General features: G+C 45.2%; 49 protein-coding genes, 1 tRNA gene, 1 other RNA gene and 1 pseudogene (2 of these 52 only partly in view). 39 read left to right on the forward strand and 13 right to left on the reverse strand.

The window, feature by feature from the left end; all coding sequences use genetic code 11:
* The 12 genes from MADE_RS05540 to ppnP all read left to right on the forward strand — a co-directional run.
* On the forward strand, positions 1 to 100 hold the final stretch of the coding sequence (locus tag MADE_RS05540) for a protein phosphatase CheZ (protein WP_012517683.1). The gene continues 656 nt to the left of window position 1, outside the view; 100 of the gene's 756 nt are visible here — the last part of the coding sequence; its start codon lies beyond the left edge, outside the window; it ends in the stop codon at positions 98 to 100.
* Between the two features lie 12 nt (positions 101 to 112).
* The gene (locus tag MADE_RS05545; RefSeq protein WP_012517684.1) at positions 113 to 2,368 is read left to right on the forward strand and encodes a chemotaxis protein CheA; all 2,256 of its coding nucleotides are present in this window, start codon (positions 113 to 115) and stop codon (positions 2,366 to 2,368) included.
* Positions 2,369 to 2,396: 28 nt separating this feature from the next.
* Complete coding sequence (locus MADE_RS05550) at positions 2,397 to 3,527, forward strand: protein-glutamate methylesterase/protein-glutamine glutaminase (RefSeq protein ID WP_020743071.1); 1,131 nt, start codon at positions 2,397 to 2,399, stop codon at positions 3,525 to 3,527.
* Positions 3,528 to 3,555: 28 nt separating this feature from the next.
* The gene (locus tag MADE_RS05555) at positions 3,556 to 4,320 is read left to right on the forward strand and encodes a ParA family protein (protein WP_012517686.1); all 765 of its coding nucleotides are present in this window, start codon (positions 3,556 to 3,558) and stop codon (positions 4,318 to 4,320) included.
* A gap of 7 nt (positions 4,321 to 4,327) precedes the next feature.
* Positions 4,328 to 5,143 (forward strand): chemotaxis protein CheW, encoded by an 816-nt coding sequence (locus tag MADE_RS05560; protein ID WP_012517687.1) that lies wholly within the window; start codon positions 4,328 to 4,330, stop codon positions 5,141 to 5,143.
* A 17-nt stretch (positions 5,144 to 5,160) separates the two neighbouring features.
* Positions 5,161 to 5,652: a chemotaxis protein CheW gene (locus MADE_RS05565; protein ID WP_012517688.1), complete on the forward strand. Its 492-nt coding sequence runs from the start codon at positions 5,161 to 5,163 to the stop codon at positions 5,650 to 5,652.
* Between the two features lie 59 nt (positions 5,653 to 5,711).
* Complete coding sequence (locus MADE_RS05570; protein WP_012517689.1) at positions 5,712 to 6,146, forward strand: DUF2802 domain-containing protein; 435 nt, start codon at positions 5,712 to 5,714, stop codon at positions 6,144 to 6,146.
* A 166-nt stretch (positions 6,147 to 6,312) separates the two neighbouring features.
* Entirely contained in the window at positions 6,313 to 7,251 is a 939-nt protein-coding gene (gene metA / locus MADE_RS05575) for a homoserine O-acetyltransferase MetA (RefSeq protein WP_012517690.1), read from the forward strand.
* A 3-nt stretch (positions 7,252 to 7,254) separates the two neighbouring features.
* Complete coding sequence (locus MADE_RS05580) at positions 7,255 to 8,322, forward strand: homocysteine S-methyltransferase family protein (protein ID WP_012517691.1); 1,068 nt, start codon at positions 7,255 to 7,257, stop codon at positions 8,320 to 8,322.
* A 9-nt stretch (positions 8,323 to 8,331) separates the two neighbouring features.
* Entirely contained in the window at positions 8,332 to 10,956 is a 2,625-nt protein-coding gene (gene metH, locus MADE_RS05585) for a methionine synthase (RefSeq protein ID WP_012517692.1), read from the forward strand.
* Positions 10,957 to 10,994: 38 nt separating this feature from the next.
* A complete protein-coding gene (locus MADE_RS05590; protein WP_012517693.1) occupies positions 10,995 to 11,585 on the forward strand; it encodes a DUF938 domain-containing protein in 591 nt (196 codons plus the stop codon).
* Positions 11,586 to 11,609: 24 nt separating this feature from the next.
* Complete coding sequence (gene ppnP / locus MADE_RS05595; RefSeq protein ID WP_012517694.1) at positions 11,610 to 11,894, forward strand: pyrimidine/purine nucleoside phosphorylase; 285 nt, start codon at positions 11,610 to 11,612, stop codon at positions 11,892 to 11,894.
* Positions 11,895 to 11,955: 61 nt separating this feature from the next.
* On the opposite strand, the gene MADE_RS05600 is transcribed toward ppnP, so the two are convergent.
* Entirely contained in the window at positions 11,956 to 12,789 is an 834-nt protein-coding gene (locus MADE_RS05600) for a LysR family transcriptional regulator (RefSeq protein ID WP_012517695.1), read from the reverse strand.
* Positions 12,790 to 12,860: 71 nt separating this feature from the next.
* The gene (locus MADE_RS05605; protein WP_012517696.1) at positions 12,861 to 13,829 is read right to left on the reverse strand and encodes a hydrogen peroxide-inducible genes activator; all 969 of its coding nucleotides are present in this window, start codon (positions 13,827 to 13,829) and stop codon (positions 12,861 to 12,863) included.
* 158 nt (positions 13,830 to 13,987) lie between these two features.
* Here MADE_RS05605 and MADE_RS05610 point away from each other — a divergent pair, with 158 nt between their 5' ends.
* The 4 genes from MADE_RS05610 (at position 13,988) to betI (ending at position 19,583) form a co-directional block, all read left to right on the forward strand.
* Positions 13,988 to 14,641: a carbonic anhydrase gene (locus tag MADE_RS05610; protein ID WP_012517697.1), complete on the forward strand. Its 654-nt coding sequence runs from the start codon at positions 13,988 to 13,990 to the stop codon at positions 14,639 to 14,641.
* A gap of 11 nt (positions 14,642 to 14,652) precedes the next feature.
* Complete coding sequence (locus MADE_RS05615; RefSeq protein WP_012517698.1) at positions 14,653 to 16,290, forward strand: SulP family inorganic anion transporter; 1,638 nt, start codon at positions 14,653 to 14,655, stop codon at positions 16,288 to 16,290.
* 217 nt (positions 16,291 to 16,507) lie between these two features.
* Positions 16,508 to 18,934, forward strand: a complete 2,427-nt coding sequence (locus tag MADE_RS05620) for a TonB-dependent receptor domain-containing protein (protein ID WP_012517699.1) — start codon at positions 16,508 to 16,510, stop codon at positions 18,932 to 18,934.
* 88 nt (positions 18,935 to 19,022) lie between these two features.
* Entirely contained in the window at positions 19,023 to 19,583 is a 561-nt protein-coding gene (gene betI / locus MADE_RS05625; protein WP_012517700.1) for a transcriptional regulator BetI, read from the forward strand.
* 163 nt (positions 19,584 to 19,746) lie between these two features.
* Here betI and MADE_RS05630 read toward each other — a convergent pair whose 3' ends face one another.
* Together MADE_RS05630 and MADE_RS05635 are read right to left on the reverse strand one after the other, a co-directional pair.
* Positions 19,747 to 21,834 carry a M13 family metallopeptidase gene (locus tag MADE_RS05630; RefSeq protein ID WP_012517701.1) on the reverse strand — a complete coding sequence of 696 codons (2,088 nt, stop codon included), beginning with the start codon at positions 21,832 to 21,834 and terminating at the stop codon, positions 19,747 to 19,749.
* Positions 21,824 to 23,161, reverse strand: coding sequence for a GNAT family N-acetyltransferase (locus tag MADE_RS05635; protein ID WP_012517702.1), 1,338 nt, complete (start codon positions 23,159 to 23,161; stop codon positions 21,824 to 21,826). Before MADE_RS05635 ends, MADE_RS05630 begins: the two co-directional genes overlap by 11 nt.
* A gap of 119 nt (positions 23,162 to 23,280) precedes the next feature.
* Between MADE_RS05635 and MADE_RS05640 the strand changes: the two genes are divergently transcribed.
* From MADE_RS05640 to MADE_RS05675, 7 genes are all read left to right on the forward strand, one after another.
* Positions 23,281 to 23,742 (forward strand): regulatory protein RecX, encoded by a 462-nt coding sequence (locus MADE_RS05640; protein WP_012517703.1) that lies wholly within the window; start codon positions 23,281 to 23,283, stop codon positions 23,740 to 23,742.
* A 295-nt stretch (positions 23,743 to 24,037) separates the two neighbouring features.
* Positions 24,038 to 26,635: an alanine--tRNA ligase gene (gene alaS, locus MADE_RS05645; RefSeq protein WP_012517704.1), complete on the forward strand. Its 2,598-nt coding sequence runs from the start codon at positions 24,038 to 24,040 to the stop codon at positions 26,633 to 26,635.
* Between the two features lie 134 nt (positions 26,636 to 26,769).
* Positions 26,770 to 26,961, forward strand: coding sequence for a carbon storage regulator CsrA (csrA, locus tag MADE_RS05650; RefSeq protein WP_012517705.1), 192 nt, complete (start codon positions 26,770 to 26,772; stop codon positions 26,959 to 26,961).
* Positions 26,962 to 27,660: 699 nt separating this feature from the next.
* Positions 27,661 to 27,737: transfer RNA gene (locus MADE_RS05660), tRNA-Arg, on the forward strand.
* Between the two features lie 270 nt (positions 27,738 to 28,007).
* Positions 28,008 to 28,274, forward strand: a complete 267-nt coding sequence (locus MADE_RS05665; RefSeq protein WP_012517707.1) for an OadG family protein — start codon at positions 28,008 to 28,010, stop codon at positions 28,272 to 28,274.
* A gap of 18 nt (positions 28,275 to 28,292) precedes the next feature.
* On the forward strand, positions 28,293 to 30,107 hold the full coding sequence (gene oadA / locus MADE_RS05670; protein ID WP_012517708.1) for a sodium-extruding oxaloacetate decarboxylase subunit alpha: 1,815 nt from the start codon (positions 28,293 to 28,295) through the stop codon (positions 30,105 to 30,107).
* Between the two features lie 3 nt (positions 30,108 to 30,110).
* On the forward strand, positions 30,111 to 31,241 hold the full coding sequence (locus MADE_RS05675) for a sodium ion-translocating decarboxylase subunit beta (RefSeq protein WP_012517709.1): 1,131 nt from the start codon (positions 30,111 to 30,113) through the stop codon (positions 31,239 to 31,241).
* Between the two features lie 117 nt (positions 31,242 to 31,358).
* Here MADE_RS05675 and MADE_RS05680 read toward each other — a convergent pair whose 3' ends face one another.
* From MADE_RS05680 to pspF, 6 genes are read right to left on the reverse strand one after another with little or no spacing between them, the layout of a single operon-like run.
* Positions 31,359 to 32,162, reverse strand: a complete 804-nt coding sequence (locus MADE_RS05680; RefSeq protein ID WP_012517710.1) for an ATP-binding cassette domain-containing protein — start codon at positions 32,160 to 32,162, stop codon at positions 31,359 to 31,361.
* On the reverse strand, positions 32,162 to 33,157 hold the full coding sequence (locus MADE_RS05685; RefSeq protein WP_012517711.1) for a peptide ABC transporter ATP-binding protein: 996 nt from the start codon (positions 33,155 to 33,157) through the stop codon (positions 32,162 to 32,164). The genes MADE_RS05680 and MADE_RS05685 overlap by 1 nt, the downstream gene beginning before the upstream one ends.
* Position 33,158: 1 nt before the next feature.
* Complete coding sequence (locus MADE_RS05690; protein WP_012517712.1) at positions 33,159 to 34,052, reverse strand: ABC transporter permease subunit; 894 nt, start codon at positions 34,050 to 34,052, stop codon at positions 33,159 to 33,161.
* Positions 34,039 to 35,070, reverse strand: coding sequence for an ABC transporter permease (locus tag MADE_RS05695; protein ID WP_020744888.1), 1,032 nt, complete (start codon positions 35,068 to 35,070; stop codon positions 34,039 to 34,041). The genes MADE_RS05690 and MADE_RS05695 overlap by 14 nt, the downstream gene beginning before the upstream one ends.
* Positions 35,067 to 36,803, reverse strand: coding sequence for an ABC transporter substrate-binding protein (locus MADE_RS05700; RefSeq protein ID WP_012517714.1), 1,737 nt, complete (start codon positions 36,801 to 36,803; stop codon positions 35,067 to 35,069). Before MADE_RS05700 ends, MADE_RS05695 begins: the two co-directional genes overlap by 4 nt.
* Before the next feature lie 3 nt (positions 36,804 to 36,806).
* Positions 36,807 to 37,928: a phage shock protein operon transcriptional activator gene (gene pspF, locus MADE_RS05705; RefSeq protein WP_012517715.1), complete on the reverse strand. Its 1,122-nt coding sequence runs from the start codon at positions 37,926 to 37,928 to the stop codon at positions 36,807 to 36,809.
* A gap of 221 nt (positions 37,929 to 38,149) precedes the next feature.
* Here pspF and pspA point away from each other — a divergent pair, with 221 nt between their 5' ends.
* The 7 genes and pseudogenes from pspA to maiA all read left to right on the forward strand — a co-directional run bounded on the left by pspA (position 38,150) and on the right by maiA (position 44,616).
* Complete coding sequence (gene pspA / locus MADE_RS05710) at positions 38,150 to 38,833, forward strand: phage shock protein PspA (protein ID WP_012517716.1); 684 nt, start codon at positions 38,150 to 38,152, stop codon at positions 38,831 to 38,833.
* Positions 38,834 to 38,907: 74 nt separating this feature from the next.
* Positions 38,908 to 39,147 carry an envelope stress response membrane protein PspB gene (pspB, locus tag MADE_RS05715; protein WP_012517717.1) on the forward strand — a complete coding sequence of 80 codons (240 nt, stop codon included), beginning with the start codon at positions 38,908 to 38,910 and terminating at the stop codon, positions 39,145 to 39,147.
* The gene (gene pspC / locus MADE_RS05720) at positions 39,144 to 39,590 is read left to right on the forward strand and encodes an envelope stress response membrane protein PspC (RefSeq protein WP_012517718.1); all 447 of its coding nucleotides are present in this window, start codon (positions 39,144 to 39,146) and stop codon (positions 39,588 to 39,590) included. Before pspB ends, pspC begins: the two co-directional genes overlap by 4 nt.
* Positions 39,591 to 39,792: 202 nt before the next feature.
* Positions 39,793 to 40,593 carry a phenylalanine 4-monooxygenase gene (gene phhA / locus MADE_RS05725; protein WP_012517719.1) on the forward strand — a complete coding sequence of 267 codons (801 nt, stop codon included), beginning with the start codon at positions 39,793 to 39,795 and terminating at the stop codon, positions 40,591 to 40,593.
* Between the two features lie 203 nt (positions 40,594 to 40,796).
* Positions 40,797 to 42,353: a transcriptional regulator TyrR gene (gene tyrR, locus MADE_RS05730; RefSeq protein ID WP_012517720.1), complete on the forward strand. Its 1,557-nt coding sequence runs from the start codon at positions 40,797 to 40,799 to the stop codon at positions 42,351 to 42,353.
* 471 nt (positions 42,354 to 42,824) lie between these two features.
* Positions 42,825 to 43,829 (forward strand): annotated as a pseudogene (locus tag MADE_RS05735) (fumarylacetoacetate hydrolase family protein).
* Between the two features lie 133 nt (positions 43,830 to 43,962).
* Positions 43,963 to 44,616 carry a maleylacetoacetate isomerase gene (maiA, locus tag MADE_RS05740; protein WP_012517722.1) on the forward strand — a complete coding sequence of 218 codons (654 nt, stop codon included), beginning with the start codon at positions 43,963 to 43,965 and terminating at the stop codon, positions 44,614 to 44,616.
* Between the two features lie 41 nt (positions 44,617 to 44,657).
* On the opposite strand, the gene MADE_RS05745 is transcribed toward maiA, so the two are convergent.
* The gene (locus tag MADE_RS05745; protein ID WP_012517723.1) at positions 44,658 to 45,125 is read right to left on the reverse strand and encodes an Lrp/AsnC family transcriptional regulator; all 468 of its coding nucleotides are present in this window, start codon (positions 45,123 to 45,125) and stop codon (positions 44,658 to 44,660) included.
* 308 nt (positions 45,126 to 45,433) lie between these two features.
* Here MADE_RS05745 and MADE_RS05750 point away from each other — a divergent pair, with 308 nt between their 5' ends.
* The gene (locus MADE_RS05750) at positions 45,434 to 46,492 is read left to right on the forward strand and encodes a Glu/Leu/Phe/Val dehydrogenase dimerization domain-containing protein (RefSeq protein ID WP_012517724.1); all 1,059 of its coding nucleotides are present in this window, start codon (positions 45,434 to 45,436) and stop codon (positions 46,490 to 46,492) included.
* 85 nt (positions 46,493 to 46,577) lie between these two features.
* Positions 46,578 to 46,674, forward strand: an RNA gene (gene ffs / locus MADE_RS20165) — signal recognition particle sRNA small type.
* A gap of 16 nt (positions 46,675 to 46,690) precedes the next feature.
* Here the strand turns inward: ffs and MADE_RS05755 are convergent.
* Positions 46,691 to 46,972 (reverse strand): late competence development ComFB family protein, encoded by a 282-nt coding sequence (locus MADE_RS05755; protein WP_012517725.1) that lies wholly within the window; start codon positions 46,970 to 46,972, stop codon positions 46,691 to 46,693.
* 322 nt (positions 46,973 to 47,294) lie between these two features.
* Here MADE_RS05755 and MADE_RS05760 point away from each other — a divergent pair, with 322 nt between their 5' ends.
* From MADE_RS05760 to MADE_RS05790, 7 genes are all read left to right on the forward strand, one after another.
* Complete coding sequence (locus MADE_RS05760) at positions 47,295 to 48,383, forward strand: tryptophan 2,3-dioxygenase family protein (RefSeq protein ID WP_012517726.1); 1,089 nt, start codon at positions 47,295 to 47,297, stop codon at positions 48,381 to 48,383.
* A 226-nt stretch (positions 48,384 to 48,609) separates the two neighbouring features.
* A complete protein-coding gene (locus MADE_RS05765; RefSeq protein ID WP_012517727.1) occupies positions 48,610 to 50,067 on the forward strand; it encodes a TonB-dependent receptor domain-containing protein in 1,458 nt (485 codons plus the stop codon).
* 325 nt (positions 50,068 to 50,392) lie between these two features.
* Positions 50,393 to 53,200, forward strand: coding sequence for a TonB-dependent receptor (locus MADE_RS05770; RefSeq protein WP_012517728.1), 2,808 nt, complete (start codon positions 50,393 to 50,395; stop codon positions 53,198 to 53,200).
* A 65-nt stretch (positions 53,201 to 53,265) separates the two neighbouring features.
* The gene (locus MADE_RS05775; RefSeq protein ID WP_012517729.1) at positions 53,266 to 54,396 is read left to right on the forward strand and encodes a prolyl hydroxylase family protein; all 1,131 of its coding nucleotides are present in this window, start codon (positions 53,266 to 53,268) and stop codon (positions 54,394 to 54,396) included.
* A gap of 5 nt (positions 54,397 to 54,401) precedes the next feature.
* Positions 54,402 to 54,674 carry a hypothetical protein gene (locus tag MADE_RS05780; RefSeq protein ID WP_012517730.1) on the forward strand — a complete coding sequence of 91 codons (273 nt, stop codon included), beginning with the start codon at positions 54,402 to 54,404 and terminating at the stop codon, positions 54,672 to 54,674.
* Positions 54,675 to 54,725: 51 nt separating this feature from the next.
* Entirely contained in the window at positions 54,726 to 55,718 is a 993-nt protein-coding gene (locus MADE_RS05785; RefSeq protein ID WP_012517731.1) for an aspartyl/asparaginyl beta-hydroxylase domain-containing protein, read from the forward strand.
* Complete coding sequence (locus MADE_RS05790; RefSeq protein ID WP_012517732.1) at positions 55,718 to 57,532, forward strand: tetratricopeptide repeat protein; 1,815 nt, start codon at positions 55,718 to 55,720, stop codon at positions 57,530 to 57,532. Before MADE_RS05785 ends, MADE_RS05790 begins: the two co-directional genes overlap by 1 nt.
* Here the strand turns inward: MADE_RS05790 and MADE_RS05795 are convergent.
* Positions 57,529 to 57,671, reverse strand: the 3' portion of a protein-coding gene (locus MADE_RS05795; protein WP_015066517.1) for a 2OG-Fe(II) oxygenase. 412 nt of this gene lie beyond the right edge of the window; the window shows 143 of its 555 coding nt (coding positions 413-555); its start codon lies beyond the right edge, outside the window — the gene reads right to left on this strand; it ends in the stop codon at positions 57,529 to 57,531. The genes MADE_RS05790 and MADE_RS05795 overlap by 4 nt on opposite strands.

Below are 57,671 nucleotides of genomic sequence, written 5' to 3' on the forward strand. Positions count from 1 at the left end.
TGTAGAGGCAGAAGGCCCAATTATTGACGCCGAGAAACGCGATGATGTCGTTTCTGGCCAAGATGACGTAGATGATCTTCTGTCTAGCTTAGGTTTTTAGGGGAGCGGGCGCATGTCGTTTGATGTTGACGAGGATATATTACAGGACTTTCTGGTTGAGGCTGGAGAGATACTTGAACAATTACAAGAACAGCTCGTTGATCTTGAGAACAATCCTGAAGATGCGGATTTGCTGAATGCAATTTTCCGTGGATATCACACAGTTAAAGGTGGAGCGGGCTTTCTTTCGCTCACAGAGTTAGTAGAAATTTGTCACGGTGCAGAAAACGTTTTTGACGTAATGCGCAATGGACAAAGAACCCTAACCCCAGAACTGATGGATATTATTTTGCAGGCCACTGACGTGGTGGTAGAGATGTTTGAGCGGGTTAAAGCTCGCGATCCACTCGAACCTGCAGATGCACACCTTGTCGACTTATTGCACAAATTAAGTCGCCCGGAAACGCCAGATGAAAACATTTTTGGCGCCTCTGAAGAGTCAGCCACTGCACCTGAGTCATTTGCTGCGGAGCCTGAACTTGTCATTGAAGAACCTACAGCGCAAGTGCCTAGCGGCACAAGCGACGGTGGTATTGACGAAATAACCGAAGATGAATTCGAAGCGTTACTCGATGAACTTCATGGTTCAAATGCGCCAGGTCAATCTTCTTCAGCAAGTAAGCCATCAGTCGCGCCAGCATCACCTTCAGCACCCACGACACCGACCGCTGGCGGCGATAGCGACGATATCACCGACGAAGAATTTGAAGCGCTTCTCGACGATTTACACGGCAAAGGCCAGTTCGCAACTAGCGCTGCTCCTGCCTCTGAACCTAAAGCACCGGTAGCGCCCGCACCATCGAACTCAAGCAGCGATGAAGAAATTACTGACGATGAGTTCGAAGCACTTCTTGATCAGCTGCATGGTTCAGGTCAAGGCCCTACGCAACAAAGCGCAGCGCCTATTTCACCTGAGCCACCAGTAGATAAAGCGGCGACTGAAGCTGTTCAGAAGGCTAAACAAGCAGCACCTGTTAAAGCTGCGCCTACGTCAAATTCAGCCGCACCATCTAAGCCAGGCTCAACCGCGAAACCCAAAGCGGCTAGCCCAGCGCCTAAGAAAGATGATAAAAAGGCAGCTGCCGCAGCCCCACCGGCTGAAACCACGGTGCGGGTCGACACTAAGCGTCTAGACCAAATTATGAACATGGTGGGCGAGCTAGTATTGGTAAGAAATAGGCTAATCAGCTTAGGCATAAACAGCAACGACGAAAGCATGTCGAAAGCCATTGCGAACTTAGATGTAGTGACTGGAGACCTCCAAGGTGCGGTGATGAAAACCCGCATGCAGCCTATTAAAAAGGTTTTCGGCCGCTTCCCCCGTGTTGTACGTGACCTAGCGCGAAGCTTGAAGAAAGAGATTACTTTAGAGCTTGTTGGTGAAGACACTGATTTAGATAAAAATTTAGTAGAAGCTCTGGCAGACCCATTAGTTCACTTGGTTCGAAATTCGGTCGATCACGGTATTGAAATGCCTGATGATCGCGCCGCTTCAGGTAAGCCTCGTATGGGAACGGTTAAATTATCTGCTTCCCAAGAGGGCGATCATATTTTACTTACCATCGAAGACGATGGTAAAGGGATGGATGCCGAAAAGCTCAAGGAAATTGCCATCAGCCGTGGCGTTCTCGATGCAGATGCGGCAGCGCGTATGTCAGACGTTGAGGCGTTCAATCTAATCTTTGCACCGGGCTTCTCAACGAAGACAGAGATCAGCGATATTTCTGGTCGTGGTGTCGGTATGGACGTGGTTAAAACCAAAATTAACCAGCTAAACGGTACCGTAAACATTGATTCTCAGTTAGGAAAAGGGACCAGGTTAGAAATAAAAGTGCCTCTAACCTTAGCTATTTTGCCTACGTTAATGATTGTTGTAGGAAAACAGACCTTTGCGTTACCATTAGGTGCGGTGAACGAAATAATAAACATGGACATCAAAAAGACCAACACGGTTGATGGCCAACTAACAATGATAGTTCGTTCAAAGGCAATTCCGTTGTTCTTCCTTGGCGAATGGCTAATTCGTGGCCCTAAAGATATTAATAGAGAAAAAGGGCACGTGGTTGTAGTACAAATTGGTACACAACAAGTTGGATTCGTCGTAGACGCGCTAATAGGTCAAGAAGAAGTGGTAATCAAACCTCTTGATGCTTTGCTTCAAGGCACGCCGGGTATGGCGGGAGCAACCATTACTTCAGATGGCGGGATTGCACTTATTTTAGATGTTCCGAGCCTGCTAAAACGGTACGCGCGTAAACCCATCAAGTAAGGCGATGAATTAATAGGAATAATAATCCATGGTCTTTAAAGTCCTAGTGGTGGACGACTCGACATTTTATCGTCGTCGAGTAAAAGAAATACTCGACGATGATAGAGAGCTTGAAGTTGTTGGGGAAGCAAGAAACGGGCGCGATGCCTTAGAAAAAGCAGAGGCACTTAAACCTGATGTCATAACAATGGATGTGGAAATGCCCGTAATGGACGGCATTTCGGCGGTAAAGGCTATCATGGAAAAACGGCCTACGCCGATCCTCATGTTCTCTTCGCTTACTCATCATGGAGCGCAAGCTACACTCGATGCACTAGAAGCCGGTGCACTCGACTTCTTGCCGAAAAAATTTGAAGATATTGCTCAAGATAGAAAAGATGCATCGCGCTTATTATGTACTAAAGTTAGGTTAATAGCGCGTCGAGGTATTGGCCTTAAGCGTCCATCTTTTAGAGCCACAGAAACAAGAAAGCTACCGGATAACGCACCCAAGCAGGCGTTTTTTAAAACATCGGGGTTACTTTCTGGCCATAAAGACGCGGCAAAACAGCCCACCGTCTCATCTGTAAGGGCGACGGGAAAGCAATATAAATGCTTGGCGATAGGTGCATCTACAGGTGGTCCTGTGGCGCTACAAAAAGTGCTGTCACCACTACCTGCAGAATTCCCATATCCCATTTTTCTTGTCCAACATATGCCGGGCACATTTACCACGGCATTTGCTCAGCGCTTAGATTCAAACTGCAATATAAAAGTAAAAGAAGCTGAGCATGGCGATATAGTGGAGCCGGGCCACGCTTATTTAGCGCCGGGCGGTAAACAGATGTTGTTAGAAACCATAGGCGCGAATAAGCGTATAGCTATTGTCGATGCAAGTGCGAGCGACAAGGTTAATTATAAGCCCAGCGTTGATTTAACGTTCAGCTCGCTGGCCAAAGCCTATGGGGGAGATGTATTAGGCGTCATTTTGACAGGCATGGGCGCAGACGGCAAAGAAGGGTGCCGCATGCTGAAGGACAAAGGTGCGACTATTTGGGCACAAGACCAAGACTCCTGTGTGGTGTATGGCATGCCCCAAGCCGTAGCCGCTGCTAATATATCAAGTAAAAGCATTAATATTGACGATATTAGCAGTTGCGTTCAAACCGAAATGCGATAGCGGCTTGGACACTAACGGAATATAAATCATGAAAGTGTGGACAGTAGCGAATCAAAAAGGCGGCGTGGGAAAAACAACCACAACAGTAAGCCTTGGCGGGTTGCTTGCGCAACAGGGCAAGCGAGTGCTGATGATCGATACTGATCCTCACGCATCACTGAGTTATTATTTCGGCATTGACGCCGAAGCGACAAGTCATTCAGTTTACGACATTTTTATTCAATCAAACGCACTTTCTGCCGATAATGTAATGGACTGCCTTTGTCCCACTAAGTTGGACAACTTATATGTGCTTCCTGCCACCATGGCACTGGCTACATTAGACAGAACCATGGGTAGTGAACAAGGCATGGGCTTGGTGTTAAAAAAAGCGCTCGCCAAGATAGCAGATGAATTTGACGTAGCGATTATCGATTGTCCTCCCGTGCTAGGCGTATTGATGGTGAATGCACTCGCGGCATGTGACAAAGTTATTGTGCCAACGCAAACGGAATACCTAGCATTAAAAGGTTTAGACAGAATGATCCGCACCATGGAAATAATGGGGCGCTCTTTGAATAAATCATTTGATACAGTCATCATTCCCACTATGTTTGATAAGCGCACAAACGCAGCGTTAGCATCGCGCAAACGATTAATAGACGACTACGGAGAGCGTGTGTGGGAAGGGGTTATTCCCGTAGATACTCACTTTAGAGACGCCAGTTTAGTACAGCTGCCAATTTCGGCGGCGTACCCTAAAACTCGTGGTGTGTCAGCCTACGCAAAGCTGTTAGCCGTACTGGAGAATTAATACAAAAATGAGCAAGCAATCGCCTTTCGCCCGTGAAGAAGTGATGGAGGCCTACTTAGATAGCCTTCTCAAAGAACCAGAGACACCTGAAGATGTCACTGCGCGCACGGCTAAATTGCTTGAACAAGCGTCTCAACAGATGACTGAGTCGGCACTGACTCATGTAGACGAGTTGAAAACAGAGGCTGACTCTACGAGCGCTGACCCACAAACCGTAATCGCCGAAAAAGTTACCGCTTTTATCGAGACAGAAAAAGTAGAGGTTTCTGAAGACGAAGCGGCATCGGCAATAGAACCTCAAGTAGAGAGTCAAAATGAAACCGCGTTAAGTGACGCAAACAAAACAAAAATTCCACTAAAGGATACTCTCGGTTTTCGTTTTCAAGCGCTATTCTTTGAGGTCGCTGGTTTAACCTTGGCTGTACCATTAACTACATTAGGCGGCATTCATCAAATTGAAAAGATTGGGCCGCTGTTTGGCAAACCCGATTGGTTTATGGGTGTAATGTTGCATAGAGAGGCTAAACTAAATGTAGTTGACTCAGCTAAATGGGTGATGCCAGAAAAATATGATGAAAACCTCGCACAATCGCTCAACTACCGATATCTTATAATGTTAGGAGAGAGTGTGTGGGGCTTGGCAAGCGAAAAGCTTGTAAATACGGTCAATTTGACCTCCGATGACGTTAAATGGCGCGAGTCCACAGGTAAACGTCCCTGGTTAGCGGGGATGGTTAAAGAGAAAATGTGCGCGTTAATTGACGTTGAAGAATTAATATCTATGCTTAACAAAGGCTTAGGCAGTAACGACCAGACGCCATAGTATCGGGAGCCAGGTTCATGAGCGACGAAAGAATAAATAGCAATGCCACCGACAGTAACGACGAAGTCCTTCAATGGGTAACGTATCGCCTAGGTGATGAAACATATGGTATTAACGTAATGCAAGTACAAGAAGTATTGCGTTATACCGAGATAGCCCCAGTTCCCGGTGCGCCCGACTACGTATTAGGTATTATTAACCTGCGTGGTAACGTTGTGACGGTAATCGATACTCGCGCGCGTTTTGGTTTACCGCCAACAGAAATTACTGACAATACGCGTATCGTTATAATTGAGTCTGACGAACAGGTAGTCGGTATCCTTGTAGATAGCGTGGCAGAAGTGGTTTATCTGAAGTCTTCAGAGATTGATAGTGCCCCTAACGTGGGCACGGAAGAAAGCGCTAAGTTTATTCAAGGCGTGAGCAACCGAGACGGTGAACTACTGATACTTGTTGATCTCAATAAGTTGCTAAGTGATGAAGAGTGGGATGAGCTTAGCAGCATCTAAATAAATGAACGGGCGGCATGGTTAGTCATGCCTCCTGCGTTTCCCCAAGGGTTATATCCATGGATTGGCAGCTCGCTGCACCTACCGTGTTAGAAATTGTATTATGCGTTTTCATCCTTATACTTATCGTTGCTATAGGTGTAATTTACTCGCATGTATGTACACTTCGCGCCGCGCTAAATGATTGTGAAAATAAAAACGCAGAAGCTATTTTACGCGTAGAAGCCATAGCTAATAACGCCAATAATCAGCAAACTGAAGCGCAGGCAAGAACCCTTGTTATTACACGCCACCTGAAAGAACTAGAAGAAAAGCAAACCGATATTGAAAACCATGTTCGTGAGCTGAAGCTTCAAGACCCTTCACTGCGTCTATATCAACGTGCCGCGGAACTAGTGAAGCAAGGGGCAAGTATTGATGAAATCATTGAAGCGTGTGACATTCCGCGTGCCGAAGCTGAAATGTTGGTGATGGTGCACAAGCAACACAGCTAAAAACATTGGCAGAAGGTGATTAATCATTCCAATTCGTTTCTATCGACGAGAAAGTCCCTCCATTACGTTACTCAAAAAAACGTTTAGACGTCTAGACGTAAAGATGTTGACATATTCCCAGTTATAGACACAATACGGGTATTGTAATTTATCACTGGAGCCCTCTATGCCAATTCGTATTCCTGAGCAGTTACCCGCACAGAATGTACTACTAGGTGAAAACATTTTTACCATGGACATGGACAGGGCGGCTAACCAGGATATTCGTCCTCTTGAAGTGGGTATTTTAAATTTAATGCCGAATAAAATTGAGACAGAAGTGCAACTGCTGCGTCTGCTCTCAAACACGCCACTACAGATAAATGTGGATTTGATCCGCATAGACAACCAGGCGCCCAAGAATACACCCCAGTCGCACATGGACGCTTTCTACCATGACTTTTCGTCGGTGGTGAACAAAAAGTATGATGGCCTTATTGTTACCGGCGCCCCATTAGCGCTTATCGATTACGAAGAAGTGAAATACTGGGAAACCATGACCACTATTTTGGAGTGGGCGCAGCGCCACGTAAATTCGACGCTTTATCTGTGTTGGGCGGCCCATGCAGCCATGTATCACTTTTACGGCATTACCCGCGAACTGCGAGATGAAAAGTTTTCAGGGGTGTTTAAGCACAAAGTTAACGATCCAAATAATGAGTTATTAAGAGGCTTTGATCCGTCATTCTATGCCCCCCATTCACGCTACGGGCATATCGATACTTCGTTGTACAACAGTGTTGACGGGCTTAACGTGGTCGCAGAGTCTGATGAGGTAGGCGCCTATATTGTCGCCTCTGAAGACAAGCGCATGGTATTTGTTACCGGCCACCCAGAATACGACCCTGATACACTAAAAGACGAGTATTTACGCGACATTGCTGCCGGCCAAACACCGCCCATTCCGAAAAATTATTTTGAAGGAGACGACCCAGCCACGTCTCCCATTGTACAGTGGCGGTCGCACGGCAGCCTATTGTTTACAAACTGGCTGAATTATTATGTTTATCAGACCACGCCTTACGATTTAAGTCAGCTTGCTGAAAAGTCACAGCCAAAGAGGTAGCACGTGAGCAAAAATACAATATCTAGCGCGCAGACAACGCTTACAAAAGCCGCTAAAGAGCGCATTCTTATTCTTGATGGCGCTATGGGCACTATGATTCAGCGTCACAAATTAGAAGAAGATGATTACCGCGGAACACAGTTCTCAGATTGGCACTGTGACGTGAAAGGTAATAACGATATGCTGGTTATTACTCAGCCGGATATTATTTATCAAATTCACTGCGACTACTTCGAAGCAGGCGCTGATATCATTGAAACAAACACCTTTAACGCCACCACAATTGCTATGGCCGACTATGACATGCAGGCCCATTCGCGGGACATCAATGTGGCGGCGGCCAAGTTGGCCAGAAAAGCCGCTGACGAGTTTACTGCGAAAACGCCAAACAAACCGCGATTCGTGGCAGGCGTTTTAGGCCCAACAAATCGCACAGCCTCGATTTCGCCAGATGTAAATGACCCAGGTAAACGCAACGTAACGTTCGATGAACTTGTCGATGCGTACAGCGAGTCTACTGAGGCACTCATTGAAGGCGGCGTAGACTTAATTATGTTAGAAACTATTTTCGACACATTAAATGCCAAAGCCGCAGCCTATGCGGTGGAGTCGGTGTTTGAAAAGTTAGGTAAGTCTTTACCTGTTATGGTTTCAGGCACAATTACCGACGCTTCAGGGCGTACATTATCAGGGCAAACCGCCGAGGCATTTTATTATTCGATGCGTCACATTAGCCCGTTTTCTTTCGGGTTAAATTGCGCCCTTGGCCCCGACTTATTGCGTCAATACGTGGATGAAGTGGCGGCAATCAGTGAATGCTTTATTTCGGCACACCCCAATGCTGGTTTACCTAACGAATTTGGTGAGTACGATATGGAAGGGCCAGAAATGGCCGAGCACATTAAAGAATGGGCGCAATCAGGGCTTGTGAACATCGTAGGCGGTTGCTGCGGTAGTACGCCAGACCACATTCGCGAAATCGCCAATGCGGTAGCGGGTATAGCGCCACGTAACGTACCTGCATTTGAACCTAAAATGCGTTTGTCAGGCCTAGAGCCGTTTGTACACTAGGAGGGCATTATGAGCGCAGAATTTTCCACATTTATTAATATCGGTGAGCGCACCAACGTTACAGGTTCCGCTCGCTTTAAACGCCTTATTCTTGAAGGTGATTATGAAACCGCGCTTGATGTCGCTAGACAGCAGGTAGAAAACGGTGCCCAAATCATCGATATCAATATGGATGAGGCCATGCTTGATTCCAAGCAGGCTATGATCACCTTCTTAAACCTCATAGCTTCTGAGCCCGATATTAGCCGCGTACCCATCATGATTGATTCATCAAAATGGGAAGTGATAGAGGCGGGCCTTAAATGCGTACAGGGCAAAGCTATTGTTAACTCAATTAGCTTAAAAGAAGGGGAAGCGCTTTTTTTACATCAAGCTAAGCTCATTAAACGTTATGGTGCTGCAACCGTGGTTATGGCGTTCGACGAAACCGGTCAGGCCGACACCCAGGCCCGTAAAGTCGAGATTTGTCAGCGCAGCTATAAACTGCTGACTGAAGACATCGGTTTTCCGCCAGAAGATATTATTTTTGACCCCAACATTTTTGCTGTAGCTACAGGTATCGAGGAACATGATAACTACGCGGTGGACTTTATTGAAGCTACCCGCGAAATACGTAAAACCTGTCCGTACTCACATATCTCCGGCGGCCTATCTAATATCTCTTTCTCGTTCAGGGGTAATAACCCAGTACGAGAGGCCATGCATTCGGTATTTCTATATCACGCAATTCGTGCAGGTATGGATATGGCTATAGTTAATGCAGGCCAGTTAGAGGTATATGACGAAATTCCACCTGAACTTCGCGAAGCCGTTGAAGACGTGATTTTAAATCGCAGAAGTGATGCCACCGAGCGTTTGCTAGACATTGCACCTAACTATCAAGGCGACGGTAAGGCCGCAGTAAAAGAAGATTTAAGCTGGCGCGAACAAGACGTAAATAAGCGTTTAGAGCACGCCCTTGTAAAAGGGATCACCGACTATATCATCGACGACACCGAAGAGGCCCGACAACAGGCTGAACGTCCGCTACACGTTATTGAAGGGCCTTTAATGGACGGCATGAACGTAGTAGGTGATTTGTTCGGCGAAGGTAAGATGTTCTTACCTCAGGTCGTAAAGTCTGCCCGCGTAATGAAAAAAGCGGTAGCGCACTTACAGCCCTTCATCGAAGAAGAAAAATCAGACGATGCTAAGAGCAACGGTAAAATTCTACTAGCAACGGTAAAAGGCGACGTTCACGATATCGGTAAAAACATTGTAGGTGTGGTACTACAGTGTAATAACTTTGAAGTTATCGATTTAGGCGTGATGGTACCAGCCGCCACTATTTTGCAAACCGCCAAAGACGAAAACGTAGACATGATTGGCCTGTCGGGGCTGATTACCCCATCGCTTGACGAAATGGTGCATGTTGCGAAAGAAATGGAGCGTCAGGGTTTTGAAATTCCGCTGCTTATTGGTGGGGCAACCACGTCTAAAGCGCATACTGCCGTTAAAATTGAGCAAAATTACCACGCCCCTGTTTCCTACGTACCTAATGCCAGTCGAGCGGTGGGTGTTTGTCAGCGCTTACTTAATAAAGCGTCCCGTGACATCTACGCCAAAGAGTTAGCGAAAGAGTACGAAACAGTGCGCGAGCAGCATGCCCGTAAGAAGCCTCGCAGTAAGCCTGTCACGTTAGCGCAGGCTAGAGATAACGCGTTTAAGCCCGACTTTAACACGCTGCCTGTAAAACCTGCGACATTAGGTGTAACCCCTGTTACCGCTGATTTAGCGACACTGCGCAATTATATTGACTGGACACCGTTCTTTTTGACCTGGTCTTTAGCGGGTAAGTATCCTCGAATACTTAACGATGATGTAGTCGGTGAGCAGGCGCAGTCGTTGTTTAATGATGCCAACGCCATGCTAGATAAGATCATTGAAGACAATACGCTTCAAGCGAAAGGTGTTATAGGGCTATTCCCCGCCAATCGCGTGGGCGATGATGTAGAAATTTATAGCGATGAATCGCGCACAAAAGTAAGCGGAGTAGGCCACCACCTTCGTCAACAAACGTTTAAAGACAAGTTCGCTAACTATTGCTTAGCCGACTTTGTGGCTGAAAAGTCGAGCGATATTGAAGACTATGTAGGCGCTTTTGCGGTCACGGGGGGCATAGGTGAAGATGAGCTGGCTGATAGTTATATTCAAGCGGGTGACGACTACAATGGCATTATGGTAAAAGCCGTAGCCGACAGGTTAGCCGAAGCTTTTGCTGAATATCTTCATGAGCAGGTACGTAAACATTACTGGGGTTATGCAAAGGACGAAGCGCTAAGTAACGAAGCGCTCATTCGCGAAAAATATCAAGGTATTCGCCCGGCTCCAGGTTATGCAGCCTGCCCAGAACATACTGAAAAGCAGCTTATTTGGGATTTGTTGTCTGTTGAAGCGCATACGGGGATGAAGCTCACCGAAAGCTATGCGATGTGGCCCGGGGCGTCAGTTTCTGGTTGGTATTTCGCGCATCCTGACGCTAAGTATTTCGCGGTTGCTAAAATTCAAGGCGACCAAGTAGAAGACTACGCTAAGCGCAAAGGTTGGACGCTAGAAGAGGCCGAGAAGTGGCTTGGTCCTAACTTAAGTGACTAGCGTTTGCTAATAAACAGGTAAATAAACAGGTAAAAAAGATGCAATGCGAAAAGCCATTTAGCCAAGCCTGTGAAAATAACAAGCGCGCCATTTTAGGCGTGCTTGAACGCACGTTTGCGAATTGTAAGCAGGTGTTAGAAATAGGCAGTGGCACAGGTCAACATGCGGTGTTTTTTGCCGAACATTTACCCCATCTAATATGGCATACCAGCGACCAGCCTCAGTATCACTCGGGCGCACAAGCATGGCTTGCTGAGGCTAGTTTAGATAACATAAGCGCGCCCGTGGCGTTTACTGTGGGACGCGATGACTTTCCTCATATTGACGTCGACGGCGTGTTTACTGCGAATACTGCGCACATTATGCAAAAAGAAGAGGCAAAACTTCTGATGGAGTTGATTGCCTCGAACCTGCCGCAAAACGGTGTTTTTTGCCAATACGGCCCTTTTACTCACAGGGGTAAATTCACTTCACAAAGTAACCAAGCTTTCCACTTATCGCTGATAGAAAGAGGCTACGGCGGTTACCGAGATATTGACGAGCTTACCGCTTGGGCAGGCGAGTTGAGCTTAAAAGAAGTGATCGACATGCCCGCTAATAATCACATGCTCATTTGGCAAAAGCGCTAGATGGCATTAATCAAAGGAGTAGCTATGAGCTTTAAAGTAAACCATTATTTCGACAACAAAGTGAGCTCGATTGGGTTTGAGTCTGCGAACGGACGTTGTACATCAGGTGTTATGTCACCCGGTGAGTACACTTTCTCAACCTCACATAAAGAGCTAATGAAAGTGGTAGAAGGCGAGCTTGTTGTCAAGCTACCAAAAAGCGACGAGTGGCAATCTTTTGTAACCGGTACGAGCTTCAATGTGCCTGCCAATGTATCGTTTGATGTAAAAGTCTCTACACCCACCGCTTATCTTTGCTTCTACAGCTAACACCAATAAAGATAAAGGTGGCGCTGGGCTTGGCTGTTAGGCCGGCTCAGCCGAAACGTTCTCAAGGCTTATGCGCCTGAGACAACGCTATAAAATCGTCAACAAAGCCCAACACGTCTTGGGCTTTTCTATGCCCTAAATAAAGGGTTTTTGATACGCCTACCTCACCAAGTGAGCGATAAGTGAGCAGATCTCGCTCCTTCGATTCATCAATTAGCCACTTTGGCAGCGCTGTAACTCCACGCCCGGCCGCCACCATTTGCAGGATAATTTCTGTGGTTTCAATCGTTTTGTGTTGCCTAACTGTGCAGTTAGCCGGCGTAAGAAAGTGGGTGAATATATCTAGCCTGCTAAGTTCTACCGGATAGGTAATAAGCGTTTCGTTAGACAGATCTTGTGGCTTTATAAACGGCTTATCAGCGAGCGGGTGATGTTTGTCCATAGCCAGTACCTGCTCGTATTCAAACACCGGCGTATAAGCAATAGTATCAAGAGACAAAGGGTCGGGAGTTAGCAAAATATCTATGTCGTAGCCGTGTAGTGCTTGAAGACCGCCAAATGAAAAAGCGCGGCGAACGTCTACATCAACATCGGGGAACGCTTTTAAAAATGGTGCAACCACCTTTAAGAGCCACTCGAAGCAAGGGTAGCATTCCATTCCAATTCGCAAAATACCTTGTTTGCCATCGGCAAACCTACGCAACTGCGCCTCTGTGTGTTCAAACTGGGGCAAAACACGATGGGCCAAACCCAGCACACTTTGCCCCGCTTGTGTAAGCGTTAACCGTCGACCTTCTTTTTTCCAAAGAGGAACTTCAAAATGGGCTTCCAGTTTTTTCATTGCATGGCTTAACGCAGACTGCGTTAAAAAGAGTGATTTCGCCGCTTCGGTCATTGTGCCTTCGGCATCAATCGCTCTCACTATTCGTAAATGCTGTCTATCAATCATAATGTGTCACAACGATACTAACGGTTAAGGGCATGTTTGGGTGTATCATTCACAATCGTTACCGCATTGGAAAGACGAGTTTCAATGATTTCTTTAATGATAATTGAGATTTCCCTAAAAGTTTTTCTGCCCGGTGCTGTATTTCTCCACGCCAATGAATGCTGACGCTCAATAGGCATATCTGCAATTTCACACACGTGTAATGCCTCAGGTTTATGTAACTCAGAGTGAATATACAAGCCGGGAAGAAAGGCCACCCCCATTCCCATCACGACCATTTGGCGTAGTGTATCAAGGCTGGTACCTTCATAATCGCGCTGCAAATCTGCGCCAATTTCATCGCAAATACGTTGTACTTGATGGTGAAAGTGGTGACTGTCTTCCAAAGTCAGTACTTTTTCACCGGTTATTTCTTCTGGTCTAACGAACGCTTTACCTGTTAATTTGTGATCAGAAGGCGTCACAAACTTTAAAGGTTCTTTAAACAGCGGTTGCGTGATGAGCTGTGAATTTTCGCCAGAAAGGGGCGATAGAATAAGATCGTACTCCCCCCGCAATAAGCCGTGTTGCAGGGCGCTTGGTGCCCCTTCACGAACATAAAAACGCAGGCCAGGCTTGCGCTTGTGTAAATCGGGTAAAACAAACGGTAACAAATAAGGGCCAAGAGTAGGCGGGATCCCCAACCGGTATGTCACCACTTCACCTTCCGACAAGTCCCGGGCTATCTCGCTGAATCGCTGTGATGCTTGCAGCACCTCTTCTGCTGCGTCTAACAGCGCTTTACCCTGCGGCGATAATAAGGTTCCCGTGCGAGAACGCTCGAACAGCGTTAGTCCAAGGTGTGTTTCTAACGCATTAATTTGGCTGGTCAGCGTAGGCTGACTAATACCAAGAATTCCCGCAGCCTGCCTAAAGCTTAAATATTTCGCCACAGCCACAAAATAGCGGATTTGGTTAATTGACGGGCTTTTTCCGTTAAATTGCATGGTGTATTTACCCTTCTCTTACTAACCTTAGTAGTAGTGCTGTTTGTAGGGTGATAGTATTTAGCTATCGCGAGTTAGTATATTAAACTATTAATCTATCAGGTGAAACTGGCGTAATTACATAATCATTACAATTATTAAAAAATTGGGAGTTTTATATGGATCACGTTATCTCAGGTGTTGCTAAATTCCAAAAGGAAGTTTACCCGAATAAGAAAGCGACGTTTCAAAAGCTGGCTAACGGGCAAAATCCTGAAGTGCTTTTCATCACGTGTTCAGATTCACGTATTGACCCGAACCTAGTTACACAAACCGACCCAGGTGAACTTTTCATTTGTCGTAACGCGGGCAATATTGTTCCTCCGCACAGCAACCAAACAGGTGGAATGACAGCGTCTATTGAATTTGCAGTGGCTGCTTTGGGTGTTTCACATATTGTTGTGTGTGGTCACACTGACTGCGGCGCAATGAAAGGTGCGATTAACCCTGCTGGTCTAGACTCGCTACCTCATGTTAAAGAGTGGTTGGGCCATTGCCGTGTTGCCACAGACGTAGTTAAAGAGCGTTGTGGTCACGATGAACTTTCTATTGACGATTTAGAAGCGGTAACGAAAGAGAACGTAGTACAGCAGATTCAACACCTACGTACGCATCCTGCGGTAGCTGCAAAAATTGCAACCGGTCAGGTTAAACTTCACGGTTGGGTGTACAACATTGGCACTGGTGAGGTGCTTTATTATAACACCGAGTCGGGTGAGTTTGATGTCATGGACGAGTCTACTGCAGAAGCGCAACTTGCGCGCTCCGAATAAGGCTCATAACTATGGTGAAAATCAATTTTTCTAATTTACGTGGCGATTTTACCGGTGGTTTAACCGCCGGTATCGTTGCTTTGCCACTGGCGCTTGCACTTGGTGTAGCGTCAGGTCTTGGCCCGATGGCTGGCCTTTATGGTGCTATAGCCGTGGGCTTTTTTGCTGCACTTTTCGGCGGTACACCAGCGCAAATTTCAGGTCCTACGGGCCCGATGGTTGTTGTACTCGCAGGCCTTTTTGCAAGTCTATCCGGCGATACTAGCCTTATCTTTACCGCGGTAATATTGGCAGGTGTCTTCCAAATCGTATTCGGCGTACTTGGGGTAGGCCAGTATATTCGCTTGGTGCCGTATCCGGTGATTTCTGGTTTTATGTCAGGCATCGGTGCCATCATTATTATTCTGCAGTTAGGCAGACTGCTAGGCCACGAGCCTCCAGGCGGCACAATTGGTGCGCTATCGTATTTGCCTACAGCGCTTGCTGATATCGACTTTGCCACACTTGCTCTGGGCTTGGGTACTTTAGTTATTGCTTACAAGTGGCCTCCACAACTAGGAAAGTTTGTGCCTGGTGCACTTGCTGCGCTAATCATTGGCACCTTGGTAAGTCTAGCGCTATCTGTCCCTGTACTTGGCGATATTCCCACGGGCTTACCGAGCCTTCACCTTCCGGTGTTTGATCAAAGCAAAGCGCTACTTATTTTAGAAGCTGCTTTTATCCTTGCCGTACTTGGTGCAATTGATAGCCTATTAACCTCACTTGTCGCTGACAACATGACCCGAACTCGTCATGACAGTAACAAAGAGCTTATTGGCCAAGGTATTGGTAACACGTTTGCAGGCCTTATTGGCGGTATTGCTGGCGCAGGTGCAACCATGCGTACAGTGGTAAATATCCGCAGCGGTGGTAAGTACAACGTTTCAGGTATGGTTCACGCGTTGGTATTACTTGCCATTGTACTAGGTCTTAGTCCTCTAGCGGCGCAAATCCCTCATGCTGTTCTTGCCGGTATTTTGGTGAAAGTAGGTTTAGATATCATTGATTGGAGCTACTTAAAGCGTGCACACAAAGGCCCGCGTTGGGACTTCGGCTTGATGATTATGGTACTTGCCTTAACCGTATTCGTAGATTTAATCACAGCGGTAGGTGTCGGTGTAGTATTTGCGGCATTAGCTTATGTTAAGCAAATTGCTCAACTGCAAATTGAAGAACTCAAGAAGATCCCTGAGTCTTTAAATGACCCTAAGGAAAACGCGTTGCTTGAATCGCTAAAAGATAAAGTATCAATCTTTAGCTTCGGCGGCCCGTTAAGCTTTGGTGCAGCGGCTGATTTAGGTCACCACGTACGTGAGCGCGTGCGTCCGGGGGCTACCGTGACTATCCTTGATTTCTCTCGCGTACCGCTAATGGACGTGTCGGCTGCAATGGCGGTTGATACGGTAACTTCAGACGCATTAGCCGCGGGTCGTCAACTTGTTATTTGCGGTGCTAACGCAGAAGTTAACAAAGTGCTGGAGGGCGTAAATGAAGCGCATCCTGGTATTCCTAACTTCGACACGTTACATGACGCCTTGCTTTATGCAAAAAAGCAAGTAGACGGAACTGAAAGCGAACACACCAGTTTTCAAGCCGCAGCGCAGTCATAAAGTAAGAACAAGGTAAGATAATCCTTTCCCTTCTTTAGCCCTCCTTCGCGAGGGCTTTTTTTATGTCTTTTCGCTTATAAAACTTCAGATACTGTGTAGAAGCCTAAACATTGTTGTAATCTGTTTATTAATTGATTGTTCAATTAAACTTAACGCAACTGTAACAAATGCCCCCTATGGTAGTGGATAACAATTACACAACACTAATGGGAAATGCATGAAAACACACAACAAAATTTCGTTAGCCGTCCTCGCAGCCTTATCGTCAATGAGTGCGTCTTACCTCGTACACGCAGAGGAAGAGAGTGAAGCGACTAATGAACAACGCATAGAAGAGATTACCGTTGTAGGGCGAAGCGTTTCATATGCGAACAATGCGACTAGTGACGATATGTTCAAGCAGCAGGCTAACCTTAGCAGCGTTTTAGCTGCGGTTGATAACCTTCCAGGTGTCCTTATTAACGAAGGCGATACATTCGGTGCCGATGACTGGTCAACGTCTATTGTTATCCGTGGGTTTCAGGTAAATCTAAATGAACAACAGATTGGCATGACGGTAGACGGCATCGCCAACGGTAACTCTAACTATGGTGGTGGCGCAAAAGCGAATCGCTATATCGATACGGAAAACGTACAAGCGGTTGAAGTATCACAGGGTACCGCCGACATTGCCTCACGTTCTCACGAAGCATTAGGCGGGACACTTAACTTCACGACCATCGACCCTTCAATGGAACAAGGCTTGGTAACCAGCGTTACTGCAGGTGAGTTTGATGCGTCAAAGTATTATGTCCGTTATGAAACCGGCGAAATTTTTAAAGATACTTACGCATGGGTAAGCCTCTCTAGTCAGGAGAGCTCTGACTTTATGCAGCAAGCGGCAGAAAATACCCGTGACCACTTAGCCATGAAGTTTATTTCAACGGTGAACGATGTATCGCTTACCGGTTACCTGTCTTATGACGATACTCATGAAGACAATTATCAGCGCATTTACGGCCTAGCGCAATATGAGCAGAACCCCGATTGGGACCAGCTGACTGATGAGTGGACAGGTGTGCCATATCAAGATCAGGCTTACCGTCGCGGTTGGTCAACCCTGCGGGAAAACCTGTTCGCCTATCTTCAGGCAGAGTTCACTATCGGCCAAGTCGATTTTATGACCAACGTGTATTACCACGATAACGAAGGTCGCGGTGAATGGGTTCCGCCTTATATCGTAGATATTACCGATGATGGCACAGCGGGGCATTCTGAACTTGTAGTGGGCAACACGGTTTACGGTGGACAGGAGTTAGGACAAATCTATTTTGTAGATAGACAGGGCAATCAGTTAAGCCCCATTGAAGGGTGTCAAAGTTCGCTTACGTTCCCTTACGGGGGCGCTGGAGCACAATACGACCCGGGCTGTCATGAACAGGGCGCGATTCCAGTTGGTTCATATCGCCACACCCACTACGATAAAGAGCGTGTCGGGGTTAACGCTGACGCTGTGTGGTACACCAAAATTGGTGATTTTGATAACACAGTGCGCTTTGGTATTTGGTGGGAAGATTACGAGCGTGGCGAGTCTCGTGATTGGCATAAAATTACCAATTCATCTATCAGCGTAGACTACGATAATGTGCCTTACTGGGTGCAGTACGACAGAACCTTCCCTGTTGATACGTTAATGTATTATGTTGAAGACGAACTAGATGTTGGGTTTGCTCGCGTTCGCTTAGGTGCCAAGAAGTTTAACGTTGATATCGAGAAAAGCGATAACTTTGATGCTTCCAATAACCTTGCGGTAAATACCGATTCAGATACATTATTTTCAGCAGGTATCGTAGCGCCACTTCCTTACGAAGGACTTGAAGTTTTCGCAGGATATGGGGAAAACTTCGCCGCTATTAAAGATGCTCAGCTTGAGCGTAACGATACTGACCTTCGTTTTATCAAGCCGGAAACAGCAGACAATATTGATGTTGGCTTTCGTTATGCATCACCAGGTTTCAACGCTAGCGTGACCTATTACAATATTGAATTTAACGACCGCATTCAGTTCACCAGTAACGAAACGTCAGAAGGTATCGACTTTTTAGAAGCCGCCGCGGGTGGATATAAGAACGTAGGAGGTATTGAGTCTAGCGGTTTTGAAATCTCTGCTGACATTACACTTACGGAAACACTTTCACTGTTTACTTCAATAACGCTTAGTGAATCTGAGTATGTAGCAACCGTGGGAAGCTCGGGCACCCAGTACGATACCCTTGCCGAGGCTCAGGCCGCAATTGCCGACCCAGATAATGCCGAGGTGTCATTAGTGGCCATTGAAGACAACACGGTAATAGGCACACCAGATACTATGGCAGTAGTTAGCCTTGACTGGGCGCGCGATAACTACTTCGCCGGTCTTTCTACCAAGTACGTAGACAGCCGCTACCTCGATATCAACAATGCGGCGCAGGTAGATGATTATATCGTTAGCGACTTTTACATCGGCGGTTTTATCGAGAATATTGGCCCCGGTGTTGAAGAGCTTGAAGTACGCTTAACGGTGAACAATCTGTTCGACGAAGATTACGCTTCAACTATCGCCCCAGGCGCATTTTGGATAGGCGCGCCACGCGCTGTAGCAGTGAACGCACGCTTAACCTTCTAATCGTGATATCATGCCTTGGGCAGCGCACCGCTGCCCCAGGTTTATTATTTGATTTAAGGTTTGGAGTTGTAGCATGCCCAAGGTGGGAATGGAGCCAGTTCGTAAAAAGCAGTTAATTGAAGCAACGTTGGAGGTGATGGCAGAGGTTGGCTATCACGGTACGACAATCAGTCTAATAAGTAAAAGAGCAGGGCTTTCTTCAGGAATCATTAGTCATTACTTTGGCGATAAACAGGGGCTGATAGAGGCGACTATGCGCCACCTTCTCGAGGCACTAAAGATCACCAAGCGCATTGATGACCCACTTAAACGCATTGACTTCATCATAGAAAACAATTTTTCTCAAACGCAGGGCGCGAGTTCTGCAACCAATACGTGGTTTAACTTTTGGGCATTGTCACTTCACAACGAAGGCTTGCACCGCTTGCAATGTATAAACCACAAGCGCTTAGAGCGTAATCTCGCTTTCAGCTATCGCAAATTGCTTAAACCAGAACAAGTGAAAAACGCTGCGGCATCGACAGCTGCGTTGATTGACGGCTATTGGTTGCGTTATTCAATGGGAAGCGTAGGTAATGGCGACTTTACAGAAGAGGTTACTCGCTGTAAGCAATATGTGCGAGATCTAATTACTCAATACGCGAAGTAGTAATCGGATTCGTTAAGGTAGGGGACGTTTTTAGCAAGGCTGTTTGACTAGCGATACGCATTAAACGCTGACGGCAGGTTAAAAAAGGCGGTAGGTTCATAGCCTACCGCGCTTTTTGCAACGTACTGACCCGCCTTGAAGGGGGGCCAGGTTACCTGTTTAATTACCAGATTCTTACGCGCTTTTCTGGTGGAAGATACAAAGCATCACCTGGTTTTACGTCGAATGCTTCATACCAAGCATCGTGATTGCGCGGTGCTTGAGCACGGTAGCGACCTGGAGCGTGTGTACCGGCACGTAGCTGGTTAAGCATGCTCTCTTCGGTGCGTTTTTCTTTCCACACTTGTGCCCATGCCAGGAAAAAGCGTTGATCGCCGGTTAGACCATCAATAACGGGTGCTTCTTTACCGTTCAGGCTTAGTTTGTAAGCGTGGTAAGCCATAGACAGACCACCCACATCGCCGATGTTCTCACCTAGACTGTTGCGGCCGTTCACGAAGTTACCTTCAATTGGCTCGTATTGACTGTATTGTTCAGCCAGCATGTCTGCTTTTTCTTCAAACGCTGCGCGGTCTGCGTCGGTCCACCAATTGCGCTGAATTCCGTTAGCGTCAGATTTTGACCCTTGGTCGTCGAAGCCATGGCCCATCTCATGACCAATAACTGCGCCAATAGCACCGTAGTTAACGGCTGGATCGGCATTAGGATCGAAGAACGGCGGCTGCAAAATAGCTGCAGGGAATACAATTTCATTGAACGAGCTATTGTAGTAAGCGTTAACGCGCTGAGGTGTCATGCCCCAGCGATTGCGGTCTGTTTTCTCAAGCTCGCGCTCAACCGATTGGTCTTGGAAGAACGTGCGTAGATTGCGAACGTTACCCACTAGGTCTTTATCGCTAATAGTCACGCCGTCAAAAAGCTGCCATTCATCTGGGTAACCAATTTTTGGGTTAAAGGCCATCAACTTTTCTTTGGCGTTAACCTTGGTTTCTTCACTCATCCAGTCAAGGTTTTCAATACGCTCACCGAGTGCAGTACGCAGGTTTTCTACCAGTTCCGCCATTTGCTCTTTAGAGCTTTCCGGGAAATACTCATTCACGTAGATTTTGCCGATAGCAAAACCGAGTGATTCAGTACCAGACATCTGGCTTACCGCGCGCTTCCAGCGAGGGCGAGGCTCTTGCTGACCACTTAACGTGCGTCCGAAGAAGTCAAAGTTAGCAAGGTAAATTTCTTCTGAAAGGAAGCCTGCGTTGTTAGAAATCGTATGATATTTCAAATACGACTTCCAATCCGCTAAGTCAGCTTCATTGATAATTTTAATCACTTCTTTGACTGGCTCTGGCTGCGTGATATTGAGCTCAGGGACTTTATAACCGGTCTGTGCGAAGTAAGTATCCCAGTCAAAACCCGGGTATTCATCAGATAATTTACTGCGCTCAATTTGGTTAAGCGTTAGGTCGCGATCACGACGCTTTTCCCGTGGCCACTGTATTTGAGCAATTTGTGTTTCAAGCTGAAGAATATTTTGTGCTTTTTCCGCCGCATTTTCCTCTCCAGCAAAGTTAAGCATTTGCTCGATGTGAGCTACATAAGCTTCGCGAATTTTAACAAAGCGCTCGCTGTCGCTAAGGTAATAGTCGCGATCAGGAAGGCCCAAACCGCCTACACCCACGCTTAGTTGATATTCGTTGGGGTCTAAGCGGTTGTACCACATTCCGCCGTAGATTGGCGTGCTTGAACCAACAAGCCAGCTATTGCCGAACGCCTTAGTAAGGTCGGTGGTGTTTTCAATACTATTAATTGACGTCAGTACGTCTTCAATGGGCTTAATACCTTTTTCGTTAATAGTATCTGTGTCCATGTATGCAACGAAAAAGTCGTGAACAAGCTGCTCTTCAGCGTTAAGCGAAGACTTCTCCATTAAACCATCAATGATGTTTTTCACCTGCTCTTCACTTCGCTCAGCAAGACCAGTGAAAGCACCATAACGGGTTTTGTCTGCTGGCAGTTCATAGTTGTCATACCATGTGCCGCTTGCATACATGAAGAAGTCATCACCCGGTTTTACTGCTTCGTTGCGTGCAGATAAGTCTACGCCAAAAGAGCCAAGCTCAGCTTCGTCGTTTGCTTCAGGCGCTTCAACTGCGCTTACCTGATCGTTTGTTTGTTCTTTTGCTTGGTCAGGCTGGCCACAGCCTGTAAGCCCTAGCGAAGCCGCAATAGCTACGGCTAAAAGTTTATATTTCATCGTTTTTCTCTTTGTGATTATAAGTGTCGTCGTTAGGTGCAGTGACACTTGTCGTTTTTAAAGTAGGCACAAATTCCTTGTTAAACGGTAAAGCATTCCGTGCCTGATTAAAATAGCTGCCGATATGCGGGGTTTCTCTGTGTAAAAAGTCTGCTACAGCACGGTGAAACGCCGTATGTCGTAACGTGTGATGTGAGCGACAATAAGTAGGCTCGAAGCCCCGTAAAATTTTATGCTCACCTTGTGTGCCGGGATTGAATAGCGCTAACTGGTGCGCGATTGCAAATTCAATACCTTCGAAGTAACAGCAGGCGAAATGAAGCCCGTCAATCTCTTTTAACGCGCCCCAATATCTGCCGTATAAACCCGTATCGTCAAAAAAGAATAATGCGCTGGCAACAGGCACATCATTTTCAAAAGCAGTGACAATAAGCATATTGTCACTTAAATTTTCTACAAGTTGTTGGAAAAAGACATCATTTAAATATCCCACATGACCACTTCGCTTTAAATAGGTTGCTTTGTAACATTTTGTGAAGAACTGAAGGGTGTCTGGCGTAATGGCTTGGCCTTTTTGATGGCTAAAGCGTATTCCTCGCTCATGTAGTTTTCGACGGCTTTTCTTGATGTCTTTGCGTTTGCGAGACGTTAACGCTGCTAAAAAATCATCGAAGTTTTTATACTGGTAGTTATACCACTGAAACTGAACCGCATAGCGGGTCAAGTAATAAGGGGCAAGCGCAGAGGCATCGCCAAGCGTCTCCTTTATTGCATCTTCAGTCTTATCGCTTGAGTGTCCGTGCGGGCTACAGTTTTCCGCTTGGGTCAATAGCTTAGACGTGATTTCATCGGTAAAAAGCCAGTGTAATGAAGACAGTGTCTCGCCATAGACTGACGCCACATAGTCTACAAGCTTGTTTTCAAGTGCATTAAAAAAGGCCGTACCGAACTCAATTTTACCGTCGGATAAAATTCGAGGGCCAGTGACAGGAGTGAAGGGAATGGCAGATATCCACTTGGGGTAGTAGTCGAGGCCGTGTTGCGCATAGGCATCGGCCCACGCATGGTCAAACACATACTCGCCGTAGCTATGCGTTTTCAAATAGCCGGGAATAATTGCATGTACCGTATCCTCTCCCGCGCCAGTGATCGCGATATGACAAGGCTGCCAACCCGATTCATTGTTGCAGCACTCACTTTGTTCAAGCGCGAGTAAAAAGTGATAGGAAAGAAATGGGCCTGCATCTTGTGCTAGCTTATCCCAGCGCGCTTGGGACAGCAGCGCAACGGAATTTATTATTTTTATCTGATAGTCAGTTGCTGTCATGCTTTGTCAGTCGTGTAGAAATCATCGTTTATTGGCGCAGAGATTATCGCTATTACGTAATATTTAGCGCTAAAATAGCCCTGTTTCTACGTTTTAAACAAAAGAGTAAGTTCATAAAAATGTCAGACTTTGACCGAAAAATCATTACCGACGCGATTACTCGCATGCTGGCACGACGAGAGCATAGCGTTAATGAAATAGCACGAAAGCTGCAACAAAAGGGAATAGCAAGCGAGGCGTTTACGCCTATTTTAGACGAGTTTAAGGATGCAGGAATTCAAAGCGATACGCGTTTTGCAGAAAGTAGAGCCCGCGCCCTTTATATGAAAGGTAAAGGTCCTCGCGCTATCAAGTTAGACTTGCAGCAATACGGTGTTGATGAGGGAACGGCAGAGCAGGCGTTAAACGAAATTGAAGCCGACTGGTTTGAAAGCGCGAGAAACGTAAAGGTAAAGAAGTTTGGCGAGTTTTACGAAACTGAATTTGCGTTAAGGCAAAAGCAGAAACAGTTTCTTCAATATCGCGGTTTTTACCAAGATCATATCGATTACGCGGTCAGCGAGAGTAGCTGCGAGAACTAAAAGTTAAAGTGGTAACTTACAATTTTGCAAAATACACACCTGTTGCAATCACGTGCATGAATATCGACTGTTTTTGTTGAATTTAAGCAAAATTTGGCCCTATCTCTTGGCCGTTACACTTAACAAAATTGCGCTATCCGTGGTATTGTTGCGCAAATTTGTGTGCATTTTAATTATCCCGAGAATTGTAATGCGGCATTGTACATTGAGTAATGGCAAAACGCCCCGATATAAAACTCATTAGAACAGGCAAATCGCACGTCTCGTAAATAGAATAAAGGAAGTTAGGTTTTCAATGACATTATCAACTGCTGACTTACGTAACAAGTTTATCAATTATTTTAAAAGTCATGGCCATCAGGCGGTGGCAAGCTCGTCACTGGTGCCGGCAGATGATCCCACACTTCTTTTCACCAATGCGGGAATGAACCAGTTTAAAGATACGTTTCTAGGTACCGAAAAGCGTAGCTATACCCGTGCAGTATCGTCTCAGCGTTGTGTACGGGCAGGGGGCAAACACAATGACCTTGAAAATGTAGGTTATACAGCCCGCCACCATACCTTCTTTGAAATGATGGGTAACTTCAGTTTTGGCGACTATTTCAAGAAAGAAGCGATTGAATTTGCGTGGAACTTTCTAACAAGTGAAGTTGGGCTTCCTAAAGAAAAGCTATTAGTAACCGTTTACTCTGAAGATGATGAAGCGTTCGATATTTGGGAAAACCACATTGGTGTGCCTAAAGAGAAAATTATCCGTATTAGTACGTCAGATAACTTTTGGTCAATGGGCGATACAGGCCCATGTGGTCCTTGCTCTGAGATCTTTTACGATCACGGCGCGCACATTTGGGGTGGTCCTCCAGGAACACCTGAAGAAGACGGTGACCGCTTTATCGAAATCTGGAACCTGGTATTCATGCAGTTTAATAAGCAAGCTGACGGTACCATGGAGCCGCTTCCAAAGCCGTCGATCGATACTGGTATGGGTCTAGAGCGTATTTCAGCTATTTTGCAAAACGTTCACAGCAACTACGAAATCGATTTGTTTCAGAATTTAATTAAGTCTGCAGCCTCAATCGTTGGCACAGAGGATCTTGAAAATAAATCGCTACGGGTTATCGCCGATCACATTCGTTCGTGCAGCTTCTTAATTTGCGATGGCGTTATGCCATCAAATGAAGGGCGCGGATACGTATTACGCCGTATTATACGTCGCGCGGTACGCCATGGGTATCAGCTTGGCGCCAACGACATCTTCTTCTATAAACTGGTTGCTTCTCTTGCTAATGAAATGGGTGAAGCGTATCCAGAGCTAGTTGACCAGCTTCCGGTTATTGAAAAAGTACTGCGCGTAGAAGAAGAGCAGTTTAGTAAAACGCTCGCACGCGGTATGGCAATGCTAAACGACACACTCGCCTCGCTTGAAGGTGATACTGTGCCGGGTGATGTGGTATTTAAACTGTACGATACTTACGGATTTCCAACAGACCTTACTAACGACGTGGCTCGAGAGCACGAGCTTAAAATTGACGAAGAAGGTTTTGAAGCGGCAATGCAGGCTCAGCGCGCTCGCGCACAGCAAGCAAGCAACTTTGGGGCAGATTACAACAGCAAACTTGCCATCGACCATACAACGTCGTTTACGGGCTATACCGATGTGGAAGGCCAGGCGAATGTGGTTGAGCTAATTGCGGACAACGCATTTGTTGAAAAATTAGAAGATGGCCAAGAAGGCGTAGTGGTGTTAGACAGCACGCCGTTCTACGCGGAAAGCGGTGGTCAGGCAGGTGACAAAGGGGTGCTGCGCGTTGCCAACGGTGAATTCATTGTCACTGATACCCAGAAAATGGGTAACGCGTTTGCGCACAAAGGAATAGCGAAAGGCTCTGTTTCTAAGGGCGATACAGCAACCGCCGCCATAGATTCGGCTAACCGCGAAGCCATTAAGAAAAATCACAGTGCTACCCATTTGCTTCACGCGGCGCTGCGCGAAATTTTAGGTGAGCACGTAACGCAGAAAGGTTCATTGGTTGAAGCGCCGCGTATGCGTTTTGACTTCTCGCACTTTGAAGCCGTTACTACAGAACAGCTTGCAGAGATTGAACGACGCGTGAATCAAGAAATACGCGCAAATCATTCACTGGCTACTGAACTAATGGACCTAGAAGAAGCCAAAGCCTCAGGTGCAATGGCGCTGTTTGGCGAAAAGTACGACGAGAAAGTTCGCGTGGTAACTATGGGGCCATTCTCTGTTGAGCTATGTGGTGGTACTCACGTAGCGCGAACTGGCGACATTGGTTTGTTTAAAATTACCAGTGAAGCGGGCATTGCATCGGGTGTTCGACGCATCGAAGCGGTCACTGGCGAGCAAGCAATTGAAGTCGTGCAAACGCAACAAGCGACGCTGTCGTCGTTGTCGTCATTATTAAAAACAGATAGCCAAAATGTACTTGAACGCGTAGTTTCTCTACAAAATCAGACTAAAGAACTAGAAAAAGCGCTCAATTCTGCAAAACAAAAACTGGCGAGTCAGCAAGGTGCTGATATGCTTAGTAATGCAGTAGAGATAAATGGCGTTAAAGTGCTAATCGCTAATTTGGAAGGTGTCGAAGCGAAGTCATTGCGTTCAATGATGGACGATATTAAAAACCGAATTGGCGAAGGTATCGTAGTACTAGGTGTGGCTAACAATGCGAAAGTGAACCTCATTGCTGGCGTGACTAAAAATCTCACTGATAAAGTTAAAGCGGGCGAGTTAGTTAACTTTGTCGCATCACAAGTAGGTGGTAAAGGCGGCGGTCGCCCTGATATGGCTCAAGCGGGTGGCGATAAGCCTGAAAACTTGGGGCAAGCGTTAGATTCGGTTAACGTTTGGTTACAAGATAAGCTATAATTATTTTTGTGTATAACAGTGAGTTTTTGAAGTGACGCAGAAACATGGAGCCACTGTCGCTACCATCGGGTCGTGCCGAAGGGTTAGCAAAATTCAAAGGATTACGTTCAGTATTAAGGAACAGGAGCAAGCGAATGCTTATTTTGACTCGTCGAGTTGGTGAAACACTTATGGTAGGTGACGATGTAACCGTTACTGTACTAGGTGTAAAAGGGAATCAGGTACGTATAGGTGTGAATGCACCAAAAGAAGTTTCTGTGCACCGTGAAGAGATTTATATGCGCATTCAGGCAGAAAAAGGCGGTCAGCCAGGTTCTGCAGAATAATTGCATTATACGCTTCACAGGAAAAGGTCAGCTTATGCTGGCCTTTTTTGTTTGTGTTAACACTTATGACGTGAACGCCGTTGCTATGGCGGTCGTGCTTTTATGGCTGCAACCGCGGATTTTTGCAATACCAACTAAGGTTTGGCAAAGAGTAGGCGGCCACTGTCACTAGAAAGTTTGTTTACAGGCTTTGCGTATTCGCTTAATTGTTCTATACCTTAAAATAGTAGGGCCACCGCTTATAACCGTGTTTGGACGTGTTTTGTGCACGCTTCCTATTAATAACGCGCAGCATGGTACTAGAGGAAACTTTGCAAAATGAAATGGAAATTGGCCTAAAACGCCGTTTTCATTTTATAAAAATATACGATGTTGCCTAATGATCGATTTTGCGCGTTGAAAAAGCGTACGGTAAGGGCAACAGATTTTTTATTTAATTGCTTGTATTGCGAACAAATTACTGGTTTTTTGCACGAATCGTTAAAATGGCAGGAGTGAACAATTTCTTTATAAAAAAGGTTTGACTCAGGCCAATGAATNNNNTGACGGCAGCCAGCAATTTTTGTGCGCGTGTTTAGCTGGCTGAGATAAAGTACCTGCCAACGAACCAGGCGGACGGAGCGTATACTCCTTCCCGACGCGCTACTTATTTTACATGAGTCTTCGTTCGAAATTAACGTCGGAAGACAAGTTGTTAACGCGTGTGTAGCTCAGCTGGATAGAGTACCTGGCTACGAACCAGGCGGTCGGAGGTTCGAATCCTTCCACACGCGCCACATTGAAGAGCCCACCTTTTTAGGTGGGCTTTTTCATTTCTGCTTCCCTATTTCTTCTATTTGTTTTCCCACTTTCGTGCAAGCGCGCTGATATAAAATTGATTTAAATTAAGTTCGATACGCTTTTATTGCAATTTTATTAAAAAATAATGCATTAAGTTTCATTTTGATGGCTTCTATTCAATTTTAAGTGATTTTTTATGCTGCATTGTTGTGTTTTCAAAACCCTCGTGATACTTATTCAGGTACAAAATAACAATAGGATTGAATATGAATTCGGAATCCGTCGCTAGCTTGCTCGTTGAAGCAGGCTCGCTCATGCTGATAGGAATGGTGTTTGTTTTCTCATTTCTCGGACTTCTTATCGTAGGTATACACTTAATCGCACGCTTTTGCGAAGCTTTCCCCGGTGATATTGAAGAGCCCGCTGTCAACGTAAAAAGAAACAATCAAACGGTACAACCCGGAATAGACGGTAATGTTATCGCCGCTATTTCCGCTGCAATTCATACCCATCGCCAAAATTCAAAAAAATAAGTCTAATCAGGAGTTACCATGTCTAAGCCTCTGGCCCTTACCGAGCTGGTCCTGCGTGATGCCCATCAGTCACTACTAGCTACGCGAATGCGTATTGAAGATATGCTTCCCATTGCGGAAAAATTAGATAAAGCTGGCTTTTGGTCAGTAGAGTCGTGGGGCGGCGCTACCTTTGACGCTTGCATTCGATACTTGGGAGAAGACCCATGGGAACGTATTAGAAAGCTAAAAGCCGCCATGCCTAATACCAAGCAGCAAATGTTGCTACGAGGCCAAAACTTGCTGGGGTATCGACATTACGCTGACGATGTTGTGACTCGCTTTGTAGAGCGCGCCCATGAAAGCGGCGTTGATGTATTTAGAATTTTTGATGCAATGAACGACATCAGAAATTTAAAAACGGCAATTAAAGCAACCATAGACAGCGGTGCGCACGCGCAAGGCACCATTTCATATACCGTAAGCCCAGTGCACAATCTAAAGCTTTGGCTTGATATGGCCAAACAGCTTGAGGACTTAGGCGTTCATTCCATTTGTATTAAAGATATGGCAGGGCTTTTAAAGCCTTACGAATGCGAAGCGCTCATAACAGGGCTGAAGGAAACGGTAAGTGTACCTATTGCCATGCAGTGTCATGCTACGACAGGGTTAAGTACTGCCACCTATCAAAAAGCCGTAGACGCGGGCATTGATATGCTCGACACCGCTATCTCGTCAATGAGTATGACATATGGCCATACCGCCACTGAAACGATGGTATCGATTGTAGAGGGTACAGAGCGTGACACCGGCATCGCATTGCCAGAACTGGAAGAAATTGCCAGCTACTTCAGAGATGTAAGAAAGAAATACAGCAAGTTTGAAGGAAGCTTAAAGGGCGTTGACGCACGGATTTTGCTAGCGCAAGTGCCAGGCGGCATGCTAACCAACATGGAAAGCCAGCTAAAAGAACAGGGCGCTGAAGATAAATTCGAAGAAGTACTAAAAGAAATTCCACGGGTACGGGAAGATCTCGGGTTTATTCCTCTTGTTACGCCAACCTCTCAAATTGTAGGCACGCAATCGGTACTTAACGTACTAACAGGCGAGCGCTACAAGAGCATCACGAAAGAAACCGCTGGCGTACTTAAAGGCGAATACGGCGCCACCGCGGCACCAGTAAATAAAGCGCTGCAAGAGCGTGTGCTTGATGGTGCTGAGCCTGTGACGTGCCGACCGGCTGATAACATTGCCCCCGAACTTGATGCACTAAGTAAAGAGCTTGATGAACTCGCAGAGAAAAAGCAGCTTTCGCTATCAGATGACAAAATTGATGATGTGCTTACTTACGCCTTGTTCCCGCAGATAGGCCTTAAGTTTATCGAAAATCGCGGTAATCCTGATGCGTTTGAACCTGCACCTAGTGCACAGTCATCGCAGTCAGCAGATGTAGCTCAAGTAGAAAAAACTGCAGCAAACACGTCTACATCTGGCAGCGAAACTTACGATGTAAACGTTGATGGTAAGGTGTATCACGTAGAAGTCGCACCATCCGGTACCTTAACAAGCGTAACACCAGCAGGTGCTGCTCAATCATCGGCGCCAGCGTCAGCGAGCAATACTCAGGCATCTGCAAGCACTTCCCAGTCTATTGATGCACCGTTAGCGGGTAACGTATTTAAGATACTCGTTAAAAACGGTGACAGTATTGCCGAAGGTGATGTAGTTATGATCCTTGAAGCCATGAAAATGGAAACGGAGATCCGCGCTGCGTTCACCGGCACGGTAACGGAAGTTACTGTTGGGGAAGGCGATGCCGTGTCCAGTGGCCAACCATTGATCTTATTGGGGTAGGGCATGGATAAGTTAATGGTACTTTGGGATAGTACCGCGCTTGCGCATTTTGAAGCGGGTCAACTGATAATGATGGCAGTTGGCTTTGGTCTGCTGTATTTGGCAATTGTGAAAAAGTTCGAGCCTTTGCTGCTTTTGCCCATAGGGTTTGGCGCATTACTTACCAATATCCCTATTGCGGGGTTTTCTGAGGTAGGTGGTTTGCTTCACTATATTTATAAAATAGGCATAGATACAGGCGTGTTTCCGCTGCTTATTTTTATGGGCGTAGGGGCTATGACAGATTTCAGCGCGCTTATCGCTAATCCGAAAATGCTGCTACTGGGCGCCGCAGCCCAGTTTGGTATTTTCGCTACGCTATTTGGCGCCATCGCATTGAATCTGATCCCTGGTTTTGAATTTACGCTTAAAGACGCAAGTGCGATTGCGATTATAGGGGGCGCTGACGGCCCCACTGCAATTTTCCTAGCCTCTCGGCTTGCGCCAGATTTACTTGGCGCAATCGCTGTAGCAGCTTATTCATATATGGCATTAGTTCCTATTATTCAGCCCCCAATAATGAAGGCGTTAACCACAAAAGACGAGCGTGAAATTAAAATGGGTCAGCTTCGTCCCGTGGCCAAACGTGAAAAAATTATTTTTCCATTGGCGGTTCTGTTTATGACCATTCTGTTTCTACCGGCAGCCACACCACTGGTAGGAATGTTCTGCTTCGGTAACTTAATGAAAGAGTGCGGGGTTGTGGATCGCCTCAGTAAAACAGCGCAAAACGAACTTATTAATACCGTTACCATTTTCTTAGGATTAGCGGTGGGCTCTAAATTATCGGCAGACGCATTTCTCACCGTCGAGACTTTAGGGATTTTAGGCCTAGGCGCCATTGCATTTGGCATAGGTACGGCAGCTGGCGTACTGATGGCTAAGCTAATGAGCCGGCTATCGGGCGGAAGCATAAACCCACTTATAGGTGCAGCAGGGGTATCTGCAGTACCTATGGCGGCAAGGGTCGTAAACAAAGTGGGGTTAGAAGCTAACCCTCATAACTTCTTATTAATGCATGCTATGGGGCCAAATGTCGCCGGAGTGTTGGGCAGCGCGGTAGCCGCAGGCATTTTGTTAGCACTTGTCGGCTAGATGCACAGTTAGGCTCTAGCCACGCTCAGAGCCAATACATTGATTGGTAAGTTAATAAGGTAAGGGGCAAAGGGTTTGCCCCTTTTTAATACCCAACGTTAAAACCCACGGTGGGCTTTAACGAATTGTGTTTTGCGGTACTAACGACTGATAAGCAGTGATAAGCTTTTTTGTTCGGGTATGCTGCGGCCATCTGAAAATGGTTTCTGTCTTGCCTTCTTCTACGATTTCTCCACCTTCCATAACAATCACCCTATCTGCAATGTGCCTTACTATACCTAAATTATGGCTTATAAAGACGAATGCCAAACCCAATTCTTGTTGAAGCTGAAGTATAAGGTTTACGGTTTGAGAACGAATTGAGGGGTCTAATGCCGCGAAAGGTTCGTCAGCTACGAGTACTTTAGGTTTTAAAACAATGGCTCGTGCTAGCGCCACGCGCTGTTGTTGACCATCAGAAAGCATGTGCCGGTAAAAGTAATAATGCTCGCGCAGCAGCCCTACTTTTACCAGCATATCCTCAATAATAGGCTTGCGTTCTGCTTGAGGTAAGCCGGTATTTAAACGTAGGGGCTCATCTAAAATTTTACCCACGGGAACAGACGGATTCATCGACTCCGCGCTGTGCTGCAAAATCATTCTAATATCGTGGGTACGTTTTTGCTGGCCATCTTTGGATTGGTATTTTGCTAAGTATTTGTGAGTATTAATCTCAATTTCGCCCGCGTCAGCCGGCAAGGCACCAACCAGCAGTTTAGCAAGCAGTGATTTACCTGAACGGTTTTCACCGATAATGGCAATGGTTTCGCCGCGCTTTACATTTAAATTCACAGGGCCCAGTTGAAATACTTCTGGCCTTTTTAACCAGCGTTTCTTTTCATTGTGAATAAACGTGAGATCTTTTACCTGCATGATATCCATCACAGCTTCTCCATGTGCAGCGGGTAGTGGCAGCTGTAGCTGTGATCATGAATTTTGCGTACGGCAGGTGTTTGCACACAGGCACGCTGGGCTCGCGGGCATCTAGGGCCTAATCGGCAACCAATTGGTAAATGCTGAAGCGTTGGGATAGAGCCGCTGAGCGTGGGTAGCAGTGACTTAGGGGGCAAGTCTTTCCTAAAGCTCGGCGCGCTGTCCAGCAGTGCTTTGGTATAAGGATGTAACGGGCGCTTTTTGATATGCTTCATTTTACCCGACTCAACGGTCTGACCGGCATATAGAACCGTCATCGAGTGTGACATACTCGCAATTGCCAGCAAGTCGTGGCTCACGAAAAGAATAGATAACGAACGCGTTTGGTTTAGCCGAGTAAAAAGCTTAAGAATTTGTGTTTTAGTGGTGGGCTCCATACCGCGAGTTGGATCATCAGCAATCAATAATTTAGGCTGTGATACTAACGCCATTGCAATCATAAACTTCTGCCCAATGTCGGCAGGTATTTGGTGTGGAAACGCACTTAAGTAATGTTTGTGGTGCTTTATACCCACTTTATGCACCGTACTAATGGCTATCTTTTTACGCTGCTGTGCACGCTGCCAAAACCAGCTTCCTTGAACAAACTCATCAGGGATACTTTCCTCTAGCTGTTCGCCAAGGGTTGCCGATGGGTCTAAGCTCGCCTGAGGATCTTGGAATACAACGGCAATTTCTCGACGCATTACTTCGCGGCGCTGTTGCACCGACATACCTAATAAGTTTTCACCGTTCCAACTCATCCTGTCGGCCGTCAAATTCCATTGATTGGGTAGTGCGCCGCAGATAGCAGAAACAATTAAACTTTTACCCGAACCAGACTCACCCACAAGGGCACGAATTTCGCCGCTACTTACAGATAAGTTAACTTTATCCAGTGCTTTGATAGCGCCTTCACTACTTTGCATTTCTAAGGTGAGATTTTTAATATCAAGCATTGGCATATTAATGACTCACTCTTTTTCGCAGGGCCGAACGCAATCCGTCACCCACAATATTAATGGATAACACCATAAAAAATATTGCCATACCCGGTACGGCTACATTCCAAGGTGCAAGGTAAGCAACGTCTAGGCCGTCGGCTAAAATTACGCCTAATTCCGGTAGGGGAGACTGAGCGCCAAGGTTTAAAAAGCCTAAGGCGGAAATATCTATAACCGCGATGGAAAGCGCAAGGGTACTTTGCACCACCAGCATTTCGGTCATATTAGGCAATATAGAGTGAACGAAGAGTTGCCACTTACTCGCGCCATCGAGTTTAGAGGCCACTATGTATTCTTTTTTCATCTCTGCCCGCACGAAGCTGCGAGTATGGTGCACGAACTGAGGGATAAGCGCCAATGTAATCGCCCACATGCTATTGACCAAACCTGTGCCTAAAATTGCTACAATAATAATGGCAATAAGCAGAGTAGGAATAGCCATTAACGCATCGAGTAAATGGTTAGCAATACTGGAGCGCACTCCTCGCAACATGCCTGCGAAGGTACCAAGACTAACACCCACTAGCATGGCTAGTACGACGGTAATAAACGCTGAACCTAGCGTTATTCGACAGCCATAGATAATGCGGGTAAAAAGATCGCGACCTAACGCGTCGGTGCCGAACAGGTGTGAAATAGATCCATTGGTTACCCAACTAGGTGGAATTAATAAGCCGTCTATATTTTGCTCTACTGCGTCGTAGGGCGTAATCAGAGGCGCAAAAACGGCGCACACGACAAACAGCGCGAGCATAATCAGGCCCAACATAGAAATGTGGCTTGCTTTAAAAGAGGCCCACGTCCGCTGCCACGGCGACGGATGGAACTCTTCGTCGTACAAACTAAACTGTGGCACGTTCGTATTTCTCTCTGCTTGGGTCAATCATGCGGTTAAACAAATCGATGAGGATTGTTAAAGTTATAACAACAAAAGATACCGCCATCATTCCAATTCGTAAGGCGGGATAATCCCGTTGGTAAATGGCTTGAATAAGCCAATTTCCTATGCCTGGCCATGAAAATAAGGTTTCAACGATCATCGCATTAGTAATAAGCGTGGTAATTTGAATAGCCATTAGGGGCAATATGGGAAGCAGGGCGTTGCGCAATATATGTCGGAAAAATATTTGCCAGCTTGATAGGCCGCGGGACAAAGCGGCTGCAATGTAAGGTCGGTGCTTTACATCAATAACTGAGCGTCGAGTTACTCTTATCATCGATGCGGTAGCGATAGCGCCGATTGAGAAGGTAGGCAATGCAATGTGCGACAGTGCGTCTTTAAACGCCAGAGACTTGTTTTCAATATCAGATAGTAAAATATCGATAAGGATAAAACCAGTTACAGGCTCAATGTCATATAGCAGGCTGATACGTCCAGACATCGGCGCCGCGTCTAACTGCAAACTGAAAATAAGAATGAGTAAAAGGGCAAACCAAAAAACAGGAAAGGAATACGTAGTAATGCTCACGCTATTAATAAGGTGGTCTGACGTTGAATAGCATCGAATTCCAGCGTAATAGCCCAGCGGAACACCAACGAATAGGGCCATTAGCATAGCGTAGGTTGCTAGCTCTATCGTGGCTGGCATCGCGATGCCTACCTCTTCTCTTAGCGGCAGCCCGGACGTAAAGCTATAGCCCCAGTCACCGGTGAGTAGGTTGCCTACATAATAAAAGAACTGAAAAATATAAGACTGGTCTAGCTTGAACTGCCGCTCTAAGGCTGCACGCTGAATGTCGTTTTCTGGCACTAAGCCTGTTAAGTTTTCCAGTGTGTCACCGGGAAAAAGGTAAGCGAGCGAAAAAGAGATAATCGCTAACACCAAAAGGGTTAACACAAATAACGTGCAGTATCTTACGAGAATTTGGATCACAGTGTTTTTTCTACTCCACCAAAGCGTACGCCGCCATAGGGATTAATTGTCATTCCTTCCAACTCATCTCGGTATGCCTGGTAGCGATAGGCATGGGCTATTGGAACTAACGGAAGGCGTTCATACAGTAATCGGTTTACCTGCCGGTAAATAGCTGTGCGGGCTTCAATATCATCAGTTTGAAGGGCGCTGTTAAGTAATCTATCATAATCTTCGTTACACCACATGGCGCGGTTTGTGCCAGAAGGGATAGCGCCACAGCTTAGCAGCGGGCGATAAAAGTTATCCGGGTCGCCATTATCTGCTGACCAGCCGATAAGCACAGAATCGTGTAAACCTTCTTGTAAATGCCGTCTAAAGGTTGTCCAGTCGTAGCTAACAATGGTTGCTTCAACGCCTACATCATTTAAATAACGCTGAATAAGTTCGGCCATTTTAGTGGCATTGGGGTTATAAGAGCGCTCTACAGGCATGGCCCATATTGTCATTGAAAAGCCAGGTTTTATACCTGCATCTGCCAGTAACTTTCGCGCTAAAACTGGGTTATAGGCCGTATCATCAGCATCGTTTTGAAATGCCCAACTCGCTGCAGGAAGAAGGGTCTTAGCTCGCGTTGCGCTGTCAAAGTAAACGGCTTCTAACAGCGTGTTTTTATCAATGGCCACGGCTAAAGCGCGTCTTACATCGGGGTTATCAAAAGGCGGACGCTGAGTATTAAAAGCCCAGAAGCCAACATTCAGCCCTGGCTTTTCAGCGAGCGTAAGATCGTCTCTAGCCCTTATTACCTCAAGCTCTGTTTGAGCGGGAAAGGCAGTGGCGTCGCACTCGCCAGTCATTAACTTAGCCAGTCGTAGTGAGCTGCGTGGCGTAATATCAAAAATAAGCTGTTCAACTACGTGTCCGTCTGTCTTTTTAGAAAGACCATCTGCTATCGCTTCGCTGCTATTTTCACTTTTTGCGTTGGTTTCAATATTTTCAATATCGCGGGTAATGTTTGCATTTTCGGTCAATAACTCGGTGCGCCAATAGTTTTCGTGCTTAAGGTACTTTATGAAATGGTCTTTGCGATAGCTATCAAATTTAAACGGTCCGGTCCCGATGGGAAGCTCATCTATTTTGCTCGGTGTGCCGGCGTTGGCCAACTGAGTAGCGTATTCCTCTGACAATATTACCGCGAAATCTGTCGCTAAATTTGCTAAAAACGAGCTATCGCGATGTTTGAGTGTTATCTCTACACGGTAGCCGTTGATCCGTTCGACAGATTCAATGTTTTGAGCAAGGCCAATACTTTCAAAGTAGGGGTAGCGACCGCCGGACACATAGTGATAAGGGTGTGAGTTTAGTCGCCACCTGTCGATGCTAAATATTACATCGTCGGCGTTAAAGTTTCTTGTCGGCTCAAAATAACGAGTAGAGTGAAACGACACGTCTTTTCGAAGCTGAAAGGCATAGGTTAAGCCGTCATTACTTACAAGCCAGCTACTGGCTAAGCTTGGCACAATGCGGCCAGATTCAGGATCGAAATCGAGAAGCCTGTCGTAAAGTTGGTGAGAGGAAGCATCTGACGTTGTGCTTGACGTATCAAGTTGGGGGTTAAACGTCACTGGATTGCTTTCAGAGCAGTAAATAATACCCGTATTGTAAAACGCTTGTTTATTCTGTTTTGCACAGGATGCAACAAGAAGCGCTGTACATAAACATAATGACAAACGCTTTACCAAACTATGGGACATGCTTTACGCCTCGACGCTTTCAGCGGAAGAATCTAGTAAGTTATATTTTTTGAGATAGCCACGCAGCTGATGATATGTCAGGCTCAATTTTTCAGCGGTTTTCTTTTGATTAAACTGACTGTCAGCAAGTGCCTGTTTTATCATATCTATCTCATATTGTTGAGAGCGTTCTTTCAAATCTATGGGATATTCGACAGATTCTTGCTGATTGCTTGGCGTTAAAGGCGTAATGTCAGCGCTTTCTATCACATCTTTTGTATGGTCGGGTTGTGAGGACACGATAGGACTTGCTGACTCAGAAGTGCTTACTCTATCCTTAGTCTTAACTCTACCCTGTGGACGATAAACGGATTCAAAGGGGTCAAGAATGATTTCGTGAACCGGTAGGTGAGGGTTGTTAGTGCGGTAAACGGCGCGCTCAACTACATTTTTCAGTTCTCGAATATTTCCGGGCCAATCGTAATCAAGCAGAGTACGCTTGGCTTTTTCAGTGAAGCCGCTAAAGAGCTCCATCTCCATCTCACGGGCCATATTAATGGCAAAATTTTCCGCTAACATCATGATATCTTCCCGTCGCTCTCGAAGCGGGGGGATGGTAATCACATCGAAGGCTAGCCTATCTAGCAAGTCGGCGCGAAACTCGCCTGCATCGGCAAGGGCAGGGAGATCTTCATTTGTCGCTGCAATAAGCCTTACATCGGTTTTCACCGATTTACTGCCGCCCACGCGTTCAAACTCCCCATATTCGACAACGCGAAGGAGCTTTTCTTGAATTAGACCCGAAGTATTGGCAAGTTCATCGAGAAACAGTGTGCCGTTATGGGCGACTTCAAAACGACCTTCTCGTCGTTTCGACGCACCGGTAAATGCCCCAGCTTCGTAACCGAAAAGCTCACTTTCTAAAAGGCTTTCATTTAGGGCTGCGCAATTCAGTTTGATATAGTTTTGGTCCCAGCGCTTAGATAAGAAGTGAAGACGCGCTGCAATCAGTTCTTTACCTGTACCTCGCTCTCCTATCACAAGGACCGGTTTATCTAACGGTGCTATTTGTGAAATTTGCTCTAGCACTTCTAGAAAACTGTTCGCTTGACCTAGCAAATTGTCTTGCTGACGATACCTACTCATTAAAAACCTCAAAAGTTAGTCATTTCGACCAATTAGTAGTGTAGAACAAAAAATATTGAGAAACGAGCATTATTTGAACTTATAAAAACGGTATGAAAAATAGAGACTTAGCGTAAAGGTAGAGTTGGCAAGCATATTGAATACGATTAATACCAAGAGTAATCTATTTATCAAGTGTGGTGTTTTTTAACACTTACCATTTTTAGCAAGAGGTAATTATTATGGGTATCTTCTCGCGTTTTACAGATATTGTGAATTCGAATATTAATGCGATTTTAGACAAAGCCGAAGATCCTGAAAAAATGGTTAGATTAATCATTCAGGAAATGGAAGACACATTGGTTGAGGTGCGCTCAGCGTCGGCGAAAACCTTGGCCAATAAAAAAGAAATAGCCAATCAAATTGCGAAGTACGAAAGCGATGCAAGTGATTGGGAAGCAAAAGCAGAACTTGCTTTAAGTAAAGATAGAGAAGATTTAGCGCGAGCAGCACTGCAGGAAAAGAAAAAGTCTGCAGAAGCCGCAGAGACGTTAAGTAAAGAGCTTGCAATTGTTGAAGAGCAAATCAGCAAGCTTCAAGATGAAATTGGTCAGCTACAAGATAAACTGGCCGACGCGAAGAGTCGTCAAAAAGCCATTATCATGCGCCAGAAAACGGCTAGTTCTCGTCTTGAAGTGAAAAAGACGTTGGACAGCACTAAAGTAGATAATGCAATGGGACGCTTCGAACAATACGAGCGTAAAATTGATGATCTTGAGTCGCAGGTTGAAGCCTATGACTTGGGCAAGAAAACCTTACAAGATGAGTTTGCTGAGCTAGAAGCCAGTGATAAAGTTGAAGACGAACTGGCTGCACTTAAAGCAAAAGTAAAAGGTGCCAATAAAAGCACCGAAAAATCAGAATAAGAAAAATAGGGTGTACCCTTTGTATGCCAAACGCAGCAAAGGGTAAATACATCAGGGTTTGAGGAGAGATTGAGATGGATGAAGGTATAATAGCAATGCTGGTGATGCCCCTTGTGGTTTTCACAATATTTGTTGCTCCCATTTGGCTAATTCTACATTATCGCAGCAAAAAGCAAGTCAATCAGGGCCTTAGCGCTGAAGAGCATGCGTCGTTGAAAAACTTAGCAGAGCAAGCCGAAAAAATGAGCGAGCGCATTGAAACGCTAGAAGCCATTTTAGATAGTGAGGCGCCTGAGTGGAGGAATAGAGCATGAGAAATGGTAAACAGCTCTACCGAAACCCAGAGAATGCGCGTATTGCAGGTGTGTGTTCAGGCGTTGCAGAATACTTCGGTTTAGAAACATGGCTAGTAAGAATTTTAGTCGTTACCGGGTTCTTTTTATTAGCCGGGCCGTTCATTTTTGTCGCTTACATTGCCGCTTGGTTTATTCTAGATAAGAAACCTGCGGGATTAAACGAGGCGCCAACGCCCCCAGTTTTTTCACGGGGAAAAGGCTGGACTAACCCAAACAACGGTCAGGTTAAAAGCCCAAAGGTGGAGGTAAAAACCAAAGTCTGGCAAGCCGGCGAGCCACCTAAACAGGCGTTTCACGATATTCGAAATCGTTTCGAAAAAGCGGAAGAGAGACTTCGCAAAATGGAGACCTACGTCACATCTCGCGAATATCAACTTAATAAAGAAATTAGCCGCTTGTAACCCCTTCAAAATTCTCTGCGATAAGCAATGAAAGCCGCTTTTTAATAGCGGCTTTTTCTTTTAAAATCAGCTTCTTTTGTTGTTGATGTAAAATTTATGTTACAGTTAAATCTTTACCCCCATTGCGCATTTGTCTTTTACAAGCGGCTAATTTCATTAGACTGATAGGTAAGTTTTTTAAACCTTATTGGTTACAGAAGTTATGCCAAAATCAACGCAATACCAGTCGAGACAATCTGATGAAAATGGGGTCATTCATTGGTCAGATGAAGAGAACCAAATTTGGTCGGAACTGTACGAAAGACAAATTCCGCTGGTAAAAGAAAGAGCATGCCAAGAGTACTTAGATGGGCTAGACCTGTTAAAGCTTAACGAAAAGAAAATTCCACAGCTGCCTGATATCAACAAGGTACTAATGGAAAAGACCGGTTGGCAAACGGCTGAAGTGCCCGCCTTAATCAACTTTGGCGAGTTTTTTAGGTTACTGGCTAACAAACAGTTTCCAGTTGCCACCTTTATTCGCTCCAGAGAAGAGTTTGACTACCTGCAAGAGCCCGACATTTTTCACGAAGTATTTGGACACTGCCCGCTGTTAACCAACCCGGCGTTCGCGCACTTCACACATACTTATGGAAAACTAGGGCTGGCGGCGAGCAAAGAAGACCGGGTATATTTGGCGCGGTTGTATTGGTTTACTGTCGAGTTTGGCCTAGTGAGAGCGAAAGGGGGGCTTAAAATATATGGTGGCGGTATCTTATCTTCGCCGGGAGAGACCATTTACGCGTTAGACAGTGATGAACCGTTGCGTAACCCACTTACTGCAGTTGATGCGCTGCGAACGCCGTATCGCATTGATATTATGCAGCCGCTTTATTATATCCTACCTGAATTCGACCACTTATTTGAATTGGCCGAAATGGATATTATGGCATTGGTTGAAGAGGCTAAATCTCTGGGGTTATTTTCCCCACTTTTCCCGCCTAAAGAGAAAAAAGCGAGCTAACACTATTGTTAATTAAATGTGTTTTATATAGGATGCCGCTCGTTGTAGTGGCATTTTTTTTTAGGCCCGATTTTACCTATCGCTCGTCATTACCTCGCTCTTGCCACTACCAATTTTAACCTTCTGTAACATTTATCTTGTTATCTTTTTGTAAAAGTATGATACTCTGTACATATATGTTTACAAAATAGCTATAATACCCTATGCGTCTAGAAATCAGTTGTCAGGATCGTCTTGGTATTACTCAAGATGTGTTAGATATTCTCGTAACCAAAGAAATAGATTTACGCGGTATAGAAATCGATCCCGCGGGAAAAATTTTCCTTAATTTTCCCAATATTGAATTTGCCGACTTCCAGCATCTCATGCCACAAATTCGCCGTATCGATGGTATTGATGACGTGAAGACCACGCTTTTTATGCCTGGTGAACGTGAAAAGAATCAGCTTTCAGCAATTTTAAGAACGCTGCCTGACCCTGTTTTTTCCATTGATGCCAAGGGAAACATCGTGCTGTGCAACGAAGCGGTAAGCGCGGGCTTAGAAATGCCGACTAGCGACATTGAAGGCACAGAAATTAGTGAAGTCGTAAAAGGGTTTAACTTTACTAAGTGGATGGACGGTAAATCGCCGGGCCCGCAGTCGTCAAAGGTTAAGTTTATTCAGCAAGATTATCTTGCTGATATGTTGCCTATTACCGTACCTGACGGTGATAAAAATATGATTATGGCCGGTGCAGTGGTCATATTGAAATCTGAAATGCGTTTGGGCCAGCAATTTACTGCTTTCCATCAGTCGCCTACGGATAGTTTTGACCGCTTTATTGCGCAGTCACCGTTTATGAAACGCGTGGTGCATGAAGCCAAACGCATAGCCGATTTAGATGCCCCTATTCTTATTTTTGGTGAGACGGGAACAGGGAAGGAAATGATTGCGCGTGCGTGTCATCAATCTAGCCGTCGAAGTGAAGGTGCATTTTTGGCACTAAACTGTGCGTCATTACCCGATAGCGTGGCGGAGACCGAGCTTTTTGGTTATGCGGCGGGCGCGTTTAATCAGCCGAATGCTAAAGTGGGACTTTTAGAGCAGGCGAAAGGCGGCACCCTGTTGCTCGATGAAATTGCTGACATGTCGTCACAGCTTCAGGCTAAATTGCTACGGGTTTTAGAAGACGGTGAATTTAGACGCGTAGGCGATGCTGAGCCGGTTAAAGTGGACGTACGCTTTATTTGCACTACCTGCCGAGACTTAGGTCAGCTGGTTGAGGAGGGGCGATTTAGAAAAGAGCTCTATTATCGCCTCAATGTACTTAGCTTGGTCATGCCATCATTAAAAGACCGCAGGCAAGATATCGTGCCCCTTGCCGAATCGTTTATTGTGCAGCATAGCACAAAACTGGGAAGACGACCGGCGAAGCTTAGTAAGTCATGTGTCGACTTTCTGCAGCAGTATCCGTGGCCTGGTAACGTAAGACAGCTACAAAATGCCCTTTATCGCGCATTGTCGCTGCTGGATGGTAAAGAAATTACTAAAGAAGATATTCAGCTTCCCAGCTGTGCACCTAGCGTAACCTACATTGACGAGAACTTTGAAGGTACCTTAGATGAGGAAGTTAAAAAGTTTGAAAAAGACTTGCTAAAACGCTTATACCCCTCTTATCCAAGTACCCGTCAGTTAGCGAAAAAGCTTGGTTTAAGCCACACGGCGATTGCTAACAAACTTCGTGAATACGGTATTAATAAAGCAACCGTGAAGTTGTAATGACAAGGGCGTGGCGAGCGAGCGTTTATTGCGCTGCGTTATAATAACGCGGGGTTTACGGGCGCAAGCTCGCACGACTTATTTCATCGTCAAACGGTAATTGCGGACCATTTAGCTACAAATAAAATAATGAATAGGTAAATAGCTCGGAAAACCGGCACATGGCTTTTCGCTGTACGTTAACCTCTCTACACGCCTTAATTTGCGTGTTACGAAAAATTTACAATCAACGCAAAGCTAGTGGGATAAAGCGGCGCGTACCTTATTAATGCTTACTGCCGTACACCCTTTCTTACAGGCCAATAAAACTTCGTCACTGTAAGTCTTCTCACCTATACCAACTAGTGGCATAACTATACTACGCATTTGTATAAAGTGTTGGCGTGCTTGTGCGCTCGTTATTGAGTATGTAGTGAGCGTTAAAAAATATGAAAATAGCCACGCCTGCCAACCGTTTTCGAGGAAAGAAGAATGAAGTTAGCAACCTATAAAGATGAACCCGAGATGGCTGCCTAATGTGTGTCGAAGACCTTTCTCGAGCATGCAGTGCACAAGACATGCAAAACAATGCAGGATGCGTTGGACAATTGGAAGGAAGTTGCGCCACAGCTTCAGATGAAATACCAGGCACTTAATGAGCAAAGTTGCGAAAGCGTGACTTTTGATGAGTCTCGCTGCGAATCGCCGTTGCCAAGAGCATACCAATGGGCAGATGGCAGTGCGTACGTAAATCATGTGGAACTGGTAAGAAAAGCACGTAATGCAGAAATGCCTGAAAGCTTTTGGACAGACCCACTGATGTATCAAGGCGGGTCTGATGATTTTATCGGCCCAAAAGACGACATTATCCTTCCTAACGATGATTGGGGAATTGATTTTGAAGGTGAAGTTGCAGTGGTTACCGACGATGTACCGATGGCATGCACACCGGATAAAGCGTCAGAGCGAATTCGCCTTATTATGTTGGTCAACGATGTATCCCTTAGAGGTCTTATCCCGGGGGAATTAGCGAAAGGGTTCGGCTTCTTCCAATCAAAGCCTGCGTCAAGCTTTTCACCAGTAGCGGTAACGCCAGATGAATTAGGAGACGCGTGGAAAGACAACAAAGTGCATTTGCCGCTGCGTTCAACCTATAACGGTGAACTGTTTGGTAAGCCTGAAGCCGGACAAGATATGACCTTTGATTTTGGGCAGCTTGTTGCTCATGCAGCAAAAAGCAGAAACTTGGGGGCAGGGGCTATCATAGGCTCAGGCACTGTGTCTAATAAACAAGGTACTGACCATGGTTCAGCCATTGCTGAAGGTGGTGTTGGTTATTCGTGTATTGCCGAAGTGCGTATGATTGAAACCATTCGCGACGGTAAGCCTTCAACGCCATTCATGCAATTTGGCGACCGAATTCGTATTGAAATGCTTGATGAAAACGGGAACTCAATATTTGGCACTATAGAACAACAGGTAAAACCACTTAGCTAAAATAAGTAGTGGTAACAGCCGCTGATCTAATGAGCCGCATTGCGCGCATGTTGCGAGCAGCGGCAATTAGCCTGATTTAAGGCGTTAAACACTACGATGACCCAGCGCAATGTAAAACAGGCGAGGTAATACCATGAGTATTAAACTTTATGGCTACTGGCGTTCAACCGCCTCTTATCGTGTGCGAATAGCACTAAATTTAAAAGGTGTTGAATATGACTATGTGCCCGTACACTTGGTAAATAATGGTGGGGAGCAGCATAGTAGTGAGTATTCACAGCTGAATCCTGCTCACTTGGTCCCAACGCTGGTCGACGATGATGAGGACATCATTCTCAACCAGTCCTTAGCGATCATTGAATACCTTGATGAGCGATATGAGAGTGAGTATCGTCTTATCCCTGAGCATCGGACAGAACGGGCAAGGGTGCGAGCGTTGGCGCAAGATATTGCCTGCGATATACAGCCTATTGGAAACCTTCGCGTGTTAAATGCGTTGAAAGGAAATTTTGAAGCATCACAGGATGATGTGGCTAAGTGGGCAGCCCATTGGATAACCCTTGGGTTTGACGGTATCGAAAAAAGGCTGCAGACCCAAGCGGGTAAGTTTTGCTTTGACTTTGATGTTACGCTTGCAGATATCTGTTTGGTGCCGCAAGTTTACAACGCTCAGCGGTTTAACGTAGACATGAGCCGCTACCCGCTTATTAGCAAAATAGCAAAAAACTGTAACGAGATTGACGCATTCAAAAATGCAATGCCTGAAAATCAAGTAGACGCCAATTGAGTGGAAGGGGCAGAATATGTACTCTGACCCCCAAACTTGAGCTACTGACGTTTAATGGGAAGCTCGGTGGTATTTTTAACCTGCTTCAATGCAAACGTTGAGCTTAGGTGGTCAACGAGAGGCAGGTGCGTTAATTTAGTCTTAAGCAAAAACTCATATTCTTCAATGCTCTCTACGATCACTTTTAGCAAGTAATCTTTTTCACCACTAGTGGTGTGGCACTCCACAATTTCATCAATGTTTTGTACCGCACTTTCAAAATCAGTGAGCGAGTCACCGTCGTGGTTTTTCAAAGTAACGTAAATAAAAACCGATACGCCTAAATTAAGCTTTTTACTATTGAGCAAGGTGACTTTACCGAGAATAATGCCATCGGCTTCCATCCGCTTTACCCGTCTCCAACAAGGAGTATGAGATAATCCTACGCGTTGGCTTAGGTCGGCCATTGACACCGTGGCGTCTTGTTGAAGAACGCGTAAAATCTCACGGTCAAATTTATCCAATTTCATTAACACTGTTTCCGTCGCTTTTATGATGTCTATTATATATCAAAAAAAATTCTAGGATAGCTATCCTAGAAAAATTGTATTCAATTCTTATGCGTTTCAGTTTGTAAATGTCATTAACAAACTTTGCAACGCCTGTCCTCAGGACAATCAGATACACTTGGCAAAATGTTGGTGATCTTTGCGAAGCCCGCGAGTGTAACGCAAAACATCATCAGACTCTCATTTCACCCCAAGTGGATGGTGTGTACTTTTCGTGACAGCGCCATCTTGGGAAAGTTTTAATTCACCACAGTTGTAATAGGGAAAATATGTCAGTTTTTGATCACCCAGAGTTCGATAATCATGAACATGTTGCGTTTTATCACGATGAAGAAGCGGGCCTGAATGCCATTATTGCTGTACACAATACGAATCTGGGCCCAGCGCTTGGCGGCTGTCGTATGTGGCCTTACGTAAATAGTGGTGAAGCGCTAACTGACGTATTGAGACTTTCAAAGGGCATGACCTATAAAGCCGCCATGGCGAACCTTGAACTTGGTGGTGGCAAATCTGTCATTATTGGCGACCCTCGAAAAGCCAAAACGCCAGAAATGATGAAAGCCATGGGTAAGTTTGTAGAGTCGTTGGGGGGTAAATACTTTACGGCTGAAGATTCTGGTATCTCAGTGACCGACTTACAAACCATGGCAACTGAGTCAGATTACATCGCAGGGGTACACGCAAAATACCACTACGCGGGTGAGGTGCCCGATGGCAACCCTGCACCTTCAACGGCGTACGGTGTGTTTGTTGGCTTAAAAGCCACAGTAGAGTTCGGCCTTAAGCGCAGCTTAGAAGGCGTAAGTGTGGCTATACAAGGTATGGGGCACGTTGGTTATCGCCTTGCTAAGCATCTTCATGAGCATGGCGCAAAACTCTACGTTGCCGACATTTATCCTGAAGGGGTAGAGAAAGCCGTATCTGAACTTGGTGCAACAGCAGTAGCGCCAGAAGAAATCTTAAGTTTAGATGTAGATGTTCTCGCTCCATGTGCATTAGGTGCAGCTATTAACGACCAAACTTTGCCTTTAATAAAAGCTAAGGTTATTGCAGGGGCGGCTAATAATCAGCTGGCTCGCGAGGACATGGGTGAGTTATTGCAGCAAAGGGGTATTCTTTACGCGCCAGACTATGTGATTAACGCAGGTGGTGTTATTGATATCTTCCACCAACGTATGGAAACGAGTTCAAACGAAGCGTTGCGCGCACATATTGAGCAAATCGGCGATACACTGAAAGAAATTTATACCCGTGCAGAGCAAGAGGGGGCGGCGACTAACCGCGTAGCAAACCTTATTGCCGAAGAGAGATTTAATTTAAAGGGTTGAAAACTCAGAGCCAAATAGTCATAATGCGCCCCGCACTCAAGCAGGGGCGAATGACTTTGCTTTGAATGCAGTTTCTATGGTGGGCTTTTGGTCCTCCCGCAATGATACTCTGTGAACTCGGTCAGGCCCGGAAGGGAGCAGCCGCAGCAGACGACTCATGTGCCGGGATGTGGCTGGAGGCCCGCCACCCAAACTTCCTTATTCGCTAATCTCTTTGTTTTTTTCTGTTTCATCCAAATACTTTATTGCTTTACTGATAGCGTGCTCAACGTTCATTTCCATTTGATTTCGCTCGCTCTGTGGTAAGTAAAACGCCATATCAACTTCATACCGAATATAGCGGGGCGGCACTTGGTTTAATGCCAAACAGCATAAATCGGCCAAGTAGTCTGGACTTTTACTTCCATCTAACCCTAGTTTGTTGATTCGCTCGAGTACCAAGTGCTCGTAATAATTATGAATGTCGTCATCTAGCTTCATGTTCCCTACCTTTCTTATTTTCTCTGCGACACATGTTTATTTGTCGTCTTTTTAGTGAGCAATATATACATCATTGTTAGGTGTGTGTATTGAACGGACACATTTTTATACACGTAAAATGTTCGGCTCTGACCTTAGCTATATATCCTTATAATGTATAGCTTGTATTCTGTGGATGTCGAGACATCGGTGCTAGAATTGCGCGCACATTGAAAAAGTTATCAATAAACACGCGTTGGTTTCTCTTCATCTTGATTTAGGAATGAAAACGGTTTATCGAGTGTATAGCGCTCAATAAATAGAGTGATAAGGCAAAAACGACATGAAAAAGAACATAGAGCCCTGCTATTACGGCGATTATCTGCAATTAGATAAAATATTAGGGGCCCAAGACTTACAAAGTGAAAAATACGGTGATGGGGCTCACGAAGAAATGCTCTTTATCATAGTGCATCAGGTTTACGAGTTGTGGTTTAAACAAGTCCTTCACGAACTTAACGCGGTAATTGATACATTCAATCAAGAGGCGGTAAAAGATCAGCAACTCACGCAGGTGGTACACAGACTGCAGCGCATAATTCAAATTCAAAAGTTAATGAATGACCAGATTGCCATTATGGAGACCATGACGCCTCAGCAATTTCTTTCATTCAGGGACTATCTGGTTCCCGCTTCAGGTTTCCAAAGTATTCAGTTTAAACGGTTAGAAATATCCCTTGGCTTAAAGCGAGAGTTTCGCATTGATTTTGATAAGCAAAGTTTCTACAACCGTTTAACTGATAAAGACAGAGCCTTATTAGAAAACCTCGAAAATAAACCTAGCTTGTTTGAATTGGTTGATAAGTGGCTGTCTCGAATGCCATTGCTAAAAACAGAGGATTTTGATTTTTGGCAGTATTATAAAGATGCGGCTGACGAAATGTTGAAAGATGATCATCACACCGTCTCAACCAGCGACATGTTGTCTGATACAGAAAAGCGACAAGAGATAAAAGACTTGCAAGCGACCATGGAAAACTTCGACGCGTTGTTTAACGAAACACAGTTCGAAAAGCTAAGAGGCGAGGGCAAGTTTCGTTTAAGTCATAACGCCTTACTATCAGCACTGTTTATAAAGCAGTACTCAGAAGAACCAATCTTTAATCTACCTTTCCAACTTATTACTGCGTTAACCGAAATAGACGAGCAGTTGACAATCTGGCGTTATCGTCACGCTATGATGGTTCAACGCATGCTAGGGACCAAAATAGGGACAGGGGGCTCATCAGGCCACCATTATCTTAAGAAGACCACAGAATCCAACCGTATTTACTTAGACTTCTTTAATATGGCGACCTTTCTATTACCAAAAAGTGCATTACCGGATTTACCAGAATCCGTTCGTCGACGGTTAGGGTTTTATTTGCAATAGGTTGTGATATTCGAATGCATTGCCTGACTTGCCAGAGCCTGTAAGAAAGCAGTTGGGCTTTTATCTACAATAAATCTACATTCGAAAAAATGCATTTAAATTATATATTTAGTGAAAATTAGGGCCGGTTCAACCGGTCATCGCTCAAAAGGATTGTTTCGTCGCAAGCTGCGCATAAATGAGTTGATTACTTTGCTTTGCTTAGTCAATTATCTTTTCGGATAATTTGTACTATGTTAACGACAGTGACCCTGCGAACGAAGAAATTTACCAAGTTCGTCACCGTGACTATAACGTTGGTGGTCAATTTGATTCTGAAAACTTCGCTTTTTATGTCCAAGATCAGTGGCAAGTTACTGACAACTTGGTTATCAACGCAGGTCTTCGTAACGATACGTTTGAAAACTTTAACGCTGACGGTGAGTCTTTTGCCAAACTCGACAACCAGTGGGCACTTCGTTTAGGTGCAGTATGGGACGTATTTGGTGATGGAGAGACCAAAGCATGGGCGAGCTACGGCAGATACTATTTACCTATCGCAGCAAATACGAATATTCGTTTAGCAGGTGCGGAAACGTACACACAAGAATACTACGAGTTTGAAGGCTTTGCTGATGAAGCGCTGGGTATTCCTAATCTAACGGGCGCTAAAACACAGCCTGATGATGTGTTTGCAGACGGCACGGCAAAATCACCTGATGAGATCGTAGACCAAAACCTTGATTCTATGTACTCAGATGAGTTTATCGCTGGTTACCAGTTCCAATTAAATGATGAGTGGAGTATGTCAATTCAAGGTACATACCGTGAATTGTCTACCACTATCGAAGACATGGCAATCGATGCGGCTGTTATCGAATGGGCTGCAGCGAATGGCTACGGTGACGTATCTGACATCTGGGATGGTTTCCACCAATATGTACTAACAAATCCTAATTCTGATATGCGCATCGGTACTACTGAGTTGCCGGGCGCTGAAGGTGAGTTAGTTTATATGGACTTGTCTGCTGAAGAATTGGGTTACCCAGATTCAATTCGTAAGTATGCAGCTGTTGATTTTATGTGGCAGAGAGCATGGGACGGTGTGTGGATGCTTAACGCCGCATATACATGGTCACATAACTGGGGTAACAACGAAGGTTACGTGCGTTCAGATAACGGTCAGGATGATGCAGGTTTAACGACGTTATTTGACCAACCAGGACTACTTGATAACGCCTATGGTGACTTGCCAAACGACAGACGTCATCAGGTTAAACTTTACGGTGCTTATGCAGTGACTGAAGATTTAACCCTTGGTGCAAACCTTCAGTTTTGGACCGGTCGCCCAATCAATGCGTTTGGTTATCACCCGACAGATACTTTTGCTCAGGCGTATGATTCAGAGTCATTCTTTGCCGGTGGTGAGCCAGCGCCTCGAGGTTCTCGTGGCCGAACAAGCAGCTACTACTCTATCGACGTTTCTGCATCTTATAATATCGATATTGGCGAAGACCAAACATTGGTAGTGCGCGCGGATATTTTCAACCTTCTCAACAACGATCGCGTAACAGAAGTTAACGAGATTTATGATGATGAAAGTTCAGCTGATCCAACAAACCCAGATGTGAACCCAAATTACGGTCTACCGACTGCGTGGCAAACACCTAGATACGTTCGTTTTAGCGTAAATTACTCGTTCTAATTAAAGGGCAGAGCAGAGATTTAAGGTTAGGGCGTGGGTATACTTTAGGTGTATATTCCGCCCTTTTTACCAAAGCGTACGCAAAGTGAGCAGCGTGGTTATTTAATGAGCTTGAAATGTTAAATGTAAGTTAATATTTACAAAAGAAGGTAAAAAGACGAAAAAAAATTGAACTTTTACCGAACACCCGTCTAATCCCAGTTGACCGTTCGCTTAGGATGTGGTTATTATCAAAGTGAGGCTTTGACCTTACTAATAATAATTCGTTATATAAACGATTTAAGAAACACACACTAAGAGTTTTAGTGGTCCAGGGAGACAATACATGTTTACAAACTCTAAGCTGGCTAAGTCAGTGAAGCTAGCGTGCGCATTCGGTGCGGCATCAACTATCGGCTTCACTGGTGCAGTTAACGCACAGGAAACCGAAGAAGCAGCGGACGCAGTAGAAAAAATCGAAGTAACAGGTTCTCGTATCCGTCGTACCGACATTGAAGGTGCAAACCCAGTTACTGTTATGTCACGTGTAGATATCGAAAAATTTGGTATTACTTCAATCGGTGACGTTCTTCAAGCAATTCCTTCTGCAGGTTCTGCTATTAACACCAATAACAACAACGGTGGTAATGGTACAACGACTATTAACATTCGTGGTATTGGTTCAAACCGTACGCTAGTTCTTGTTAACGGTAAGCGTTGGGCGCCAGGTCTTACTGGCTCTGTTGACCTTAACAACATCCCAGCATCGATCATCGAGCGTATTGAAGTGCTTAAAGATGGTGCATCTGCGGTATATGGTTCTGACGCGGTTGCTGGTGTTGTAAACATCATCACTCGTCAAGATTTTGAAGGCGTTCACGCATCTGGTTACATCGGCCAATATGACGAAGGCGACGGCAACAAAGAGCAGTGGGATATCGGCTTCGGTACTTCTAACGACAAAGGCAATGTTTACTTTAACATCAGCTACGTAGAAGAAGAGCCAACACTAGCGGGCGACCGTGAAATCTCTGCAGTACCTACTTTTGGTACGCCTGAAGGCTTCGGTGGTTCATCAGCTCCACCTCAGGGGCGTTTCTGGACTTTTGACCAAGCCGATAATGGCTTCAACGAACAAGGTGACGGCAACGGTGGTTTAGAGCCATGGGTTGAACCAGATAGCCGCTTCAACTTCGCGCCGTTCAACTACCTATCTACACCACAAGAACGTACTAATATTTATACTCAGGCACGTTATGAACTTACAGACAATTTATCTGTAAACGTAACAGGCTTTTACGGCAACCGTAAGTCAGAGCAGGCTCTGGCGCCTACTCCACTATTCATCGGTACCGCGTTTGGCGACACGGGCTTCACTTTATCGGCTGACAATCCATTTAGCCCTTACGATTTCGACGTTACGACCGACCAAGACGTACTAGATGCAGATCCAAATGCACGTGAAATGTTCTTGTTTGGTCGCCGTATGATGGAAGCGGGTTTCCGTAGCTTTAAACAGAATGTTGACCAGTTCCAGTTCAACGGTGGTTTTGAAGGCGTTATCGAATTTGCTGACAGAGAATTCTTCTGGGATGCAAACTACACGTACGCAGATATCACGCAAAACACGTCTACCGACGGTCTTCTTAATATGGACCGCGTAGCGCAAGCTATCGGTGACCCTGCGAACTGTACAGGCGAATGTACTCCGCTTAACTTGTTCGGTGGTGCGCCAAACGTAATCGGTGAAGGCACAATTACGCAAGAAATGCTTGATTACATTACGTTCACTGCGCAAGACGAGCTTAACTCTTCATTAGAAAGCTACTCTGCTAACATCTCTGGTGAGTTGTTAGAATTACCAGCAGGTTACTTAGCATTCGCATCAGGTTATGAGAAACGCTGGCAGTCAGGCTACGACCAGCCAGATGCAATCATCGCTGCGGGTATTACTTCAGGTAACGCGCGTCAGCCTACCTCTGGTGCCTTTAGTGTAGAAGAAGTTTACTTAGAACTTGCAGTTCCGCTTCTTTCAGATATGCCTGGTGTAGAGCAGCTAGACCTAGAACTTGCTACTCGTTACTCTGACTACAGCAACTTTGGTGACACTACTAACTCGAAGATTGGTCTGAAGTGGCGTATTAATGACGACCTACTTGTACGTGGTACATGGTCTGAAGCATTCCGTGCTCCATCTCTTGATGAATTGTTCTCAGGTAACAGTGATAGCTTTGCGCCGCTAACTGACCCATGTAATGGCGGTGCTGCGGGTAACCCAGAGCTTCCAGGTTGTGCAGGTATTCCAGCAAGCTACGAGCAACCTAACACGCAGATTCGTACTACTGTAGGTGGTAATGCAAACCTAGAAGCAGAAGAAGCAGAAAGCTTCACATACGGTTTCGTATACTCTCCTGAAGCAGTTGAAGGCCTGTCAATCACGTTTGATATCTTCGATATTGAAGTTGATAACGCAGTGTCATCTGTTGGTGCACAAACCATTCTTAATGCCTGTGCCCAAACTGGTGTAAACCTATGTTCGCTTATTGAACGTGGTGCTGGCGGTAACGTAGTAGACTTGTTTAACGGTCAAGTAAACCTTGGTGGTCAAACAACGTCTGGTTTCGACTACAACGTAGCGTATAACTTTGAAACTGAGTACGGTGATTTCCGCGTTAACTGGGATGGTACTTATGTTGATGAACGCACAACGATTGTTGTTGACCCAGTAACAAACACATCTACTGAGTTTAACGATGCTGGTCTTGCGGGCGACCGTGACGTTGTTCCACGTCTACGTACTAACCTTGCAGTAACGTGGGCGTACGATGACTGGACAGCTAACTGGTTAGTTCGCTTCATCGGCCACACGACTGAAGAGTGTTCAATCGATGGCGATACGCTAGATCAACAACTATGTAGTGATCCAAGCGACGAGCTTGGTGGCGATAGCTTCAACGAACTTGAAGATATGGCATACCACGATGTATCACTAGGTTACGCAGTTAACGATAACCTACGCATCACGCTTGGTGTGAACAACTTGTTCGACACTGATCCAGAAGTTTCTTACTCGACGTTTGCTAACAGCTTCGACCCGTCTATGTATGAAATTCCTGGACAATTCTTCTACTCAAGAGTAAACCTTAACTTCTAATTGAAGTTGTAGATAGAATTTAAAAAGCCTCTTCGGAGGCTTTTTTGTTATGTGGACAACAGGTTATGAATATAGAACAGTGTATCAACAGTGCTAACGAAGCTCATTCTTCAGGCAATACTGATGAGGCAATGCTATGGCTAAAGCAGGCGGGCGAGTTAGGGGATATCAATGCGGCGCTGGATTATGCTTATTATAAATCGGGTGAAAACCCTAACGAGTCTGTTGCGTTTCTAGATGGAGCAGGGTGTGCTGATAGTCCCGTTGTTCAGTTCCATAAATTGCTGATTGGCTATTTTGGTGATATAGCATGGAACCCTAAATTTGTCGCACAGACGTTACTTTCACTTGGTGAGGAAGGCGTTATTGAAGCCTACCTCGTTACGCTTTCTTACTTATCGGTAGAAAGCAGCGCGTTTTCTTATATCGCAGGTAAGGTTTGTCATTTAGCACCAAATATTAGTAGCCAGCTTAAATTAACTTCAGAAGTATCAGTTTCTACTGCTCTGAGCGCCCATCAACAAACCGTTGATGAACTATCCAGTGCCCTCATTAGAGTATATGAACCTTCAAAGATCTTAGATAAATCGTTACCCATTGAAGTATATGAAAGCATTTTATCCGAATATGAATGCCGCTATTTAATAACTAAATTTAACGCATTGTTAAAACCTTCAATGGTGGTAGACCCTGTGACGGGGAGAGGAAAAATTGATAGTGTGCGAACGAGCTATGTTGCGGTTATAGAGCCTGCTCACTGCGACTGGATTACCCGTAAGCTCGATAAAACAATTTCGCAGATCACGCACACCTTAAGACAAAATGGCGAAGCGCTAAATTTACTGAGGTATTCACCTGGTCAGCAGTATAAACCGCATTACGATGGGCTGAATGAAATAAACGATGCACTAATGTTTAAAGACGGAAAGCAGCGTATTAAAACTGCACTTGTTTATTTAAATACCATCAGTGAGGGGGGAGAAACCCTTTTTCCAAAACTTGATATTCGTATAGCGCCAAAAAGTGGAACTATGGTTGTTTTTTCCAACAGCGATGAAAACGGAAAGCTACTGTTGAATAGCTATCATGCTGGTGCGCCAACAGTTTCGGAAAATAAATGGTTAGTTACAAAATGGATTAGAGAATGTACAACAATGTATGGTAACTTAATCTACGGTACTTATACTAAGGGATAACACGGATGAAAATGGTTACAAAAATAATTCTTGCATCAAGCCTTGCTCTAGCACTTGGTGCATGTGGTTCAACTAGCAATCAAAGTTCTCAATATGCAAAAGCTGATACCAATGCAGAAGACGATGGTATGGTTTGCAAAATGGAAAAGAAAATAGGTTCAAACCGCATGCAACGCGTCTGTTACTCTGTAGAAGAAAGAGAGCAAATGCGTGAAGCGGGTCGCGATGGTTGGTTGCGTATGCAGCGCGGTACAGAAACTGGTGGCGGTGACCTGTAAATACACCGAATGTTAGTTTAAGATGGGAGGCAAAACGCTTCCCATTTTTGTATGACTAATAAAAACAATAACGATAGCCTCGAAGAAACACTCGCTAGAATAACTGCCGCTATAAACGCGGGGCATTATAATGATGCTTTTCGTCTTTATAGTGAAGTCTTCTCCCTGTGGCCCGAGTATTTATCTCCAGCAACGAGTGTTCCACTTACTAAATCTCAAGCTACACATATTCATAACGTGGGGAATTTAGCGCGACGTGATTTATTTGTTAAAACACAGTCTATCGGTTCGAGTGATAGGATAAAACGGGCCGTCGCAATATTTTGTGGTGCTGAGCAAAAGCAATTTGATAAAGCTTTGCAATCGCCAAGTTTTCTGTATGTTCCAAATCTCCCATCTGCGCCGTTTTCCGATGTAAATTCAGTAAAAGGGCTAAATGCTTATGTAGCTGCGCTTTCTGAATATAAGGGTGTATTTATATCTCGGTTATCACAAGCAAACGAGCCATATATTCACGACACTGGAGACGTGCCAAACACCAAAGAATGGGCGCAGTTGGCGCTAAAGTGGAACTCACTTCACCTAATGAAAGGCGGTGAGTTAACCAAGCATGGAAGGCAGCTACCTGAGGAAATCAAAGCGCTCTTCGATTCTCCGATTTTAGCTCACTGCCCAGTTCATGCGCCTGAGGTTGTGATATCTGTGTTACAGCCAAATACAAAAATACCTCCTCACTTCGGTATTTCCAATATTAAGTGGACGCTGCACATCCCCCTGATTATCAATGATAAATCCTATTTAAATGTTGCTAATGAAAAAGTGTTTTGGCGTGAGGGGAAGACGGCAATTTTATTTGATGACAGTTATCAACATAGCGCGGAAAATGGCGCCGACACCGCTAGAGCGGTATTAATTATGGATGTTTGGAATCCACATTTAACGCTTGACGAGCGGGCAGACATTACCCAGTTCATTTCAGCCTACAGCGAATGGTCTTCGCAATACGGAGCGTTAGCAACATTGGATAAGAGGTTATACGCATAATGCAGCTGCAACCACATATAATAATTCCAAACCTTATTAATGCCTTTAACAAAGGTGATTTCCTCTTGGTCATCAACACGGTGAAGCAAAATGCCGCCATAGCACGTGCTGATGCAGTTGTTCCGCAGTTGTACGGCAGTGCGATGAGGAAAATTGGTAGGCTTGATGATGCCGCAAAAATTTTTGAAAAAGGTTTAAAGCTTTTTCCTCAATCTTCTGACTTGATGAATAGCTACGGAAACCTGCTTCTCGATAAAGGGCAGACTCACAAAGCTATCTTATGGTTTACTAAAGCTTTAAAAGTTAAGCCCGGCGCATTTGATTACAAGTACAATTTGGCAAGAGCCTTTCTAGTTTCCAAGCGTTATAAAGATGCGGAAATGCAATGTCACGATTTGTTAAAAAGAGAGCCTATTAAAAGCACAGTTCTACTGCTGATCGCATCCATTTTAATTGAAAATAAACGCGATGCTGAGGCTGAGCGCTATTTGAAAAAGTTGTTAGAAACCGAACCGAAAAATGTTAAAGCGCTCAATAATTTAGGAAATATTAAGCGAAGAAATAATCAGTTTAACGAAGCAATTTTGTTATATAAAAAGGCACTCTCGACGGGTCAATCAACCGCTGAATTGTTTCAAAACCTGGCGGCAGCCTTTGCACTTAATGGTTTGTTGGACGAGGCTTTCGCCACCTATAAAGAGGGGTTAACTACGTTTCCTGATAGTGTCGGTTTACACAAAGAATATGCACATCTAGCGTGGGTACAAAACGTCGAGGCGCCGTTTGCTTTGTTAGAAAAAAACTTGTCATTAGACAAGCCTGATTTAATTCTTGCTTATACCGAACTAATGATAAGAGTAGAAGAGTTTGACAAAGCGAAAGTGTGGTTAGAAAAACTGGTCGAAGCTAAGCTTCCATCTTATCAAATTGCAGCGGCGGCGAGCTTATCGAATACGTTAAGAGAACTTGGAGATTTTGATAGGGCGCTGGCTACGGTTAGCGTTAACGCCTCGAAACCGACAGTTGAAACGCTCCCTTTACTTATTGAGAAAAGTTACGCTCTATTAAGCCTCAAGCGATATAAAGAAGCAGTTAAGGCACTTGAACTTGTTTGCCGCATCGCGCCATTCAACCAAGGTTATTGGACGCTTTTATCTACAGCGTATAAGGCGTGCGGAAATGAGCAAAAGTATAGCGAGTTATGTAATTACCAAAAGTTTGTTGAGGTCACACCGCTTTTTGAAAGTGAAGGCAGTAATCTAAGCTTCATAGAAGCATTGGAAGCGCATCTTAATACGCTACATAATAATGAACGGCATCCTATTGGCCAGTCTTTGCGCAATGGCTCTCAAACCTTCGAGAATCTATTAGAGGCCGAACACGATTTGATCAAAGCGCTTAAAATTGCAATAGAAGATAGGGCGACATCTTTTTTATCTGCGCTGTTGTCTCAGAAAAAGCACCCGTTTTTATCTCGACTACACCCAGATGTTAACTTTATTGGTAGCTGGTCTGTAAGGCTACGTAAAAAAGGTTTTCATAAATCACATTATCACTCGGAAGGTTGGCTTAGCGGTGTATTGTATGTAGATGTGCCTAGTGAAGTAGAACAAAACGGTAATGGTTGGCTGGTTTTTGGCCGCCCCGACATTACCGGAGTGACCATGGTAGAAGACTTTGCTATTAAACCAAAGAAAGGCAACCTAGTACTCTTTCCTTCATATATGTGGCATGGAACAAACCCTATTTTAACGGACGAACAACGACTAACGGTAGCGTTTGATATCGTGCCTGCTAATGAGAGCCAAGGTTAAGCTGGCTCTAATTTGAAAGCTAGGGTATACCTAGGTGTATAGCAAATTCTATTGGGCGGACGTCCAACATGCTTGATGGCGCCGTGAAAAATAACCGTTCTTCCGGGTTTTGGCGTGCTTGCAAAAACGCAATCGTCGT

The organism is Alteromonas mediterranea DE (assembly GCF_000020585.3).
Taxonomy (GTDB): domain Bacteria; phylum Pseudomonadota; class Gammaproteobacteria; order Enterobacterales; family Alteromonadaceae; genus Alteromonas; species Alteromonas mediterranea.

Coding starts and splice junctions, on each gene's coding strand:
- MADE_RS05545 (WP_012517684.1), top strand. CDS start 113: ATGTCGTTTGATGTTGACGAGGATATATTACAGGACTTTCTGGTTGAG.
- MADE_RS05550 (WP_020743071.1), top strand. CDS start 2,397: ATGGTCTTTAAAGTCCTAGTGGTGGACGACTCGACATTTTATCGTCGT.
- MADE_RS05555 (WP_012517686.1), top strand. CDS start 3,556: ATGAAAGTGTGGACAGTAGCGAATCAAAAAGGCGGCGTGGGAAAAACA.
- MADE_RS05560 (WP_012517687.1), top strand. CDS start 4,328: ATGAGCAAGCAATCGCCTTTCGCCCGTGAAGAAGTGATGGAGGCCTAC.
- MADE_RS05565 (WP_012517688.1), top strand. CDS start 5,161: ATGAGCGACGAAAGAATAAATAGCAATGCCACCGACAGTAACGACGAA.
- MADE_RS05570 (WP_012517689.1), top strand. CDS start 5,712: ATGGATTGGCAGCTCGCTGCACCTACCGTGTTAGAAATTGTATTATGC.
- metA (WP_012517690.1), top strand. CDS start 6,313: ATGCCAATTCGTATTCCTGAGCAGTTACCCGCACAGAATGTACTACTA.
- metH (WP_012517692.1), top strand. CDS start 8,332: ATGAGCGCAGAATTTTCCACATTTATTAATATCGGTGAGCGCACCAAC.
- MADE_RS05590 (WP_012517693.1), top strand. CDS start 10,995: ATGCAATGCGAAAAGCCATTTAGCCAAGCCTGTGAAAATAACAAGCGC.
- ppnP (WP_012517694.1), top strand. CDS start 11,610: ATGAGCTTTAAAGTAAACCATTATTTCGACAACAAAGTGAGCTCGATT.
- MADE_RS05600 (WP_012517695.1), bottom strand. CDS start 12,789: ATGACCGAAGCGGCGAAATCACTCTTTTTAACGCAGTCTGCGTTAAGC.
- MADE_RS05605 (WP_012517696.1), bottom strand. CDS start 13,829: ATGCAATTTAACGGAAAAAGCCCGTCAATTAACCAAATCCGCTATTTT.
- MADE_RS05610 (WP_012517697.1), top strand. CDS start 13,988: ATGGATCACGTTATCTCAGGTGTTGCTAAATTCCAAAAGGAAGTTTAC.
- MADE_RS05615 (WP_012517698.1), top strand. CDS start 14,653: ATGGTGAAAATCAATTTTTCTAATTTACGTGGCGATTTTACCGGTGGT.
- MADE_RS05620 (WP_012517699.1), top strand. CDS start 16,508: ATGAAAACACACAACAAAATTTCGTTAGCCGTCCTCGCAGCCTTATCG.
- betI (WP_012517700.1), top strand. CDS start 19,023: ATGGAGCCAGTTCGTAAAAAGCAGTTAATTGAAGCAACGTTGGAGGTG.
- MADE_RS05630 (WP_012517701.1), bottom strand. CDS start 21,834: ATGAAATATAAACTTTTAGCCGTAGCTATTGCGGCTTCGCTAGGGCTT.
- MADE_RS05635 (WP_012517702.1), bottom strand. CDS start 23,161: ATGACAGCAACTGACTATCAGATAAAAATAATAAATTCCGTTGCGCTG.
- MADE_RS05640 (WP_012517703.1), top strand. CDS start 23,281: ATGTCAGACTTTGACCGAAAAATCATTACCGACGCGATTACTCGCATG.
- alaS (WP_012517704.1), top strand. CDS start 24,038: ATGACATTATCAACTGCTGACTTACGTAACAAGTTTATCAATTATTTT.
- csrA (WP_012517705.1), top strand. CDS start 26,770: ATGCTTATTTTGACTCGTCGAGTTGGTGAAACACTTATGGTAGGTGAC.
- MADE_RS05665 (WP_012517707.1), top strand. CDS start 28,008: ATGAATTCGGAATCCGTCGCTAGCTTGCTCGTTGAAGCAGGCTCGCTC.
- oadA (WP_012517708.1), top strand. CDS start 28,293: ATGTCTAAGCCTCTGGCCCTTACCGAGCTGGTCCTGCGTGATGCCCAT.
- MADE_RS05675 (WP_012517709.1), top strand. CDS start 30,111: ATGGATAAGTTAATGGTACTTTGGGATAGTACCGCGCTTGCGCATTTT.
- MADE_RS05680 (WP_012517710.1), bottom strand. CDS start 32,162: ATGGATATCATGCAGGTAAAAGATCTCACGTTTATTCACAATGAAAAG.
- MADE_RS05685 (WP_012517711.1), bottom strand. CDS start 33,157: ATGCCAATGCTTGATATTAAAAATCTCACCTTAGAAATGCAAAGTAGT.
- MADE_RS05700 (WP_012517714.1), bottom strand. CDS start 36,803: ATGTCCCATAGTTTGGTAAAGCGTTTGTCATTATGTTTATGTACAGCG.
- pspF (WP_012517715.1), bottom strand. CDS start 37,928: ATGAGTAGGTATCGTCAGCAAGACAATTTGCTAGGTCAAGCGAACAGT.
- pspA (WP_012517716.1), top strand. CDS start 38,150: ATGGGTATCTTCTCGCGTTTTACAGATATTGTGAATTCGAATATTAAT.
- pspB (WP_012517717.1), top strand. CDS start 38,908: ATGGATGAAGGTATAATAGCAATGCTGGTGATGCCCCTTGTGGTTTTC.
- pspC (WP_012517718.1), top strand. CDS start 39,144: ATGAGAAATGGTAAACAGCTCTACCGAAACCCAGAGAATGCGCGTATT.
- phhA (WP_012517719.1), top strand. CDS start 39,793: ATGCCAAAATCAACGCAATACCAGTCGAGACAATCTGATGAAAATGGG.
- tyrR (WP_012517720.1), top strand. CDS start 40,797: ATGCGTCTAGAAATCAGTTGTCAGGATCGTCTTGGTATTACTCAAGAT.
- maiA (WP_012517722.1), top strand. CDS start 43,963: ATGAGTATTAAACTTTATGGCTACTGGCGTTCAACCGCCTCTTATCGT.
- MADE_RS05745 (WP_012517723.1), bottom strand. CDS start 45,125: ATGAAATTGGATAAATTTGACCGTGAGATTTTACGCGTTCTTCAACAA.
- MADE_RS05750 (WP_012517724.1), top strand. CDS start 45,434: ATGTCAGTTTTTGATCACCCAGAGTTCGATAATCATGAACATGTTGCG.
- MADE_RS05755 (WP_012517725.1), bottom strand. CDS start 46,972: ATGAAGCTAGATGACGACATTCATAATTATTACGAGCACTTGGTACTC.
- MADE_RS05760 (WP_012517726.1), top strand. CDS start 47,295: ATGAAAAAGAACATAGAGCCCTGCTATTACGGCGATTATCTGCAATTA.
- MADE_RS05770 (WP_012517728.1), top strand. CDS start 50,393: ATGTTTACAAACTCTAAGCTGGCTAAGTCAGTGAAGCTAGCGTGCGCA.
- MADE_RS05775 (WP_012517729.1), top strand. CDS start 53,266: ATGAATATAGAACAGTGTATCAACAGTGCTAACGAAGCTCATTCTTCA.
- MADE_RS05780 (WP_012517730.1), top strand. CDS start 54,402: ATGAAAATGGTTACAAAAATAATTCTTGCATCAAGCCTTGCTCTAGCA.
- MADE_RS05785 (WP_012517731.1), top strand. CDS start 54,726: ATGACTAATAAAAACAATAACGATAGCCTCGAAGAAACACTCGCTAGA.
- MADE_RS05790 (WP_012517732.1), top strand. CDS start 55,718: ATGCAGCTGCAACCACATATAATAATTCCAAACCTTATTAATGCCTTT.